Genomic DNA, 57,671 nt, shown 5'->3' with positions numbered 1-57,671 from the left:
GCCTCGCTCCCTTCGGCGAGCGCGCGATCCTGGCCCACGCCGTCTACGACGAGCTGCCCGACGTCCTCGACAGGATCGGCATCCCGCGCGTCCAGGGCGTCCTCTTCGACCTCGGCGTCTCCTCGATGCAACTCGACGAGGCCGAGCGCGGCTTCGCGTACGCGCAGGACGCCCCGCTCGACATGCGCATGGACCAGACCGCGGGCGTGAGCGCCGCCGAGGTGCTCAACACCTACCCGCCCGGCGAACTCGTCCGCATCCTCCGTACGTACGGCGAGGAGAAGCAGGCCCGCCGGATCGTCTCCGCCGTCGTGCGCGAGCGCGAGAAGGAGCCCTTCGCCCGCAGCGCGCGCCTCGTCGAGCTGATCCGCGAGGCGCTGCCGCAGGCCGCCAAGCGCACCGGGGGGAACCCGGCCAAGCGCACCTTCCAGGCCCTGCGCATCGAGGTCAACGGCGAACTGTCCGTCCTGGAACGGGCGATCCCCGCCGCGGTGAACTCGCTCGCGGTCGGCGGCCGCATCGCCGTACTCGCCTACCACTCGCTGGAGGACAGGCTCGTCAAGCAGGTCCTCTCCGCCGGGGCGACGAGCACGGCGCCACCCGGACTCCCGGTCGTCCCCGAGCGCTACCAGCCCCGCCTCAAGCTCCTCACGCGCGGCGCCGAACTGCCCACCGAGGAAGAGGTCGCGGAGAACCGCAGGGCGGCCCCCGCCCGCCTGCGCGGAGCCGAACGCATCCGCGAGGGGGCCGTGTGAGCGGGCACGGGGCACCCCGTACCGGAACCGCCCCGGCCCGCGGCGGCGGAACCGGCGTCCGCTCCCACGCGTGTCGTCCCCCGGAGGAGTCGTGAACGGTGTCCTGCGCGGCCGCGCCGCCGCACTCGCCCGGCTGCTGCCCGAGCGCGGCACGAACCGGGCGGCGCGCACGCCCTTCGTGCTGCTCGTGGTCGCGCTCCTCGCCGGGGGGCTCATCACGCTCCTCGTGCTCAACTCCTCGCTCAACGAGGGCTCGTTCCAGGTGAGCCGGCTCAAGAAGCAGTCCACGGACCTCACCGACGAGCAGCAGGAACTCCAGCGGGACGTCGACGCCTACGCGGCGCCCGACGCGCTCGCCCGGCGCGCCGCCGAGCTGGGCATGGTGCCCGGCGGCGACCCGGCGTTCCTCGCGCCGGACGGGACGGTACGGGGCAGGGCGTCGGCGGCACCACGCGTCGCGCTCGTCCGCCCGAGCCCCAGCCCGAGCCCGAGCCCCAGCCCCAGCCCGAGCCCGAGCCCCAGCCGGGCCCAGCCACCGGCACCCGGGACCAGCCCCACGCCGACGCCGGCCCCGACCCCGAGCCCCGGCGCCACCAGCGCCTCGCCCGGCCCGGACACCGGTCCCGCCCCCAGCACCTCGCCCGGCCTCGGCACCGATCCCACCCCGTACGCGAGCCCGGACCCCACCCCCGGAAGGTGACGCCGTGACCGACAGGGAACCGCCCCGCCGTCGCGTGCCGGGCCCCGCCAGGCCCGTCGAGCGCCCCCGTGCGGGGGCCAGGCCGGGGGCCCGCCCGGGCCCGGGGGCCAGACCGCGCCGCAGCCCGTCGGGGCCGGGGCCCAGGCTCCAGGGGCCGCGCACGATCCGGCTCGGCTCGCCGCGCCCCAGGCTCCGGCTCGTCGGGGTCACGCTCACGCTGGTCATGGCGGTCTTCGTCGTACGGCTGCTCCAGATCCAGGCCGTCGACGCCGACTCCTTCACGACCGCCGCGCAGAAGAACCGCGTCGTCGTCCACGAGATCGCCCCCGAGCGCGGCGCCGTGACCGACAGGAACGGCGTCGAGCTGGCCACGAGCGTCGACGCCTACGACATCACCGCCGACCCCTCGATGTTTAGCCGCGAGCAGACCCACGTGAAGGACGCGCCCGAACAGGCCGCGGCCCTCCTCGCCCCGATCCTCGGCAAGGACGAGGACAAGGTGGCGGCCCAGCTGCGCGGCACCGGCCGCTTCGCGCTCCTCGCGACCCGGCAGACCCCGCAGGTCTGGACGCAGATCAAGGACCTCAAGAGCGCCTTCCAGGCCAAGGCCACGAAGGACAGGCCCAGCATCCTCGCCGGGGTCTTCCAGGAGCCGACGAGCAAACGCGTCTACCCCAACGGGGACCTCGCCGCCGGGATACTGGGCTGGGTCAACTCCGAGGGCAAGGGCGCGGGCGGCCTGGAGGCGCAGTACGAGGAATCGCTCGCCGGCACCCCGGGCGAGGTGCGCTACGCACAGGCAGGGGGCCGCCAGGTCCCCACGGCGGGCGGCAGCGAGCACCCCGCCGTACCCGGTACGAACGTGCAGCTCACCCTGGACCGCGACATCCAGTGGGCCGCGCAGCAGGCCATCACCGAGCAGGTCGGGAAGTCCAAGGCCGACCGCGGGTACGTCATCGTGCAGGACACCCGCACCGGCGAGATCCTCGCGCTCGCCAACGCGCCCGGCTTCGACCCGAACGACCTGAGCCACGCCAAGGCGGACGCGCTCGGCAACCCGGCACTCCAGGACGCCTACGAACCCGGCTCCACCAGCAAGATCATGTCGATGGCCGCCGTCCTGGAGGAGAACAAGGCGACCCCGGGCACCCACGTCACCGTGCCGGGCGAACTGCGCCGCGGCGACCGCATCTTCCACGACGACGTGGCCCACGGCACCTGGCACCTCACCCTCAACGGGGTGCTCGCCAAGTCCTCCAACATCGGCACGATCCTCGCCACCGGCCAGCTCGGCAAGACGCAGCGGCAGGCGAACGAGGTCCTCCACTCGTACCTGCGCAAATTCGGCATCGGCAGCCCCACCGGGCTCGGCTTCCCCGGTGAGACCTCCGGCATCCTCGCGCCGCCCGACAAGTGGAACACCTCGCAGCAGTACACGATCCCCTTCGGCCAGGGCCTGTCGATCAACGCGATGCAGGCCGCCTCCGTCTACTCCACGATCGCCAACGGCGGCGTCCGCGTCGCACCGACCCTCGTCAAGGCCACCAAGGGCCCCGACGGCCGCTGGACCCCCGGCGACCCGGCGAAGAGGACCCGCGTCGTGAGCGACAGGACCGCCAAGACGCTCGCCGCCATGCTGGAGTCCGTCGTCGACGACAAGGAGGGCACCGGCACCTCGGCGCGCATCCCCGGCTACCGCGTCGCGGGCAAGACGGGGACGGCCAACCGGGTGGACCCGAAGACCGGGCTCTACCGCGGCTACACCGCCTCCTTCGCCGGGTTCGCGCCCGCCGACAAGCCCCGCGTGACCGTCTACTGCGCCATCCAGAACCCGACGAAGGGCGACTACTTCGGCGGCCAGATCTGCGGGCCCATCTACAAGAGCGTCATGGAGTTCGCCCTGAAGACCCTCCAGGTCCCGCCCACGGGTGCCCAGCCCGCACGGCTCCCGACCACCTTCCAGCCCTGACCGGCCGGGCCCGTACCCCGCGCACCCCCCGGAGACCCACCAGGAACCGCCCGTGACAACGATCACCCCCGATCCGTGGAACCGCCGCCGCCCTTCGGGGACCGACGGCGCGCCAGCCCCCGCACAGAGCCCCTCATTTCGCGGCGAGCCCATCCCGCCCGGTACGCTCACCGCCGTGCCACGCCCCGATCAGCCCCACACCCCCCGGGAGAACGGTCCCGTGACGTACCCCGGCCCTCCGCGCCCCGCCAAGACCGCGGCCACCCCGCTCGACCGCCTCGCGGAAGAACTGGGGGTCGAGCCGCGCGGCGGCGGCGACGGCCCCGCCCCCGCCGATGTCACCGGCATCACCCACGACTCCCGCGCCGTGCGTCCCGGTGACATCTACGCGGCCCTGCCGGGCGCCCGCTTCCACGGCGCCGACTTCGCCGCGCAGGCCGCCTCGCTCGGCGCCGTCGCCGCGCTCACCGATCCCGCGGGTGCCGAGCGCGTCCTCGCCGCCGGGCTCCCCGTCCTCGTCGTCGGAGACCCGCGCGGCCGGATGGGCGCCCTCGCGGCGCGCATCTACGGCAACCCGGGCGACGACCTCCTCCAGATCGGCATCACGGGGACCTCGGGCAAGACCACCACCGCGTACCTCATGGAGGGCGGCCTGCGCGCCGCCGGGCACTCGACCGGCCTCATCGGCACCGTCGAGACCCGCATCGGCGACGAGCGCCTCAAGTCCGAGCGCACCACCCCCGAGGCCACCGACCTCCAGGCGCTCTTCGCCGTCATGCGCGAACGCGGCGTCGACGCCGTCGCGATGGAGGTCTCCAGCCACGCCCTCGTGCTCGGCCGTGTCGACGGCGTCGTCCACGACGTCGCCGTCTTCAACAACCTGAGCCCGGAGCACATGGAGTTCCACTCCGGCATGGAGGACTACTTCCAGGCCAAGGCCCAGCTCTTCACCCGGGCGCGCAGCCGCCGCGGCGTCGTCAACTACGACGACGAGTACGGGCGCAGGCTCGTCACCGAGGCCGAGGTACCGATCGTCACGTTCTCCGCCGAGGGCCACCCCGACGCCGACTGGCGCGCCGAGGACGTCGAGATCGGCCCCACCGCTTCGACCTTCACCGTCGTGGGGCCCGACGGCTCCCGCTACCCGGCCCGCGCCCCGCTCCCCGGCGCCTTCAACGTCGCCAACACCCTCGCCGCCGTCACGGCACTCGCCGAGGCGGGGACCGACCCCCGGACCGCCGCCGAGGGCATCGGCGCCGTCCCCGGCGTCCCCGGGCGCCTGGAGCGCGTCGACGAGGGACAGCCGTACCTCGCCGTCGTCGACTACGCGCACAAGACCGACGCCGTCGAATCGGTGCTCCGCTCGCTGCGCCGTGTCACCGAGGGCCGCGTGCACGTCGTGCTCGGCTGCGGCGGCGACCGCGACACCACCAAACGCGGACCGATGGGCGCCGCCGCCGCGCGCCTCGCCGACACCGCCGTACTCACCTCCGACAACCCGCGCTCCGAGGACCCGCTCGCGATCCTCGCCGCGATGCTCGCGGGCGCCGCCGAGGTGCCCGTGCACGAGCGCGGGGACGTCCTCGTGGACGCCGACCGCGCGGCGGCCATCGCCGCCGCCGTCGCCCGCGCCGAGCCCGGGGACACCGTGCTCATCGCGGGCAAGGGTCACGAACAGGGCCAGGACGTCAACGGCGTCGTCCGCCCCTTCGACGACCGCGAGGTCCTCAAGGAAGCCATCCGCAAAGCCGCGGCCGCCCCGGCCGCGCAGCAGAAAAGCGTGGGATGAACCTGTGATCGCCCTCTCTCTCGCCGAGATCGCTGACATCGTCGGCGGGCGGACCCACGACATACCGGACCCGGAGCTTCGCGTCACCGGTCCCGTCGTCACCGACTCCCGGGCCGTCGAGGACGGCGGACTCTTCGTCGCCTTCGCCGGTGAACGCGTCGACGGGCACGACTACGCGGCAGGAGCCGTCGACGCGGGCGCGGTCGCCGTCCTCGCGACCCGGCCGCTCGGCGTGCCCGCGATCGTCGTGGACGACGTCACCGCGGCACTCGGCGCCCTCGCCCGTACCGTCGTGGAACGCCTCGGCACCGCCGTGATCGCCATGACGGGCTCGGCGGGCAAGACGTCCACCAAGGACCTCGTCGCGCAGCTCCTGAGCCGCCGCGGGCCCACCGTGTGGCCACCGGGCAACCTCAACAACGAGATCGGGCTCCCGCTGACCGCGCTGCGCGTCACCGAGGACACCCGCCACCTCGTCCTGGAGATGGGTGCCCGCGGCATCGGCCACATCCGCTACCTCACGAGCCTCACCCCGCCGTCGATCGGCATCGTCCTCAACGTCGGCTCCGCCCACATCGGCGAGTTCGGCGGCAAGGAGAAGATCGCCGAGGCCAAGGGCGAGATGGTCGAGGCCCTGCCCGAGTCCGGACTCGCCGTCCTCAACGCGGACGATCCGCTCGTACGCGGCATGGCACCCCGTACCCGGGCACGGGTCCTCCTCTTCGGCGAAGCGGACGATGCGGAAGTGCGGGCAGAGAACGTCACGCTTACGGACACCGGGCGCCCCAGGTTCCTCCTGCGCACACCCACCGGGTGCGGCGAAGTGACCTTGCGCCTGTACGGTGAGCACCACGTGTCGAACGCGCTCGCCGCCGCAGCCGTCGCCCATGAGCTGGGCATGCCCGCCGAAGAGATCGCCCTTGGTCTCAGCGAGGCACGCTCCCTCTCCCGCTGGCGGATGGAGGTCACCGAGCGCCCGGACGGCGTGACGATCGTCAACGACGCCTACAACGCGAGCCCCGATTCCGTACGAGCCGCACTGCGCGCGCTCGTCGCGATGGGCTCGGCGGCCCGAGACAAGGGCGGCCGGACCTGGGCGGTGCTCGGGACGATGGCGGAACTCGGGGACGAATCGCTCGCCGCCCACGACGCCGTCGGACGGCTGGCCGTCCGGCTCAACGTGAGCAAGCTCGTCGCGGTCGGGGGCCAGGAGGCGGCCTGGCTGCGGATGGGCGCATACAACGAGGGTTCGTGGGGTGAGGAGTCGGTGCACGTGTCCGACACACAGGCGGCGATCGACCTGCTACGCGGGGAACTGCGACCGGGGGATGTCGTCCTGGTGAAGGCGTCCCGGGCGGCGGGCCTGGAGAAAGTCGCCCAGGCCCTCCTGGAAGGCGCCGGTGAGGGCGAGGCCGCCGCGCGATGAAGCAAATCCTCTTCGCGGGAGCGATCGGTCTCTTCCTGACCCTCATCGGCACCCCGTTGCTCATCAAGCTGCTCGCCCGCAAGGGCTACGGCCAGTTCATCCGTGACGACGGGCCGCGCGAGCACCACAGCAAGCGCGGTACGCCGACGATGGGTGGCATCGCCTTCATCCTCGCCACGCTCATCGCCTACTTCCTCACCAAGCTCATCACCGGCAGCCCGACCAGCTTCTCCGGGCTCCTGGTGCTGTTCCTGATGACGGGCATGGGCCTGGTCGGCTTCCTCGACGACTACATCAAGATCGTCAAACAGCGTTCGCTCGGCCTGCGCGCCAAGGCGAAGATGGCCGGACAGCTCATCGTCGGCATCGCCTTCGCCGTGCTCGCCCTGCAATTCGCCGACCAGCGCGGCAACACCCCGGCGTCCACGAAGCTCTCCTTCGTCACCGACTTCGGCTGGACCATCGGCCCGGTGCTCTTCGTGGTCTGGGCGCTCTTCATGATCCTGGCCATGTCCAACGGCGTGAACCTGACGGACGGTCTGGACGGCCTCGCCACCGGCGCGTCCGTCATGGTCTTCGGCGCCTACACCTTCATCGGCATCTGGCAGTTCCAGGAGTCCTGCGCCAACGCGGCCACGCTCACCAACCCGGCAGCCTGCTTCGAGGTACGCGACCCGCTCGACCTCGCCGTCGTCGCCTCCGCCCTCATGGGCGCCTGCTTCGGCTTCCTGTGGTGGAACACCTCGCCCGCCAAGATCTTCATGGGCGACACCGGCTCGCTCGCCCTCGGCGGCGCCCTCGCGGGCCTCGCCATCTGCTCGCGCACCGAACTGCTCATCGCCCTCCTGGGCGGCCTGTTCGTGCTCATCACGCTCTCGGTCGTCATCCAGGTCGGCTCCTTCAAGCTGACCCGCAGGCGCGTCTTCCGCATGGCACCCCTCCAGCACCACTTCGAGCTGAAGGGCTGGTCCGAAGTCCTTGTCGTGGTCCGCTTCTGGATCATCCAGGGCATGTGCGTCATCGTCGGCCTCGGCCTCTTCTACGCCGGATGGGCGGCCGACAAGTGACCGCACAGGACTTCGCGGGCAAGCGCGTCACCGTCGCCGGGCTCGGCGTCTCGGGGATGCCGGCCGCCCGCGTCCTCCACGAGCGCGGGGCCCTCGTCACCGCCGTCACCGACGCCGACGACGAGCGCTCCCGCGCCCAGGCGGAGGAACTGCGCGCGCTCGGCGTCACCGTCCGCCTCGGCGACGGGGCGACCCTCCCCGAGGGCACCTCACTCGTCGTCACCGCGCCCGGCTGGCAGCCGGACAAGCCGCTCTTCGCGGCGGCGGCGGCGGCCGGGGTGCCCGTGTGGGGCGACGTCGAACTCGCCTGGCGCCTGCGCGGCCCCCACGCCGCGCCCTGGCTCGCCGTCACGGGCACCAACGGCAAGACGACGACGGTACGGATGCTCGCCGCGATCCTCGAAGCGGCGGGCCACCGCACCGCGGCCGTCGGCAACATCGGCGTCTCCCTCCTCGACGCGGTCCTCGCGAAGGAGCCGTACGACGTCCTCGCCGTCGAGCTGTCGAGCTACCAGCTGCACTGGGCGCCCTCGGTACGGCCGCACTCCGCCGTCGTGCTCAACCTCGCGCCCGACCACCTCGACTGGCACGGCTCGATGGCCGCGTACGCCACCGACAAGGGCCGCGTCTACGAGGGCAACACCGTCGCCTGCGTCTACAACACCGCCGACGCGGCCACCGAGGAACTCGTGCGCGCCGCCGACGTGGAGGAGGGCTGCCGGGCCATCGGCTTCACGCTCGGCACCCCCCGCCCCTCCGAAGTCGGCGTCGTCGAAGGGCTCCTCGTCGACCGGGCCTTCGTGCCCGACCGCGGGAAGCAGGCGCAGGAGCTGGCCGAGGTCGCCGACGTGCACCCGCCGGCCCCGCACAACATCGCCAACGCCCTCGCCGCCGCGGCCCTCGCCCGCGCCTTCGGCGTCCCCGCCACGGCGGTGCGCGAGGGCCTGCGCGCCTTCCGGCCCGACCCGCACCGCATCGAGCACGTCGCCACGATCGAGGGCGTCACCTACGTCGACGACTCCAAGGCGACCAACACGCACGCCGCCGAGGCCTCCCTCGCCGCCTACGAACCGATCGTCTGGATCGCCGGGGGACTCGCGAAGGGCGCGTCCTTCGACGAACTGGTGCAAGGCGCCGCGAAACGCCTGCGGGCCGTCGTCCTCCTGGGCCGCGACCGCGCGCTGATCCGCGAAGCCCTCGCGCGACACGCGCCGAACGTACCCGTGGTCGACCTCGACCGGGCCGACACTGGGGCGATGTCCGAAGCGGTGCGCGAGGCGGCCGGGCTCGCCGAGAGCGGCGACACGGTCCTGCTCGCCCCGGCGTGCGCCTCGATGGACATGTTCACCAACTACAACGTGCGCGGCGACCTCTTCGCCGAGGCGGTCCGCGCACGCGCCACCGCTGCCGAAGGCGACTGAACCGGACCGGCCCGCCGCCGGGCCGGTCCGCGCCAGGACGACTGGAGGGGACAGCGACGATGGCCGCTGAGCGTACGGCCGATGGCGGGCGGTACAGCTCCGCCCGCGTGCACCGCAGCCGCAGCCCCAGGGCCCCCCGCACGGGCCTCCCGCTGCGCGGCAGGACCTTCGCGGGGCGGACCCGCGGCCCGGGGGGCGGAGCGGGGGGCGGCGGCGCGTCCCGTACCCCCCGCTCCCCCGGGGGCCCGCGCGGCAATCCGCTGCGCGGGCTCCCCGACCGCCTCATGCGGGCCTGGGACCGGCCGCTCACCGCGTACTACGTGATCCTCGGCGCGAGCCTGCTGATCATCGTGCTCGGCCTCGTGATGGTCTACTCGGCCTCCGTCATCACGGCCCTCAACTACGGGCTCGCCGGTTCCTTCTTCTTCCGCAAGCAACTCGGCGCCGCCCTCCTCGGCGGCCTGCTCCTCGTCGCCGCCGCGCGGATGCCCGTCAAGCTGCACAGGGCACTCTCGTACCCGCTGCTCGTCGCCGCGGTCGTCACGATGGCAGCGGTGCCGCTCATCGGCGTCTCCGTCAACGGCAACAGGAACTGGATCAACCTCGGCTTCTTCCAGATCCAGCCCTCCGAGTTCGGCAAGCTCGCGCTCGTCCTGTGGGGCGCCGACCTGCTCGCCCGCAAGAGCGAGAAGCGGCTGCTCAACCAGTGGAAGCACATGCTGGTGCCGCTCGTGCCCGTCACCTTCCTGCTGCTCGGGCTCATCATGCTCGGCTCCGACATGGGCACGGCGATGATCCTCACCGCGATCCTCTTCGGGCTCCTGTGGCTCGCGGGCGCGCCCACCCGGATGTTCGCCGGCGTGCTCGGCTTCGTCGGGCTGCTCGGGGTGATCCTCGTCAAGACGAGCGACAACCGCCTCGCCCGCTTCGCCTGCCTCGGCTCCACCGACGCCCACGCCTTCAACGACAAGTGCCAGCAAGGCGTGCACGGCCTCTACGCGCTCGCGTCGGGCGGCTTCTTCGGCTCCGGGCTCGGCGCGAGTGTGGAGAAATGGGGAGAACTCCCCGAAGCCCACACGGACTTCATCTTCGCCGTGCTCGGCGAGGAACTGGGCCTCGCGGGGACGCTGTCGGTGATCGCCCTCTTCACGGCTCTAGGCTATGCGGGTATCCGCGTGGCCGGACGCACGGAGGACCCCTTCGTGAGGTACGCCGCGGGAGCGGTCATCACCTGGATCACGGCGCAGGCCGTGATCAACCTCGGTGCGGTGCTCGGTCTGCTGCCGATCGCCGGGGTGCCGCTGCCGCTGTTCTCCTACGGGGGTTCCTCGCTGCTGCCGACCATGTTCGCCATCGGGCTCCTCATCGCCTTCGCACGCGACGAGCCCGCTGCGCGAGCGGCCCTCGCCCTGCGGGGGCCCGGCTTCGGCCGCAAGCGGTTCGCGGTGAGATGGAACACGATGAGACGGCGCGCCCCCGGGGCGCGTCCGTCCGGAGAGCGGTGAATTTCGGTGCATGTCGTACTCGCCGGCGGGGGGACCGCCGGCCACATCGAGCCGGCGCTCGCCCTCGCGGACGCCCTGCGCAGGCAGGACCCCACCGTGGGGATCACGGCCCTCGGCACGGAGCGCGGCCTGGAGACCAGGCTCGTGCCCGAGCGCGGCTATGAACTCGCCCTCATTCCCGCGGTCCCGCTGCCGCGCAAGCCCACCCCCGAGCTGATCACCGTGCCGGGCAGGCTGCGCGGCACCATCAAGGCCGCCGAGCAGATCATCGAACGCACCAAGGCGGACTGCGTCATCGGCTTCGGCGGGTACGTGGCGCTGCCCGGCTACCTCGCCGCGAAGCGCACCGGCACCCCGATCGTCGTGCACGAGGCCAACGCCCGCCCCGGGCTCGCCAACAAGATCGGCTCGCGCTACGCCTCCGCCGTCGCCGTATCGACGCCCGACAGCAAGCTGCGCGGCGCCCGTTACATCGGCATCCCGCTGCGCCGCACCATCGCGACCCTGGACCGCGCCAGGGTGCGCCCCGAGGCCCGCGCCGCCTTCGGCCTGGACCAGAACCTGCCGACACTCCTCGTCTCCGGCGGCTCCCAGGGCGCCCGCCACCTCAACGAGGTCGTCCAGCGCGTCGTCCCGCTGCTCCAGCGCTCCGGCATCCAGGTCCTGCACGCGGTCGGTCCCAAGAACGAGCTGCCACGCGCCGACAACATGCCCGGAATGCCGCCGTACATCCCGGTACCGTACGTGGACCGGATGGACCTCGCCTACGCCGCGGCCGACATGATGCTGTGCCGCGCCGGTGCGATGACCGTCGCCGAACTCTCCGCCGTGGGCCTGCCCGCCGCCTATGTCCCGCTGCCCATCGGCAACGGCGAGCAGCGGCTCAACGCCCAGCCGGTGGTGAAGGCGGGTGGCGGACTCCTCGTGGACGACGCGGAACTGACACCGGAGTGGGTGCAGTCCCAGGTGCTGCCCGTGCTCGCCGACCCGCACCGGCTCTACGAGATGTCGCGCGCCGCCGCCGAGTTCGGCCGCAGGGACGCCGACGACCTGCTCGTCGGCATGGTGTACGAGGCGATCGCCGCACGCAGGAACCGCTGAGGGGCCCTTCGAGCCCCCGCATCACGAGGAGGCTGAGGGAGCGTGGCCGGAGCGAGGACCGCCCAGGGCGGCGAAGGACGTACCGGGGCCGAGGCGCCCCACGACGCCGAGCGGTCCCCGGCCCCGCCCCCGCCCCCGCGCGGCCTGCCAGGACTCCGGTTCTGGCTCGTCGCCGGGGGCCTCGTGCTGCTCCTGGGCGGTGCGCTCTACCTGCTCTACGGCTCGCCGTGGCTCAGGCTCACGCGGGTCGGTGTCACGGGGACCGAGGTGCTCACCGTGCGCGAGGTGGAACGGGCCGTCGCCGCCCCCGAGGGAAGTCCGCTCATTTCCGTGAACACCGACGCGCTCGAAGCGAATGCGCGTGCACGGCTGCCCCGTATCGAATCCGTGGAAATCACCCGTTCCTGGCCGCACGGGCTGCGCATCGCGGTCACGGAGCGTAAACCCGTTCTCGTACGGGAAAAGGGCGGAAAATTCGACGAAGTGGACGCGCACGGCGTGCTTTTCGCCACGGTGGGCACTCCTCCGCGCGGTATTCCGCGACTCGATCTCGACGCGTCGGACGCCCCCTCGCTGCACCGCTTCGGCACCGCCCGTCTGCTGCGCGAGGCGGCGACCGTCGCCGCCCACGTGCCGTCGCCCGTGGTCAAGGACCTGCGGACGATCCGTATTCGCTCCTACGACGACGTGACACTGCTGTTGCGTGACGGGCGCACGGTGGCGTGGGGGAGTGGCGAGAAAGGCGCGGCGAAGGCCCGTACCCTGACCGCCTTGATGAAAGCGGCGCCCAAGGCGCGGTACTTCGACGTCTCGGTTCCTGTCGCCCCCGCAGTTCGCTGAACTTGACGGGGAGTTGGCGAGGGATTGACCCCGAATTGGCCGGAAAAATCGCGGTACTGACCCCTGGTTGGGCAGCGCCACGGCTGATCACATAGGGTGAAAAGAAAAACGGGAGGTTCGGCGTGTTCGTTGAACGCGCGCCACTTGTCGACTTAGTGTCCTGTTCGGAACAGTCAGCGAAGTCCCAGCAACAGACACACTGGTAACCCTCTCTCACTGGGGTAGAACACAGGGGAACTCTTACGGGAGTAACCCTGAACTTCAGGGTGAGGGTTCGGGTCGGCGCTTCGGACCGTCCCTTATTCGGCATCAGTCGACGCACGCCGGGCGGCGAAGCATCGACACGTAAATCGAGGCGAGAGGCAGCCTTCGACGTGGCAGCACCGCAGAACTACCTCGCAGTCATCAAAGTCATCGGTGTCGGCGGCGGTGGTGTCAATGCCATCAACCGGATGATCGAGGTCGGGCTCAAGGGCGTCGAGTTCATCGCGATCAACACCGACGCGCAGGCCCTGCTCATGAGCGACGCCGACGTCAAGCTCGACGTCGGCCGCGAACTGACCCGGGGTCTGGGAGCCGGCGCCAATCCGGCGGTCGGCCGCAAGGCGGCCGAGGACCACCGCGAGGAGATCGAGGAGGTCCTCAAGGGGGCCGACATGGTCTTCGTCACGGCGGGCGAAGGTGGCGGCACAGGCACCGGCGGCGCACCCGTCGTCGCCAACATCGCACGCTCCCTGGGCGCCCTCACGATCGGCGTGGTCACCCGGCCCTTCACCTTCGAGGGGCGACGCCGGGCCAACCAGGCGGAGGACGGCATCGCCGAACTCCGCGAAGAGGTCGACACCCTCATCGTCATCCCCAACGACCGGCTCCTGTCCATCTCGGACCGGCAGGTCAGTGTCCTGGACGCGTTCAAGTCCGCGGACCAGGTCCTGCTCTCCGGTGTCCAGGGCATCACCGACCTGATCACCACCCCCGGGCTCATCAACCTCGACTTCGCGGACGTCAAGTCCGTGATGAGCGAGGCGGGTTCCGCCCTCATGGGCATCGGCTCCGCACGCGGCGACGACCGTGCCGTCGCGGCCGCCGAACTGGCCATCTCCTCCCCGCTGCTCGAAGCCTCCATCGACGGGGCGCGCGGGGTCCTGCTGTCCATCTCGGGCGGCTCGGACCTCGGTCTCTTCGAGATCAACGAGGCGGCCCAGCTGGTGAGCGAGGCCGCGCACCCGGAAGCCAACATCATCTTCGGCGCCGTCATCGACGACGCCCTCGGCGACGAGGTCAAGGTCACCGTCATCGCGGCCGGTTTCGACGGGGGCCAGCCCCCCGCCAAGCGGGACAACGTGATCGGTGCCTCCACCGGCAAGCGCGAGGAGCAGCCGCAGGCCCGTACGAGCGAGCCGGTCCGTCCGGCCTTCGGCGGCCTCGGCTCCGTCACCCCGCGCGAGGAGCCCGCTCCGCGCCCGGAGCCGGAGCCGGCCCCGGTCAACGAGGCCCCGGCCCCGCAGCTCCCGCAGCCCTCGGTCCCCCCGGCCCGTCCCTACCCGGACAGCCAGGCCGAGGAGCTGGATGTGCCGGACTTCCTGAAGTGATAGGCACGCGCGAGGAAGCGGGCGGCGCGCACTTCGCCTTCACCGACAGGTGGGGCGGGGTGAGCGCCGCTCCGTACGAGGAGCTGAACCTCGGCGGCGCGGTCGGCGACGCACCCGAAGCGGTCCTCGCCAACCGGGCGCTCGCCGCGAAGGACCTCGGCCTCGATCCCGCGCACGTGGTCTGGATGAACCAGGTCCACGGGCGCGAGGTCGCGGTCGTCGACGAGCCCTGGGGGGACAAGCCCGTACCGGCCGTCGACGCGGTCGTCACGGCGCGGCGCGGGCTCGCGCTCGCCGTGCTCACCGCGGACTGCGTGCCCGTCCTGCTCGCCGACCCCGTCGCCGGGGTGGTGGCCGCCGCGCACGCGGGGCGCCCGGGACTCGTCGCCGGGGTCGTCCCCGCGGCCGTCGAGGCGATGCGCGGGCTCGGCGCCGAGCCCGCACGGATCGTGGCCCGCACCGGGCCCGCGATCTGCGGGGCGTGTTACGAGGTGCCCGAGGCCCTGCGCGCCGAGGTCGCCGCGCTCGCGCCCCGGGCGTACGCCGAGACGAGCTGGGGCACGCCGGCGCTCGACGTGGCGGCGGGCGTGCTCGCGCAACTCGACGCGCTCGGCGTGCGCGACGTGTGCCGCTCCCCGTCCTGCACGCGGGAGTCGGCGGATCACTTCTCGTACCGCGGGGCCCGGGTCACCGGGCGTCTCGCGGGCTACGCGTGGCTGGACTGATGGGGCATGACGGACCTTAGGGAACGCAGGGAACAACTCGCCGCGAACCTCGCGAAAGTGGAGGAAAGGATCGCCAAGGCCTGTGCCGCGGCGGGTCGTTCGCGCGCCGACGTGACATTGATCGCGGTCACCAAGACCTATCCGGCGAGCGATGTGCGTCTTCTCTCCTCGCTCGGTATCGCGCAGGTCGGCGAGAACCGCGACCAGGAGGCGGCCCCGAAGGCCGCCGCGTGCGCGGACCTTCCGCTCACGTGGCACTTCATCGGGCAGTTGCAGACCAACAAGGCGAAGTCCGTGGCCCGGTACGCCTCGTACGTGCACTCCGTGGACCGCGCGCGGCTCGCCGCCTCGCTCGGCGCCGCGGCGGTGCGCGAGGGGCGCGAGATCGGTGCGCTCGTGCAGGTCGCGCTCGACGCCGAGGGTGATCCCGCGGCGCACGCGGGGCGCGGCGGGGCCCACCCGGACGAGGTCCGGGAACTCATGGACCGTATCGCCGCCACCGAGGGACTGCGCCCCGCCGGGCTCATGACGGTGGCGCCGCTGGCGGGGCGTTACGCGGGCGACGCGCGCGCCGCCTTCGCGCGGCTCGCGGAATTGGCGAGCCTCGTGCGCGCCGCGCATCCGGCTGCCACGATGGTCTCCGCCGGGATGAGCGGCGACGTCGAGGAGGCGATCGCGGCCGGGGCGACACATGTACGGATCGGCAGCGCGATACTCGGCACGCGTTCCCCCCTCGGGTAACGTCGCCAAGCAAGTCGGACCACAGCACAAAATATGGTCATTACCCGTCAAAGGGGCGGAAAGACCTCGTGGATCGCGGGCAGGTGGTCCTTGTCGATCCACCACAGAGCGGAGGACTCAGAGCATGGCCGGCGCGATGCGCAAGATGGCGGTCTACCTCGGCCTCGTGGAGGACGATGGGTACGACGGCCCGGGGTTCGACCCCGATGACGAGTTCGAGCCCGAGCCGGAGCCCGAGCGCGACCGCAGGCGGCACAACCCGCCGCACCAGGAGCCCGAACCGGACGAACCGGTGCGTTCCGCCCAGCCTCCGGCTCCGCGCGAACCCGTGTCGCTCCCCGTGGAACCGGGCCGTCCGGCACGTATCGCGCCCGTGTCATCCATCACACCAGAACGTCCGAGCATGGAGAAGAACGCGCCGGTGATCATGCCCAAGGTTGTCTCGGAGCGGGAGCCGTACCGCATCACGACGTTGCACCCCCGGACCTACAACGAAGCCCGTACCATCGGGGAACACTTCCGCGAGGGCACGCCGGTGATCATGAACCTGACCGAGATGGACGACACGGACGCGAAGCGACTTGTCGACTTCGCGGCCGGTCTGGTGTTCGGTCTGCACGGGAGCATCGAGCGGGTGACTCAGAAGGTTTTCCTGTTGTCGCCTGCTAACGTCGATGTAACGGCGGAGGACAAGGCTCGCATCGCAGAGGGCGGGTTCTTCAACCAGAGCTGAGACCGAATGACGCACAACGGAACGGCTCGTGACGGCGGGCTCGCAGGACAGGGGAGTGGGAAACGCTCATGAGCGTTGTGCTGGATGTGCTCTACATCGCGCTGATGTGTTTCCTGTTGGTCCTGATCTTCCGGCTCGTCATGGACTACGTGTTCCAGTTCGCCCGCTCCTGGCAGCCGGGCAAGCCGATGGTGGTCGTTCTGGAGGCCGCCTACACTGTCACCGATCCACCACTCAAGCTTCTGCGGCGGTTCATCCCGCCGCTGCGCCTCGGGGGCGTGGCGCTCGACCTGTCCTTCTTCGTACTGATGATCATCGTCTACATCCTGATCTCCGTCGTGAGCCGGCTGTGAGCGCGATGTCAACTACGTTCTTGCCGAATGCCGACGACTACGTTGAGGTGAAGAGATGCCATTGACCCCCGAGGACGTGCGGAACAAGCAGTTCACGACCGTCCGCCTCCGAGAAGGCTATGACGAGGACGAGGTCGATGCCTTCCTCGACGAGGTAGAGGCCGAACTCACCAGGCTCGCGCGGGAGAACGAGGACCTGCGGGCCAAACTCGCCGCGGCCACGCGGGCCGCCGCGCAGAACCAGCAGCAGAACATGCGCAAGGGCCCCGAGCAGCCGGAACGGCCGCAGGGTCCCGGGCCCGCCGCCATATCCGGTCCGCCGCAGGGGCAGCAGCAGCACCCTGGACAGCCGCAGCACCCCGGGCAGCCCCAGCACCCGGGTCAGCCGCAGCACCCCGGCCAGCCTCAGCACCCGGGCCAGCAGCAGCACCCGCAGCAGCAGCACATGGGCGGTCCGCCCCAGCTGCCCTCCGGTGCCCCGCAGCTGCCCTCCGGTCCCGGCGGTCACGGTCCGCAGGGTCCCGGCCCGATGGGCCAGGGTCCGATGGGCGGCCCGCAGGGTCCCGGTCCTATGGGACAGATGGCCCCGCAGGGCCCCGGCCCGATGGGGCAGCAGGGTCCCGGTCCGATGGGCCAGCAGGGTCCCGGCCCGATGGGCCAGGGTCCGATGGGCGGCCCGCAGGGTCCGATGGGCCAGCCGCAGCAGCAGATGGTCGGCCCGCTCGGTCACGGCGGCCCGCAGCTGCCGCAGCCCGGCCAGGGGCCCGGTGGCGACAGCGCCGCGCGTGTCCTCTCGCTCGCCCAGCAGACCGCCGACCAGGCGATCGCCGAGGCGCGCTCCGAGGCCAACAAGATCGTCGGTGAGGCCCGCAGCCGCGCCGAGGGTCTGGAGCGCGACGCCCGTGCCAAGGCGGACGCCCTGGAGCGGGACGCGCAGGAGAAGCACCGCGTCGCGATGGGCTCCCTGGAGTCCGCGCGGGCCACGCTGGAGCGCAAGGTCGAGGACCTGCGCGGCTTCGAACGCGAGTACCGCACGCGCCTGAAGTCGTACCTGGAGTCCCAGCTGCGCCAGCTGGAGACGCAGTCGGACGACTCGCTCGCGCCGCCCCGCGTCTCCTCGACGCCCTCGCTGCCGCCGTCCCCCTCGCCCTCGATGGCCCCGGCCGGCGCGCCGTCCTTCGGCGGCGGGCACAACGGTCCCGGCCCGATGAGCGGTCCCACGCCGCCCTCGGCGGGTCCCTCGTACGGGGGCGGGCAGCAGCAGATGTCCCCGGCGATGACGCAGCCGATGGCGCCGGTGCGGCCGCAGGCGCCGCAGCCGATGCAGCAGGCGCCGTCCCCGATGCGGGGTTTCCTGATCGACGAGGACGACAACTGAGCCGCCCGCGGCGGTAGACGCCGGCATTCACCGGCCCCCCAGGTCTTCGACCTGGGGGGCCGGTTGCGTGTGGGGCCCGGGAGCGCGTATGGGGCCCCGGGAGCGGGGGCCGTTGCGGGGGCTCCGCCCCGGACCCCGCTCCTCAACCGCCGGAGCGGCTGGAGAACAACCTCAGCCCAGCTTGTGCAGCGCGAACGTCAGGCCGAGACCCGCGTCCTCGAACGGCTTGCCGTACCGCTCCGTCGGCTCGCCCTCCGCGTAGTCCGTGGCCAGGACCTCGTCGGCGATCAGGGCCGCGTGCTCGCGCAGGGCCTCGGCGAGGGCCGGGTCCCGCGTCGTCCAGCGCAGGGCGATGCGGTCGGCGACGTCGAGGCCGCTGTTCTTGCGGGCCTCCTGGACGAGGCGGATCGCGTCGCGGGCCAGGCCGGCGCGGCGCAGTTCCTCGGTGATCTCCAGGTCGAGCGCGACCGTCGCACCGGCCTCGGAGGCGACCGCCCAGCCCTCGCGCGGGGTCTCCGTCAGGAAGACCTCGTCGGGGGAGAGGGTGACCTCGGCGCCGTCCACGAGGACCGTCGCCGTGCCCGTCTCGCGCAGGGACGCCGAGAGCGCCGCGGCGTCCGCGTCCGCGACCGCCTTCGCGACCGCCTGCACGCCCTTGCCGAACCGCTTGCCGAGCGCACGGAAGTTCGCCTTCGCGCGCGTGTCCACGAGCGAGGCACCGACCTCGCCGAGCGAGGCGAGCCCCGCGACGTTCAGCTCCTCGGCGATCTGCGCGCGCAGCTCCTCGCCCAGCGCCTCGAACCCGGTGGCCGCGATGAGCGCGCGGCTCAGCGGCTGCCGGGTCTTGACGCCCGACTCGGCGCGCGTCGCACGGCCCAGCTCCACGAGCCGCCGCACGAGCGCCATCTGCCGCGACAACTCCTCGTCCACGGCCGAGCGGTCCGCCTCCGGCCACGAGGCCATGTGCACCGACTCGGGCGCCGAGGCGTCCACGGGGACCACGAGGTCCTGCCAGACCCGCTCGGTGACGAACGGGACGAGCGGGGCCATGAGTCGCGTGACCGTCTCGACGACCTCGTGCAGGGTGCGCAGCGCCGCCTTGTCGCCCTGCCAGAAGCGGCGGCGCGAGCGGCGTACGTACCAGTTGGAGAGGTCGTCGACGAAGGCCGAGAGGAGCTGGCCGGTGCGGTGGGTGTCGTACGACTCCAGCGCCTCGGTGACCCCCGCGGTGAGCTGGTGCAGCTCGGAGAGCAGCCAGCGGTCGATGAGGGGGCGCTCGGCGGGCGCCGGGTCGGCGGCCGAGGGCGCCCAGTCCGACGTACGGGCGTACAGGGCCTGGAAGGCCACGGTGTTCCAGTACGTGAGGAGCGTCTTGCGGACGACCTCCTGGATCGTGCCGTGCCCGACGCGGCGCGCCGCCCACGGGGAGCCGCCGGCCGCCATGAACCAGCGGACCGCGTCGGCGCCGTGCTGGTCCATGAGCGGGATCGGCTGGAGGATGTTGCCCAGGTGCTTGGACATCTTCCGGCCGTCCTCGGCGAGGATGTGGCCGAGGCACACGACGTTCTCGTAACTCGACTTGTCGAAGACGAGCGTGCCGATCGCCATCAGCGTGTAGAACCAGCCGCGGGTCTGGTCGATCGCCTCGGAGATGAACTGCGCCGGGTAGCGCGCCTCGAACAGCTCCTTGTTGCGGTACGGGTAGCCCCACTGCGCGAAGGGCATCGAACCCGAGTCGTACCAGGCGTCGATGACCTCGTCGACGCGCCTGGCCTCGGTGCCGCACTCGGGGCAGGCGAAGGTGACCGCGTCGATGTACGGGCGGTGCGGGTCCAGGCCCGACTGGTCGGTGCCGGTCAGCTCGCTGAGCTGGGTGAGCGAGCCGACGCACGTGAGGTGGCCGTCGGGGCAGCGCCAGATCGGCAGCGGGGTGCCCCAGTAGCGCTTGCGCGAGAGCGCCCAGTCGACGTTGTTCTTGAGCCAGTCGCCGAAGCGGCCGTGCTTGACGTTCTCCGGGTGCCAGTTGGTCTTCTCGTTCTCCTCCAGGAGGCGGTCGCGCACGGCGGTCGTGCGGATGTACCAGGAGGGCTGCGCGTAGTAGAGCAGCGCGGTGTGGCAGCGCCAGCAGTGCGGGTAGCTGTGCTCGTAGGGGACGTGCTTGAAGAGCAGGCCGCGCGCCCTGAGGTCGGCGACGAGGTCCTCGTCGGCCTTCTTGAAGAACTGGCCGCCGACGAGCGGGACGTCCTCGGCGAAGGTGCCGTTGGAGCGGACCGGGTTGACGACGGGCAGACCGTAGGCGCGGCACACGCGGAGGTCGTCGGCGCCGAAGGCGGGGGACTGGTGGACGAGCCCGGTGCCGTCCTCGGTCGTCACGTACGTGTCGTTGACGACGTAGTGCGCGGCCTCGGGGAAGTCGATCAGCTCGAAGGGGCGCCGGTACGTCCAGCGCTCCATCTCGGCGCCGGTGAAGCGCTCGCCGGTCGCCTCCCAGCCCTCGCCGAGGGCCTTGCCGAGGAGCGGTTCGGCGACGAGGAGGCGTTCGGTGCCGTCGGTGGCGACGACGTACGAGACCTCGGGGTGCGCGGCGACGGCGGTGTTCGAGACGAGCGTCCACGGCGTCGTCGTCCACACGAGGAGCGCGGTGTTCCCCGCGAGCGGGCCCGAGGTGAGCGGGAGGCGCACGTAGACCGAGGGGTCGACGACGGTCTCGTACCCCTGCGCCAGCTCGTGGTCCGAGAGGCCCGTCTCGTCCTTCGGGCACCACGGGGCGACGCGGTAGTCCTCGACCAGGAGGCCCTTGTCGAAGATCTGCTGGAGCGACCACCACACGGACTCGACGTACTCGGGGTCCATCGTGCGGTAGGCGTTGTCCAGGTCGACCCAGTACCCCATGCGGGTCGTCAGCTCGCTGAAGGCGTCGGTGTGGCGGGTCACCGACGCGCGGCACTTCGCGTTGAACTCCGCGATGCCGTACGCCTCGATGTCCTTCTTGCCGGTGAAGCCCAGCTCCTTCTCGACCGCCAGCTCGACCGGCAGGCCGTGGCAGTCCCAGCCGGCCTTGCGGCCCACGTGGTAGCCGCGCATCGTGCGGTAGCGCGGGAAGACGTCCTTGAAGACGCGCGCCTCGATGTGGTGCGCGCCCGGCATGCCGTTGGCGGTCGGCGGGCCCTCGTAGAAGACCCACTCGGGGCGGCCCTCGGACTGGGCGAGCGTCTTGGCGAAGGTGTCGCGCTCGCGCCACAGGGCGAGCACCTCGTGCTCCAGGGCGGGGAGGTCCACCTGCGCGGGGACGGGTCGGTACTGCGGCGGGGTGGTCATGGGGCTCGCTGCTCCTCCGGCGGATGTGCTTTCCGTCGGAGGGACGAGAGCTGACGCTCCCGCGGTACCACCCTCCTTGACCGCCGGGCGACTGCCCTGCGGCCCCCTCATTGGGTCCGCGAAGCCGGTTCTACGGCCGCGGGGCACTCACCCCTGGCTTTCCTCCGGCGGCTCCGGGGGTGATCTTCGCGTCGCGCGTGCCCCCGGGCTTCCACCGCCCCCGGGTCGCTCCTGGCCGCTTCTCGGCGCTACTCGTCCCCATCCACACCTGTGTTTCGCTGCCGCAAGTGTACGGGTACGGGGTGGGCGGGCCGCCACGGCTTCGTGCGGGGCGGCGTGGCCCGTTGCCGTGCGGGGCATGTCGATTTATCGTCCCACCACCGTGTGCGCGGGCCTGTTCCGCGTCCGCGGGGGCAGGAACGAGGAATATCGCAGGCCGGTCCGGTGCTGCGTCTGCGGCAAGCGGTACGACGAAGGTGATGGAGGAGATCGTGCCCACTACGCGCGGCGGAGCGACGGACCCCGCTGAACTGGCGGTACGGCCCGGCGAGGACCCCTGGACGGCTGAGGAGGCCGCCGAGGCGAGGCAGGGCCTGGAACAGGAGATCGCCGGGCTGCGGGCCGAGCTGGAGACGGCCGAGGCGGACCTCGCGAGCCTGATGCGGGACTCCGCGGACGGGGCGGGGGACGACGAGGCGGACACCGGGACGAAGAACGTGACCAGGGAGCATGAGCTGGCTCTCGCGGCGGGCTCGCGGGAACGGCTCGAACAGACCGAGCAGGCCCTGCTGCGGCTGGACGCGGGCACGTACGGCGTGTGCGAGAACTGCGGGAAGGCGATCGGGAAGGCCAGGATGCAGGCGTTTCCGCACGCGATCCTCTGCGTGGACTGCAAGCAGAAGTCCGAGCGGCGCTGAATCGCGGCCGGGCCGGGGCGGGCCTCCAGGACCCCGCCCCGGCCCCGCCGCGCAGACGCCGGAGGGGCTGCGTTCGGCCTTCGTGACGTACCCTCGGAGCCATTCGGTTCATCGGGTTTGAGGACGTCACGTGGCTGAGGCGGAGCGCACCATCGAGAGAGTCTCGTCCGAGCGTGCGGGCAAGGGGCCGCGGCGCGTGCTCGCGTTGTTCGTGGCGGCCCTGCTCGTGTACGCCGTCGACCAGGTGAGCAAGCTGCTCGTCGTCGCGAAGCTGGAGGGGCACGGGGACGGGTCCGTGCAGATCGTCGGCGACTGGCTGCGGCTCACCACGATCCGGAACTCCGGGGCCGCCTTCTCGATGGGCGAGGCGTACACGATCGTCTTCACGATCATCGCCGCCGGTGTCATCGTCGTGATCGCCCGGCTCGCCCGCAAGCTGCGCAGCCTGCCCTGGGCCCTCGCGCTCGGCCTGCTCCTCGGCGGCGCGCTCGGCAACCTCACCGACCGGGTCTTCCGTTCGCCGGGGGTCTTCCGCGGCGCCGTCGTCGACTTCATCGCGCCCAAGGGCTACGCCGTCTTCAACCTCGCGGACTCCGCCATCGTGTGCGGCGGCATCCTCATCGTCCTGCTCTCCTTCCGCGGCCTCGACCCGGACGGCACCAGGCACCGTGACCAGAAGGCCGCCGACGGCGAGCAGAGCGCCGTGGAAGCCGCCGAGGACAAGGACGAGGAGAAGGACGGGGCGCGGGGCGCGTAACCGGCCGCCCTCACCCGTCCGGCATACTCGACGGGTGAGCGCTATTCCCGAGGTCCGTACCCTTCCCGTCCCCGACGGCCTGGAGGGCGAGCGTGTCGACGCCGCCCTCTCGCGCATGTTCGGCTTCTCCCGCACCAAGGCCGCCGAGCTGGCGGCGGGCGGAAAGGTGCAGGTCGACGGCTCGGTGGTGGGCAAGTCCGAGCGGGTGCGCGGCGGCGCCTGGCTGGAGGTCGAGATGCCGCAGGCCGCCGCGCCCGTACGCGTCGTCGCCGAGCCCGTCGAGGGCATGGAGATCGTCCACGACGACGAGGACGTCGTGGTGATCATGAAGCCGGTCGGTGTCGCCGCGCACCCCAGCCCCGGCTGGACGGGCCCGACCGTGATCGGCGGCCTCGCCGCCGCCGGGTACCGCATCTCCACCTCGGGTGCCGCCGAGCGCCAGGGCATCGTGCACCGCCTCGACGTCGGCACCTCGGGCCTCATGGTCGTGGCCAAGTCCGAGCGCGCGTACACCTCGCTCAAGAACCAGTTCCGGGTCCGTACGGTCGACAAGCGCTACCACACGCTCGTCCAGGGCCACCCCGACCCGACGTCGGGCACCATCGACGCCCCCATCGGCAGGCACCCGCAGCACGACTACAAGTGGGCCGTGACCGCCGAGGGCAAGGCATCGGTCACCCACTACGACCTCATCGAGGCATTCCGGGCCGCGTCCCTCCTCGATGTGAAGCTGGAGACGGGCCGCACGCACCAGATCCGCGTGCACATGTCCGCGCACCGCCACCCCTGCGTCGGCGACCTCACCTACGGGGCCGACCCCACGCTCGCCAAGCGGCTCGGCCTCACCCGGCAGTGGCTGCACGCGGTACGGCTCGGCTTCACGCACCCCGGCACGGGCGACTGGGCCGAGTACGCGAGCGACTACCCCGAGGACCTCCAGCGCGCCCTGGACCGGGTGCGCGCCGAGAGCCGCTGAACCGAGGAGGAGACCCTGTGAGCACCGGCACCGACCCTGTGAGCCCCAAGCCTGCCGGCACCGAGCCCGTGCGCACCGAGCCCGTGAGTTCCGGGATACTCGCGGGCGGCACGCTGCCCGACGGCACCGCGTACGTCGTGCGCCGCGCGGAGAGCGACGAGGACCGCGAGGCGTGCTTCCTCGTGCGCAAGGAGGTCTTCGTCCAGGAGCAGGGCGTGCCCGAGGACCTGGAGTACGACGCGCTCGACGCCGGGGCCGCGCACGTGCTCGCGCTCACCGCGGACGGCACGCCGCTCGGTGCCGGGCGGCTGCTGCACGGCGAGGCCGCGTGGGAGCCCACCGGGCACACGCCGGGCGCGGGCTCGCTCGGGCGGCTCGCCGTGCGCGCCGCCGCGCGCGGCGGCGGGGCCGGGGTCGCGCTCGTCACCGGGATCGAGCGGCTCGCCGCCGGGCTCGGGCTCACGAGCGTGGACCTGCACGCGCAGACCCACGCGCTCGGCTTCTACGAGCGCCTCGGATACGTGGCGTACGGGGGTACTTACCGCGAAGCCGGGATCGAGCACCGGGCGATGCGGAAGACTGTCTGACGGTCACCGTGCGGGCCCGCACGCTCCGGAGCCCGGGACATGACCCACTTGTTCGGTAAAGAAACCTTCATGGGAGGCTAGGGCGACCCCTCTAGGGGTGATTCCGGTGGGGATCGGTCCTGGTGGAGGGGTGGCCCGTACGTCTGAGCCCCCTGGGAGGCCCCCGCCGTGGACCAATTGGCGCTGCTGATCCTGCTGCTGCTCGGAGCCGTGCTCACGGTGCCGCTCGGTGACAAACTCGGGCTCCCCGCACCGGTCCTCATGACGCTGCTGGGGGTCGTCCTCGCGCTGCTCCCCTTCGTGCCGAACGTCAGTATCCCGCCCGAGTTCATCCTGCCGCTCGTCCTGCCACCACTGCTCTACGCGGCGGTGCAACGCACGTCCTGGCGCCAGTTCGCGGCGAACAAACGGCCCATCTTCCTGCTCGCCGTCGCGCTCGTCTTCGTCACGACGGCCGCCGTCGCCGCCGTGGCCAGCGCGATCGTGCCCGGACTGCCGCTCGCCGCCGCCGTCGCGCTCGGCGCGCTCGTCGCGCCGCCCGACCCGGTCGCGGCGACCGCCGTCGCCGGTTCGCTCGGGCTGCCCCGGCGCCTCGTCTCCATCCTGGAGGGCGAGGGCCTCTTCAACGACGTCACCGCGATCGTGCTCTACCACGTCGCGATCGCCGCGGCGGTCGGCGGCAGCTTCTCGCTCCCCTCGGCCGTCGGCCTCTTCTTCCTCTCGGCCGCCGTCGCCGTCGCCGTCGGCCTCGCGCTCGGCTGGCTCACGAGCAAGCTCCTCGACTTCCTCGGCGACGCGACCCTCCAGACCGGGCTCACGCTGCTCGTCCCGTTCGTCAGCTACGTACTCGCCGAGGAGCTGCACGGCTCCGGCGTGCTCGCCGTCCTCACCACCGCGCTCTTCCTCTCCGAGTACGCGCTCGACGCCGACGACGTCCTCGGGCGGATCACCGGGCAGACCTTCTGGCAGGTCGTCGACACTCTCGTCACCGGGATCGCCTTCGGGCTCATCGGCCTCGAACTGCACACCGTCTTCGGCACGGCCGGCGACCGGGTCTGGGAGATGATCGGCTGGGGTCTGCTCGTGGCGGCCGTCGTCATCGGCGTACGGTTCCTGTGGCTGCTGCCCGCGAGCTGGCTGGCGCAGCGGCTGCACAACAAACGCGACGTCGCCGAGGACATCCCGACGAGCTGGCGCGAGACCGTCGTCATGTGGTGGGCGGGGATGCGGGGCGTCGCCTCGGTCGCCCTGGCCCTCGCCATCCCGCTCACGACGGACGCGGGCGGCGCCTTTCCCGGGCGCGACGAACTCGTCTTCATCGCCTTCTGCGTCATCATGGTCACCCTCGTCTTCCAGGGGCTCACGCTGCCGTGGCTCGTGCGGAAACTCGGGGTACGGGCGGACACGGACGCCGAGCGGCAGATCGAGCACGACCTCGCGATCCGGGCCGCGAAGGCCGCGCGGCGCAGGCTCCACGAGATCGAGGGCGTCCAGGACCTCCCCGACGACGTCATCGAACGCCTCCAGCGCGGTGCCTTCGACATCGGGGCGCGGATCAGCCCGGAGATCATGGACGACGAGCGGCGCGAGCACCTGGCGCAGCGCGTGGAGCGCGTGAAGGCCTTCAGGAAGGTGCAGAAGGAGATGATGTCGGCGGCGCGGCACGCGGTGCTGTCCGCGCGGAGCGAGGCGGGCTCTGACCCGGAGATCGTGGACCGGGTGCTGCGGCAGCTCGACGTGCGCTCTCTGCACTGACGGGGGCCGGTCGGCCGGGGCCGCGGGGCAGGGCCGGCGCGCGGGGGCGGGGCCGGGGCCGCTGTTGCCGGGCCCGCGGGGGCCGGGCCGGGCCGCTGTGCCGGGCCCGCGGGGGCCTGGCCGGGCTCGTCGTGCCGGGCTCGCTGGGCCGGGCCGGAGGGCTATTTGTGGCGGTGCTCCGGCGGTAAAATCTCAACTCCGTGTTTTTCCAGGGGGGTTGGGCATGGCGAGACGGGGGGCGGACGGGCTGGTCCTGTGCCGGAGGCCGCAGCGGGCGCGGGTGCGGGCCAGCCTCGCGACGCAGGCGAGGATCGAGGGGCTCGTGCGCGACTTCCGGCGCGGGGAGCCGCTCGTGCCGATGTTCGTCCTGCACGCCGAGGAGAGCGCGGGGGACGAGCGCGTCAACCGGATTCTCGACGACGTCCACGCGGTACAGGCCGATCACGGGACCCGCTGCGCCGTGCTCGACCCACGGGCCCCCGGACCCGAGCAGCCCATCGGGCCCGGTGGGGACCGGGTCCGCGCCGCGCTGCTGCTCCAGGCGCTCGACACCCCGCGCGCCTGGGGCGACTCGGCGTGGCCCCGGGTGCCCGGGGTCGCCTACCGCCGTTACCGCTTTCCCCGGCTGCGGCTCGTGCACGCCATCGCCGACGCGGTGCGCGAGGTCGACCAGCAGGGCGAGGCGCGCGTCGACCCGGCGGCCGAGCGCCGCGCGCTCGCCGAACAACTCGCGCGCCAGCGCTGGCGGCCGCGCGCCGCGCACCGCAGGAACTCGCTCGGCGAACGCCTCAGCGAGGCCGGGACGGCGGGGCTGCTCGCCGCCGTGCTCGCCGTGCTCACCGCCCTGCTCCCGCTCTTCGAGGCGCCCCTCGCCTTCTCCGTCGCCTGCGGCTTCCTCATGCTCCTCGCGGTGCTCTACTTCGTCCCCGTGGGCCGCGCCCCGCTCCTGCTGTGGATGCGCAGGGAGAGCCGCTGGTTCCTCACCACGACCTTCCTGCTCCCTGTGCAGGGCCGTCAGTCGTACGAGGCGGGGCTGCTGCACCCCTTCCGGTCCTGGCGCTCCGTCACCGACCGGGCCGCCGACGTCGCGGGTTCCCTGCGCGAGGGCGGCAACGCGCAGCTGCAACTGCACGTGCTCGCGCTCCTGGAGGACCTGCGCGACGCGCACCGGCGCTGGAGCGGGGACCTGCGCGGCTTCAAACGGCTGCGGCCCCCCGTGCTCTTCCTGCGCCGCGCCGACCCGCACGACGGCGGGATCGCGCTGCTCCAGGCGATCAGCGACGTACGGACCGTACGGAGCGAACTCGACCCGCTGCTCGTCGTGGCCTCGGTGGACGCGGCCGACGTCGCCGCGCTCGACGAGCGGCGCGCGCCGGAGCGCGCGGCGCGCCGGGCCCCGTACGACTTCGCCGACCGCCTGGCCCGGCTGCACGAGGACTGGGAGGGGGCCCTGCGCGCCCGGCAGTCGCCGAGTTCCTCGGGCACCGTCCCCTGGGCGCTGCGCATCGCCGTCCCGGCGGCGGAGCTGGAACCGCCGGTCCAGCAGGTGCGCTGGTGCGAACGGGCCGCAGCGCGCCCGAGGGCGGCACGGGTGCTGTGGTCGGCGTGGGCGGGGACCGTGGTCCTCGGAGCGCTGGCGGGGCTGCTGATCTCGTACCAGGTGGGCCTGGCGGACACGTACTGCCGTACCGGCCTCCTCAGCGCCGACAGGGACACCGGGCTCCTCGGCCGGGGGAAGGCCCGGGAGTGCGTCGGCCTGTCCACGGGCGCGGTGCGGTTCGGGGCCGGGCTGCCTCCGCGGAAGAAGGGCGAGACACCGCCCTGGGACCTGGAGGACATCGAGAAGCTCATCGCGGAGTCGAACGAGAAGGCGGGCGAGAACGCCTTCACCGTGGTCTACGCGGGGCCGCTGAGCACGGCGGACGACAGCTCGTCGCCGGTCAAGGGGGCCGAGGAACTGGCGGGGGTCGCGCTCGCCCAGGACCGCTTCAACGCCGACGAGGGCAAGACCAGGATGCGCGTGCTCGTCGCCAACGGCGGCGTGGACATGGGGCACCAGACGGAGATGGCGCGCAGGATCGTCGCCTACGCGCGCAGGGACCCGAGCGTGGTCGGCGTCGTCGGGCTCGGCAGGAACATGACCGACACGGGGAAGGCGGTGGGCATCCTGCGCGAGGCGCAGCTGCCCGTGGTCTCGGGCACCAACTCGTCGAAGGACCTCCCCACCAGGTACCGCAACTGGTTCTCGCTCGCCGCCAACGACGACTGGCAGGCCCGCAAGCTCGCCGTCATCGCCGAGCAGCTCGCCGACCGCGTCGACACCCGCGAGGGCAGAGTGGGGGAGCGGACCACCCACACCACCGTCCTTTTGACCCGCGCCGAAAAGGGCACGCGGGACCAGTACGCGAAGGACCAGGCGGAGGCCTTCGCGCGGCACCTCACGACCAAGGACACCGGACTCGACAGACCGGGGCCCGGCCTCACCTACCAGGTCAGCAACGGCAAGCCCGCGGCCTCCGTCGTGGACTCCGCCTGCCGGGCGGGGGACAGGAGGGACCCGCTCGTCGTGCTCGTCGCGGGGCGTGCCGAGGACCTGCCTCCGCTCACCCGCAGGTTCGGCACCGTGTGCGCGGAGCGCGCCATCTCGGTCATCACGGGCGACGACGTCTCCAAGGCGCACTTCCCCAGCGAGTCGCTGCCCGCCAACGTCACGATCTACCACAGCACGCTCGTCGACCCCTGGGCGTGGCGCGACCCCACCTTCTACGAGGAGGCGCAGCGCTTCCTGCCCGGCGTGCCCGAAGACATCGGCCCCGGCGACGCGGCGCTCGCCAGCGGGCAGACGGCGCTCGCCCACGACGCGACCTGGGCGCTCGCCGAGGCGGCGGACAGGGCGGAGGGCCGCGGCCCCGCCGAGACCTGGGTCCGGCTCGCCAAGGGCGAGGGCACGATCACGAAGGCCACCGGGGACATCGGCTTCGCCGGATACCCGCAGGCCGAGGGGCACGGGGCCCAGTCGATGGCCCTGTGGCGCGTGTCCCGGCGGGCGGGGGACGGGAGGCTCGAATCCGTGCTTCTGTGCGGGATCAAGGCCGGTCCCAGGGACTGGACGCCCCATGCCGGGGACTGCCCCATCGACAAGACGGCGAAGCAGGCGGAGCGGGAGCGCGGGGAGGGGTGAGGAGAGGCGACGGCGGGTGAGGGGCCGCGTGGAGCGCGCCGGGGAGCCGGACGCGCGGGCTGCCGCCCCGCCCGCTACCGCTTCAGGCGCACGTCGTGGTGGCGGGGGTCCGGGGCGCGGACGCGGTCGTGCGGGTCCCGCCCGCGCCGGCCGTCGGGGCGCGTGCCCGCGGCCCCCGGGTCCGCGCCACGGCCGGAGGCGCCGGTGCCCCCGGTCCTCGCGGCGTCCCCGGCGTCCTCGTCCTCCTCGCGCGGGTCCTCGTCCGCCGGAAGCGCGTGCCCGTCCTCGCGCAGCGGGTAGTCCGCCGCGTTGTTGCTGTGGACCTCGCTGGGGCGCGGCTGGGCGTCCTTGCGCAGGTCCGGCGAGGGGGCGGCGTCCGGGGGTTCGGCCGCAGGGACCGTGGCGACGCTCGGCAGCGCGTACGGGTGGTGGGCGCTGAGCCAGGCGATGAGCCGCTCGCGGACCACGACCCGTACCGTCCAGATGTCGTCCGCGTCCTTCGCCGTGACCACGGCCCGCACCTCGATCGTCGTGGGCGTCGTGTCCGTCACGGCGAGGCTCCAGTCGCGGCCGTCCCAGGCCGGGCACTCCGCGAGGACGCGCCGCAGTTGCTCGCGCATGAGCGGGACGGGCGCCGAGTGGTCGAGCTGGAAGAAGACCGTGCCCGACATCTGCGCGCCGCCGCGCGACCAGTTCTCGAAGGGCCGCGAGGTGAAGTACGACACCGGCATCGTGATGCGCCGCTCGTCCCACGTACGCACCGCGAGGAAGGTCAGCGTGACCTCTTCGACGACGCCCCACTCCCCGTCCACGACCACGGTGTCCCCGATCCTGACCATGTCGCCGAAGGCGATCTGGAAGCCCGAGAAGAGGTTGCCCAGGGTCGACTGCGCGGCGACACCCGCGACGATCCCGATGATCCCCGCCGAGGCGAGCACGGACTTCCCCGCCGTGCGCAGTGCGGGGAAGGCCATGAGCATCGACGCGACGGCGATGACGATGACGAGGGCTGTGACGATCCGCATGATGAGCGTCATCTGCGTACGCACCCTGCGCACCCGGGCCGGGTCGTGGGTCACCGACGCGTAGCGCGCGTAGGAGGACTCCAGGACCGTCGAGACGACCCGGACGAGCAGCCACGCCGTCGCCCCGATGAGGATCAGGGTCAGGATCAGCCCGATCGCCCCGTCGAAGTGCCGCACGGCGCTCCAGGTGATCTCCCGGTAGCTGCCGCGCAGGAGCGCGGCGAGCAGCAGCACCTGCCAGGGCACCCGGCACTCGCGCAGCTTCTCCCACAGCGGGGTCTCGTTGTGCCGTACCGCGGCGCGCGCGAGCAGCCGGTCCGAACCCCAGCCGAGGAGCAGCGTGAGCAGGACGGAACCGCCGATCACGAGGACGGGGCGCAGGATCTCTTCCATGAGCGTCAAAAGGTCTCCGGGTCTCGGGCCGCCCCCGGTCATGGCGCGTCCGGGCCGGGGGCGCTGGCAGGATGACCGTCATGGACATCCTGCTTTTTCACTCCGCCTACGGACTGCGACCGGCCGTGCACGAGGCGGCCGACCGGCTGCGGGCGGCCGGACACCAGGTGCGCGTGCCCGACCTGTACGAGGGGCAAACGGCGCGGACGAAGGAGGAAGCCGCGGAGCTGCGCGAGGCGATCGGCAACGACAGGCTCCTGACCAGGGCCGTCAAGGCCGCGGCGCCCTTCAGTGACAAAGGACTCGTCTACGCGGGCTTCTCGCTCGGCGGCGCCCTCGCGCAGAACCTCGCGCTCGGCGACGAGAACGCACGCGGCCTGCTCCTGCTGCACGGCACATCGGACCTGCGCGAGGACGCGGCCGTCGACGACCTGCCCGTCCAGCTCCACGTCGCCGACCCCGACCCCTCCGAGACGCACGAGTGGCTGAGCCTGTGGTACCCGCAGATGCGGCGCGCGGGCGCCGATGTGGAGATCTACCGCTACCCGGGCGCGGGACACCTCTACACCGACCCGCAGCTGCCCGACTACGACGCGGAGGCGGCCGAGGCGACGTGGCGTACGGCCCTCGGGTTCCTGGACAGCCTGTAGGGGTTCCCCGGCCGGTCTCTCGACCGGCCGGTCTCTCTCCTTGCCGGTCTGTCTCCTGACCGGCCTCAGGTTCCCGGACGGCCGAGGGGTCCGGAGCGCCGCGTACGGGGCCCGTACGCACGAAAGCGGCGGCCGCCCCGTACGCGCTCCGTACGGGGCGGCCGCCGCTCCCGGCGCGGCAGGCCGCCCGGGTCAGCCCTTCAGCGCCGCCGCGATCGCCGTCTTGTAGTCCTCGGCGGTCATCGGGGCGTTCTGCCCGTCACTGCCGACGACCTTCTTGCCGTCCATGACGAGGGAGGGCGTCCCCGTGACGCCGTACTTGTCGGACTGCTTGTTGAAGTTCTTGCTCATCTCGATCGCCCAGCGGTCGTACGTGCCGTCCTTGACCTGCTTCTCGAAGGTCGCGTTGTCCTTCAGCGCGGGGACGGTCGCGGCGATCTTGAGGAGGTAGGCGTCCGAGTTGAGCTTGTCGTCGCTCTCGTCCGGGTGCCACTTCTGCGAGTACATCGCGGTCTTGTAGTCGAGGAAGGCGTCCGGGCTGACGTTGAGCGCGGCACCGAGGGCGCTCATCGCGTTCTTGGAGCCGGAGCCCCGGCTGCCGAGGTCGATCTTGCTCGCGGAGCCCGAGTCGCCGTCGAGGAAGGTCGCGCCGACGTACTCGACCTTGAACTTGCCCGCGTCGAGGTCCGCGTGCAGGTCGGGGCCCACGGTCTGCTCGAACTGCGAGCAGATCGGGCAGCGCGGGTCCTCGAAGAGGGTCAGCGTCTTCTTCGCCGATTCCTTGCCGATGACGACCGTCGTGCCGTTCTCGCCGCTCGTGTTCTTCGGCTTGACGAGGGTGTCCGACTTGGCGGACTCCCACTGCGAGGGCTTGTTGCCCTGCGCCACGGCGACGGCTATCCCCGCGCCGATGGCGAGGACGGCGACGACGCCGCCCGCGACGAGGAACTGGCGCTTGCGGGCGTCCTTCTTCGCCTGGCGCTCGCGTTCGGCGCGCAGCCGCTCGCGGGCGTTCGCCTTGGCCTGCTGGCTGTTGCGCTGGCTCATGGGGGTGACTCCGTAATCCGTGAGACGTACGTGCATCGTGAGACGTACGGGGGACGTGCGTGGGGGGCCGTGCCACGGGGGCACGGCGGGGGACTTCAGGCGGCGAGCGTGACCGCGGGAGGTCCCCTGCGCCCTACGGAGTGGGCCAGGAGCAGCAGGTGGGGGCGGGCCACGGGGGCGAGCCCCGGGCCGAGGTGCCCGCGGGCCGCGCGGCCACCTGCGGCGGCGCAGGCCACGGCGAGCAGCAGCGGCCGGAAGGCGAACCAGGTGAGCGAGCCGAGCGCCCTGGCGAGGGCCTTCTCGCCGCCGCGCAACCACGCAGCCGCGAGCATCCCGACCGCCAGGTGCGCGCCGAGCAGCAGCCAGGCGGCACCGGGGCGCGGGTCGGTGAGGAGGGTCGCGGCGCCGGTGGGCTCGCCACCGGCGAAGTGGCTCAGCGGGACGCCGACGGGGCCGCCGCCGCACAGGACGTCGATGCCGACACTGCGCAGCGGTCCCGCGACGGGGCCGCCGCCCTCGCCGTAGCAGAGGTGCTGGCCCGTCGTGAAGACGGTGTCCGCTGTCAGCTCCAGCGGGACCAGGAGCGCGGCGATGGCCCCGTACCGCCGCTCACGGCCCGCGAGCGCGTACGCGAGCGCGAAGACGGCCCCGGCGACCACGAGGAGCGGCGTGAGGGGCAGCGGCGCACGCGAGAGGATCACGTGGGAGGCAGCGGAGAGCGTCACCACGAGCGCCGTGAAGAACGTCGCGCGCAGTGCTCTGAGCTGGGTCCCTGATATGTCCATCGCTGTCGAGTCTGCCACGGGCCCGGTTAAGCGAGCCCTAAAGGGATGCTGTGGAAAGCCGCGGGGTGACAGGCACCACCACGCGGCCGTGTGGCGCAAGGGAATCATCCGTCCGCTCCCGGGACAACACCCCGGGGGCGGACGGCCGCTCACAGGCCGGGGATACGGCCGTTGCGGAAGAGGTCCACGAAGATCTGGTGGTCACGGCGGGCGACCGCTCCGTAGCGGTGCGCGAAATCGACGAGGAGCGGTGCGAAGCCCTCCTCGTCGGCGGCGATCGCGGCGTCGATGGCGCGCTCGGTCGAGAAGGGCACCAGCTCGGAGTGCTCGCTCTCGTCGTCGGCCGCCGCGTGCATCGCTGCCGTGGCGCGCCCGAGGTCGGCGACGACGGCGGCGATCTCCTCGTACTCGTCGATGTCGCTCCAGTCGAGATCGACCGCGTACGGGGAGACCTCGGCGACGAGCTGACCGGCCCCGTCCAGCTCGGTCCAGCCCAGCCACGGGTCCGCGTGCGCCTGGAGGGCGCGCTGCGAGAGGACGGTGCGGTGCCCCTCGTGCAGGAAGTACGCGCGCGCCGCCGCGTCGTCCACGTGCCGCGAGACGGCGGGGGTCTGGGCCTGTTTGAGGTAGATCACGACGTCGTTCTCCAGCGCGTCGCTGTTCCCCTCCAGGAGGATGTTGTACGAGGGCAGCCCGGCCGAGCCGATGCCGATGCCGCGCCTGCCGACGACGTCCTTGACGCGGTACGAGTCGGGCCGGGCGAGGCTCGCCTCCGGCAGCGTCTCCAGGTAGCCGTCGAAGGCGGCGAGGACCTTGTAGCGCGTCGCCGCGTCCAGCTCGACGGTGCCGGGGCCCGCCGTGAAGCGGCGCTCGGCCTCGCGGATCTCGGTCATCGACTCCAGGAGCCCGAAACGGGTCAGCGAGCGGGCCTCGCGCAGCGCCCCGAGCAGCGGCCCCTCGGCGGTGTCGAGCGTGAAGGGCGGCACCTCGTCGCTCTTGGCGCCGGTCGCGAGCTGGTGGACGCGCTCGCGGTAGGACTGCGCGTAGAGCGTGACCAGCTCGGTGATCTGCGCGTCGCCGAGCGCCTTCGCGTAGCCGATGAGGGCGACGGAGGCGGCGAAGCGCTTGAGGTCCCACGTGAAGGGGCCGACGTAGGCCTCGTCGAAGTCGTTGACGTTGAAGACGAGGCGGCCGCGGGCGTTCATGTACGTGCCGAAGTTCTCGGCGTGGAGGTCACCGTGCACCCACACGCGGCTCGTGCGCTCGTCGAGGTACGGGCCGCTGTGCCGCTCGCGCGCGAGGTCGGCGTAGAAGAGGCAGGCGGTGCCGCGGTAGAACGCGAAGGCGGAGGCCGCCATCTTGCGGAACTTCACCCGGAAGGCGGCGGGGTCCGCCGTCAGCAGCTCTCCGAAGGCCGTGTCGAACACGCCGAGGATGTGCTCTCCCCGCTCCTCGGCGGGAGTGGCAGTGGGCTGCGGGACCGACATCGCGTGGTGCCTCCTTGGGCGGTGAACCAGGGGACGGATCGATCCCCGCGATGACAACGACCGGAGGGCTGGTCCCGGTTCCTTCCGGCATAGACTTCCCGGGTCCCTTTCGTCCGCCGCCCCCGGAGGTACCGTGCCTGCCACACCGCCGTTCACTCACCTGCACGTGCACACGCAGTACTCGCTCCTGGACGGCGCGGCGCGGCTCAAGGACATGTTCCAGGCGTGCAACGAGATGGGCATGACGCACATCGCGATGTCCGACCACGGCAACCTGCACGGCGCCTACGACTTCTTCCACCAGGCGAAGAAGGCGGGCATCACGCCGATCATCGGCATCGAGGCGTACGTCGCCCCCGAGTCCCGCCGCAACAAGCGCAAGATCCAGTGGGGCCAGCCGCACCAGAAGCGCGACGACGTCTCCGGTTCCGGTGGTTACACGCACAAGACGATCTGGGCGGCGAACAGCACCGGGCTGCACAACCTCTTCAAGCTCTCCTCCGACGCCTACGCCGAGGGCTGGCTCCAGAAGTGGCCCCGCATGGACAAGGAGACCATCTCGCAGTGGTCCGAGGGCCTCATCGCCTCGACCGGCTGCCCCTCCGGCGAGGTGCAGACCCGGCTGCGCCTCGGCCAGCCCGAGGAAGCGCTCAAGGCGGCGGCCGACTACCAGGACATCTTCGGCAAGGACCGGTACTTCCTGGAGCTGATGGACCACGGCATCGACATCGAGCACCGGGTCCGCGACGGCCTCCTGGAGATCGGCAGGAAGCTCGGCATCCCGCCGCTCGTCACCAACGACTCGCACTACACGTACGCGCACGAGGCCACCGCCCACGACGCGCTCCTGTGCATCCAGACCGGCAAGAACCTCTCGGACCCCGACCGCTTCCGCTTCGACGGCACGGGCTACTACCTCAAGACGACCGAGGAGATGTACGCCATCGACTCCTCGGACGCCTGGCAGGAGGGCTGCCGCAACACGCTCCTGGTCGCCGAGCAGATCGACACCACGGGCATGTTCGAGAAGCGCGACCTCATGCCGAAGTTCGACATCCCCGAGGGCTTCACGGAGATCACCTGGTTCCAGGAGGAGGTCCGCCGCGGCATGGAGCGCCGCTACCCGGCGGGCGTCCCCGACGACCGGCAGAAGCAGGCCGAGTACGAGATGGACGTCATCATCCAGATGGGGTTCCCCGGCTACTTCCTCGTCGTCGCCGACTTCATCATGTGGGCGAAGAACAACGGCATCGCCGTCGGCCCCGGCCGGGGCTCGGCGGCCGGCTCGATCGTCGCGTACGCGATGGGCATCACCGACCTCGACCCGATCGAGCACGGACTGATCTTCGAGCGCTTCCTCAACCCCGAGCGCATCTCGATGCCCGACGTCGACATCGACTTCGACGAACGCAGGCGCGTCGAGGTCATCCGCTACGTGACCGAGAAGTACGGCGCCGACAAGGTCGCCATGATCGGCACGTACGGCAAGATCAAGGCGAAGAACGCCATCAAGGACTCCGCGCGCGTCCTCGGCTACCCGTACGCGATGGGCGACCGCATCACCAAGGCGATGCCCGCCGACGTCCTCGGCAAGGGCATCGACCTCGACGGCATCACCAACCCGACGCACCCGCGCTACTCCGAGGCGGGCGAAGTGCGCGGGATGTACGAGAACGAGCCCGACGTCAAGAAGGTCATCGACACCGCCAAGGGCGTCGAGGGCCTCGTGCGCCAGATGGGCGTGCACGCCGCCGGTGTCATCATGTCCAGCGAGCCGATCATCGACCACGCCCCGGTCTGGGTCAGGCACACGGACAACGTGACCATCACGCAGTGGGACTACCCGCAGTGCGAGTCGCTCGGCCTGCTGAAGATGGACTTCCTGGGCCTGCGCAACCTGACGATCATGGACGACGCCGTCAAGATGGTGAAGTCCAACAAGGGCAAGGAACTCGACCTCCTCGCCATCCCGCTCGACGACCCGAAGACGTACGAGCTGCTGTGCCGGGGCGACACGCTCGGCGTCTTCCAGTTCGACGGCGGCCCGATGCGCTCCCTGCTGCGCCTCATGAAGCCGGACAACTTCGAGGACATTTCCGCCGTTTCGGCCCTGTACCGGCCGGGCCCGATGGGCATGAACTCGCACACGAACTACGCGCTGCGCAAGAACGGCCAGCAGGAGATCACCCCGATCCACCCCGAGCTGGAGGAGCCGCTCAAGGAGGTCCTGGGGCTCACCTACGGCCTCATCGTGTACCAGGAGCAGGTGCAGAAGGCCGCCCAGATCGTCGCGGGGTACTCGCTCGGCGAGGCCGACATCCTGCGCCGCGTCATGGGCAAGAAGAAGGCCGACGAGCTGGAGAAGAACTTCGTCCTCTTCCAGGCGGGTGCCCGCAAGAACGGCTACAGCGACGAGGCGATCCAGGCCCTGTGGGACGTCCTCGTCCCCTTCGCCGGGTACGCCTTCAACAAGGCGCACTCCTCCGCGTACGGGCTCGTCACCTACTGGACCGCGTACCTCAAGGCGAACTACCCGGCCGAGTACATGGCCGCCGTGCTCACCTCGGTGCGCGACGACAAGGACAAGTCGGCCGTCTACCTCAACGAGTGCCGCCGGATGGGCATCCGCGTGCTGCCGCCGGACGTCAACGAGTCGCTCGCGAACTTCGCGGCCCAGGGCGACGACGTGATCCTCTTCGGCCTCACCGCGGTCAGGAACGTCGGCCAGAACGTGGTCGACTCGATCATCCGCAGTCGCAAGGCGAAGGGGAAGTACACCTCCTTCCCCGACTACCTCGACAAGGTCGAAGCGGTCGTCTGCAATAAGCGCACGACGGAATCGCTCATCAAGGCGGGCGCCTTCGACCAGCTCGGGCACACCCGCAAGGGCCTCACGGCGCAGTACGAACCGATGATCGACAACGTCGTCGCGGTCAAGCGCAAGGAGGCCGAGGGGCAGTTCGACCTGTTCGGCGGCATGGGCGACGACGACGCCAAGGACGAGCCGGGCTTCGGGCTCGACGTGACTTTCGGCGAAGACGAGTGGGAGAAGGGCTACCTCCTCGCGCAGGAGCGCGAGATGCTCGGCCTCTACGTCTCCGACCACCCGCTCTTCGGCCTGGAGCACGTGCTCTCGGACAAGGCGGACGCGGGCATCGGGCAGCTCACGGGCGGCGACTTCGGCGACGGTGCCGTCGTCACCGTCGGCGGCATCATCTCGGGCCTCCAGCGCAAGATGACCAAGCAGGGCAACGCGTGGGCGATCGCCACGGTGGAGGACCTCGCGGGCTCCATCGAGTGCATGTTCTTCCCCGCCACGTACCAGCTCGTCTCGACCCAACTCGTCGAGGACACCGTCGTCTTCGTCAAGGGAAGGCTCGACAAGCGCGAGGACATCCCGCGCCTCGTCGCGATGGAGATGCAGGTCCCCGACCTCTCGAACGCGGGCACCAACGCCCCGGTGGTCATCACGATCCCCGCGACCCGCGTCACGCCGCCGATGATCAGCCGCCTCAGCGAGGTGCTCGGCAGCCACCGGGGCAACTCGGAGGTGCGGATCAAGCTCCAGGGCCCGCGCAAGACGACCGTCCTGCGCCTGGACAGGCACCGGGTGCAGCCCGATCCCTCGCTGTTCGGTGACTTGAAGGTGCTGCTCGGGCCGTCCTGCCTGGCGGGCTAACGGGCTCGCGGGCTCGCGGGCTGGGGGGCTCGCGGGCTGCCGCGGGGGCCGTGGGGCTTTCGTGGGACGGGTCGGGTCGCGGGGCTCCGGTGCATACGGGGTACGCGGTAGGTGCCGTGCGGCCCCTCTGGCGTACGGGGCGTGCGGGGCGTGCGGTCCGCGTGCGTGCCGAAGGGGCGCCGCCGTCGTTCGCGCGACGGGGGCGCCCCTTCTCGTACGTCCCGGGGGGTGCGGGACACCGGGGGACGTACGGGCCTTGGCCGTGACCCGACCCCGGGGGTCAGTTGTGGCCGAAGCGCCGCTCGCGGCCCTTGCGGGCCATGTCCCCGGGCGTCGCCTGGGACGCCTGGTGCGCCTCCGTGGACGTCTCCTTGGCCTGCGCGCTCGCCGCCTCGGCGGAGGAACGGTTCTGGGCGCTCTGCTTGCGGTTCTTGTTCTTGGCCATGTGAATCTTCCTCCTGGGAAGGTCTGGGGGCCAGGTACGCGCTCACTCTCACACGAGCCGACAAAGAACGCATTTCGGGCAATTACCGTGCGTGATGGCCGTAGCGAAGGGGCGTGCGCGCGCCTTGACATGGCCGGTAACGGACGGTGGCGACAGGGCCTGCGGCGAAACGGCACGCCGATGATCGAGTTCGGACCGTTAACCCTCGTACGGTCGGGCAGACTCGAAGCGAAGCCGAGGCGAAACCGCCTTCCGTCACCGGAGACGGGAGCGGGCCCCGGGTCGTGAGGGAAGAGGGTGGAACGCGTGGACCGCTGCGTCGTCCTGGTCGATGCCGGGTATCTCCTCGGTGCCGCCGCCAGTTTGCTGGCCGGTGATCCCTCGCGTTCCCGGATCACCGTCGATCACGCCGCGCTCATCCAGCGACTGCGCGAGCGGGCCGAGGAGGAGACCGGCCAACCCCTGCTCCGTATCTACTGGTTCGACGGCGCCCCCGACCGCGTACCGCAGCCCGAGCACCGCAGGCTCCGGGTGCGGCCGCGCGTCACCGTGCGGCTCGGCGCGCTGACCCGCAGTGACGGGCGCTGGGCGCAGAAGGGCGTCGACGCGGCGATGCACGCCGAACTCACCGAACTGGCCCGCAATCGGGCCTGCTCCGACGTCGTTCTCGTGACGGGTGACGGCGACCTCCTGCCGGGCCTCGTCTCCGCCAAGGAGCACGGGGTCGCCGTGCACCTGTGGGCCGTTCAGGCGGCGGACGGCGACTACAACCAGTCCGAGGACCTCGTGGCCGAGGCCGACGAACGCCGGGTCCTCGACCGGCAGTGGATCACGGGCGCGATCCGCGCCAAGGAGGCCCCCGGGCCCTGCGCGCTGCCGACCGGGCCGCGCAGCCCCGAGATCGCCGCGATCTTCTCGGCGCCGCTCCCCGACGGCGACGGGGCACCGCCCGCACCGCGCGCCGCCGAGGCGGGGACGGGGCCGGGAGACGGGGTGGGCGCGGGCGTGGACGCGGGTGTGGGGGCCGGCGTGGGGGTGGGGGTCGGCGTGGGCGCCGGGCCCGGGATGGGGGCGGGGGGACGGGCTGGTGCCGGCTCCGTGCCCGGTTCCGGGGTGGGTGAGGACGCGCAGGCGGGGGAGCGGGCCGGGGGCAGGGCCGTCCCCACGCCGAAGGACCTCGCCGCGCTCAAGACCCCCGCGCCCGCCGCGCAGCCCGCGCCGAACGCGACCCTGCGGTGGTCCTCCGACAAGGGCTGGGTCGAACGCCCCGGCGGCGAGCCCCCCGAGGCCGCCGCGCTCCCCACCCTCGCGCAGCTCACCACCGCCGAGCAGCGGTGGGCGGACCGTGAGGAGGACATCACGACGGTCGGCGGCGACCCCTTCGAGGTCGGCCAGGTCTTCGCCCGCCGCTGGCTCGCCCGTGTCCCGCCGAACCCCCCGGCCCGCGAGCGCCTGGCCCCCCTCTATCCCCGCATCCCGCACCGCATCGACGGCGAACTCCTGCGCTACGCGGCGCGCTTCGGTCTCCTCGCGCACAAGGACGACCAGATCGACGAGAACGACCGCTACGCGATCAGGGCGGGCTTCTGGCGCGAGACGGGTGTGGAGGCGGGGGCACCGACGGGGCGGTGACCCTCGCGCCCCGTGTGCGGGAGCGGCGGAGCGCTTCCGGCGTGCGTGGGGTGGGGTGCTGTCCCGGGGTGGGGTCCGGGGCGCGAGCAGGTAGCGCCCGTACGGGTGGGAAATTCCCCTCGTAGCGGACGTGCGGGGACATGCCTCATCCCTGCGGGTGAGCCGCGTCGTGACTTCGGGAGAGTTATCCACAGATTTCGGCGGGGGGCGGGGTGGGGGGGGTGGGGGTGCGAGAGGATTGATGTGGGGTCGCCCCCCAGGGAGGGTGGGGGCTGTCCGCTCCAGGTCGTGCGCAGGGGCGTCTGCCCCCCAGTGGCTGTCCGCCCGTCCGCACGCTGGTGGGGTAGGAGGCCGGGGGCGCGGTCTTGGTCGCAAGCGGGTTCGGGGTCGGAGGCGCGGGCCTGTGGCAAGCGGGTCCGGGGCTTGAGGCGCGGGCCTGTGGCAATCGGGTCCGGGGTCGGAGGCGCGGGCCTGTGGCAAGCGGGTCCGGGGTCTGAGGCACAGGCCTGGTCGCAAGCGGGTCCGAGGCCGGAAGCGCGGGCCCGAAGCTCGTCGCAGGCGGGGCCGGGGCCGCGTGGTCGCGAGGAGGTACGGGCCGCTCGTGCGCCCCGAGGCTGTGGTGAGTGCGACACGCCGGGGGCGGGACCGGAGCGGGCCCCGGGCGCCGCCGTCCTGGTCCGACCCAGTAGCCTCGGGTGTCGTGGACACGGGTACGGCACAGGCGCGCGACGGTGAGGTCGTGTGCGTGGTGCGTGAGCTGGTCAAGTCGTATCCGGCGCTGCGCGGGCGGCGCGGGCAGCCCCCCGCCCCCGCCGTGCGTGCCACCGACGGTGTCGATCTCGATGTCCACCGCGGTGAGATCTTCGGCCTCCTCGGTCCCAACGGCGCGGGCAAGTCCACACTCGTGCGGCAGCTCACCGGGCTCATGCGCCCCGACTCGGGCTCCATCCACCTGCTCGGCCACGACCTCGTACGCCACCCCGAGCGCGCCGCGCGCCTGCTCGCCTACCTCGGGCAGGAGTCGACCGCGCTCGACGAGCTGACCGTCGCCCTCGCCGTCGAGACGACGGGCCGCCTGCGCGGCATGGACGCGGCGGCGGTACGTACGGCCCGCGCGGCGATCCTCGACGAACTCGGCCTCACCGCACTCGCCGCGCGCCCCCTCAAGAAGCTCTCCGGGGGCCAGCGCCGCCTCGCCTGCTTCGCGGCCGCCCTCGTCGGCGACCGCTCCGTCCTCGTCCTCGACGAACCCACGACGGGCATGGACCCCGTCGCGCGCCGCGCCGTGTGGGCCGCCGTCGACCGGCGCCGCGCGGAGCAGGGCGTCACCGTCCTGCTCGTCACCCACAACGTCATCGAGGCCGAGACGGTGCTCGACCGGGTCGCCGTGCTCGAAGCGGGCCGCATCATCGCCTGCGACACGCCCTCCGGGCTCAAGTCCCGCGTCGCCCACGAGGTCAGGCTCGACCTCGTCTGGCGCGAACGCGCGCCGCTCGACGTGCCCGAGGTCGCCGCGCTGCGGGCCTCGGCGACCGAGGCGGGGCGGCGCTGGACGCTGCGGCTCGCCCCGGACGAGGCCCGCGCCGCCGTCTCCGCCGTGACCGGAGGCGCCGCCTTCCTCGCCCTCGACGACTTCACCCTCACGACCCCCAGCCTCGAAGACGTCTACCTCTCCCTCGGCGGAAGCACGAAGGGGCTGGTCAAGGCGTGAGCCGACGCAGCAGCAGCCCGGCCGGCGACAACCCGGCGAAAGCGAACAGGAGCACCCTGACCGTGACAGCCGTACCGGTGGATCTCGTGGACCCTGTCGAGGACGCGGACGGCCGCCGATGAGCGCCGCACCGATCGAGGCCGAGGTGACCGGCACCGTGCGCACTCCAGGACCCCGCCGCGAGAGCCTGCCGACGGCAGGGCCCGCGCCGCTCGCGCCGCGCGCGCGGCTGCTGCCCGCCCTCGGCGCCGTCTACCGCGCCCAGCTCTCGCGGGCCCGCGTGGCCCGTATCCCGCTGCTCTTCGTCGCGACGTTCCAGTCCGTCGGCATCATGATCCTCATGCGGGGCGTCGTCGACGGCGGTGACGAGGCCCGCGCGGTCGTCGCCGGGTCCGCCGTCCTCGTCGTCGCCTTCGTCGCGCTCAACCTCCTCGCCCAGTACTTCGGCCAGCTCCGCGCCACCGGGGGACTCGACCACTACGCGACCCTCCCGGTGCCGCCCGCCGCCGTCGTCCTCGGCGCCGCGGGGGCGTACGCCTCCTTCACCGCGCCGGGGACCCTCGTCACCGCGCTCATCGGCTGCGGGCTCTTCGGGCTGCCCGTCGCGCACGTGTGGATTCTGCTCGCCGTCGTCCCGCTCGCGGGGGCCGCGCTCGCCGGGCTCGGCGCGGCCTTCGGGCTGCTCGCACCGCGCCCCGAACTCGCCACGCTGCTCGGCCAGCTCGGCATGTCCGCGGCGCTGCTCCTCGGCGTCCTGCCCGCCGACCACCTGCCCGAGCCGATCCAGTGGTGCCGCGACCTGCTTCCCTCGACGTACGGCGTCGAGGCCTTCGCCAGGACCTTCACGGCCCGTCCCGACTGGCTCGTGGTCCTCGGCGACCTCGGGGTCTGCGCGGGCGTCGGGGTCGTCTCGCTCGCCGTGGCCACGTGGGCGTACCGGCGTGCGGCGGTCGCGGGCCCCCGCTGAACCGGGCGGGCGGCTCACAGGCCGTCCACAGCATGCCCCGCACGGCACCCCTCGAACGGCCGTCCCGGCGCGCGTTTGGCACGATGGGCCGGTGAGCGCTCCCGAGACACCGCCCCCGGCCCCGTACGCCCCCGCGCAGCCGCCTCCCGAGGGGCAGGTACGGCGCGGCCTTCTGCTCGCTCTCCTGCTCGTCGTGCTCGGCCTCGCCTTCGGTGGCCTGTGGCTGTGGCTCGCGCCGCGCGTGCCGCTCATCGCGGACGGCAACGCCGTGTACCTCAAGGACAGCGAGGGCGAGCAGCCCATCGGCGCGGACGGCACGTTCGCCCTGATCGGCCTCGGGCTCGGCATCCTCACCGGCGCGGCCGTCTTCCTGTGGCGCCGCGCGGGCGGCGCCGCGCTCGTCCTCGGCATGGCGGCGGGCGCGCTGCTCGGCTCGGTCGTCGCGTGGCGCCTCGGCGTGTGGCTCGGACCGACGCAGGACGTCGTGGCGCACGCGAAGGAGGTCGGCAAGAACGTCACCTTCGACGCCCCCCTCAAGCTCGCGGCCAAGGGCACGCTCCTGGCCTGGCCCCTCGCCGCCTGCGTCGTCCACCTCCTCCTCACCGCCGCCTTCGGCCCCCGCGACCCCTCGCCGTACGGCATGGACGCGGTCCCCGCCCGGGCCACCCCGGGCGGCGCACCGCGCCCCTGGCCGACGGGCGACGCCACGGGACACGACGGCAGCGGCGGCGGTACGAGGCACGACGGCAGCGGCGGCGGTACGGGACACGACGGCAGCGGCGGCACGGGTTCCGAGGGCCGTGGCGGTACGGGGGGCCCGGGCGCCGCGGCACCGTACGCGCCCCCTCCTGCGGGCTGAGGCGCGCGCCGCCTCCGGAGCGCCGGGAACCTGCCCGCCGCGCGCCCGCTGCGCCCGCCGCCGCTGCGTCCGCCGTCGGTGCGTCCGCCGCCGGTGCGCCCGCCCTGGTGCGTCCCCCCGGTCCACCCGCCCCCGGTACGTCCCCGCCGGGGGCGCTTCACGCCCTCCCGATCGGGGCCAGCACCGCCTTCGTCAGGCTCGCCAGGTCGGCCGGGGCCAGCTCGACCTCCAGGCCCCTGCGGCCCGCCGAGACACAGATCGTGGGGTGGGCTCCCGCGGAGGCGTCGATGACCGTGGGGAGCGGCTTGCGCTGACCCAGCGGGGAGATGCCGCCGCGCACGTAGCCCGTCGTGCGTTCCGCCGCCGCCGGGTCCGCCATCACCGCGCGCTTGCCACCGACCGCCGCCGCGAGCGCCTTCAGGTCGAGGCTGCCCGCGACAGGGACCACCGCGACCGTCAGGGTGCCGTCCACCTCGGCCACGAGGGTCTTGAAGACCCTCTCGGGGGTCACCCCGAGCGCCTCGGCCGCCTCCTCGCCGTACGAGGGGTGCGCCGGGTCGTGCGCGTAGGAGTGCAGCGTGTACGCCGTGCCCGCCCGCATGAGCGCGACCGTCGCCGGGGTCCCGCCCGCCTGGTCGTTCTTCTTCGCCTTCTTCGCCATCGGTCTCTCTCGGTTCAGGGGGGCGGCCTCAGTTCAAGCTGGTCGGCGTACGCGTCAGCTCCATCGCGGGCAGCGAGGGCAGATGCCGGATGACGGCCGTCTCCGAGCGGAGCAGCCGCACCTCCTCGCGCAGCCGCGAGGCCGTGTCCGGGGCCTGGAGCAGCCGCTGCCTGGTCGGCACGTCGAGCATCGTCGCCGCCGCCACGAGGTACGAGACGACGGAAGGGTCGTCCGGCAGCTCGGTCCCCGCAGCGAGCGTCCGCTCCCGCGCCCCCGCGAGCCGCTTCTGGTACGCGCGAAACGCCCGCAGCACCGCCTCGGCGAGCGCCTCGGGGTCGTCCCCCGGCTCCTCGGGCAGCTCCTCCGCCTCCACCGTCAGGTACGGGCCCGAGTCGTCGACCGCGCCGAGCCTGACCCGCGTCGTCCCTGTCGTCAGGACCTCGAAGCCGCCGTCGGGCCGCTCCCGCACGCTCGCCGCGTCGGCGATGCACCCGACCTCGTGGAAGGCGCGCCGGGGGTCGGGACCGAAGCCCGCGCCTGCCCGCGTATCGGGCTTCGCGTCCTCGCCCGGCAGCCCCGGCAGGCTCGGCGCGACCTCCAGGCCGTCCTTGATCGCCACGACGACGAAGCGGCGCGGCTCCTCCTCGGGCAGCTCTTCGAGGGCGCGGACGAGGGCGCGATAACGCTCCTCGAAGATGTTGAGGGGAAGCACGAGCCCGGGAAAGAGCACCGAGTTCAGCGGGAAGAGAGGCAATCGGACGGTCGTCACGGCTGGCAAGCCTAATGGGCCGGGACGCCCCCGCGCCGCGCCCTCGCGCACTCCGCGCCGCGCCGCCCCCGCCCCGCGTTCCCCGGACACCCGTCCCGCGCGCCGAGAACACCCGTCCCGCGCCTCCCGGACGCCCGCCGCGCGGTCCCCGCGCCCCCGTGGCGCCGCGCCCGAGCCCCCGTCAGGAGGGCGCGCCGCGCAGCGGTGTCGCCGCGGCGACCTCGATGCGCACCCCGTCCCGTACGTCCATGAACTGCGCGAGCGGGTCGTCCGAGAGCCGCGCCCACGGGAACGAGGTCACGAGCGGCCCCACCCGGCGCACCTCCTGGAGCGCCGCGTCCCAGGCCCGCAGGCGCACCAGCACGTACACGAGCAGATTGCGCACCTCGGCGGGCCACGGATCGCCCTCGGCGAAGCGCGCCGAGAGCGCCTGGGCCCGCTCGGCCGCCGCGACGGCGCGGCTCTCGGGGACACCGCCCGCCGCGTCCCCGCGCAGCCACAGGTACGCGGCACGCAGCGGCAGCGCCTGACTCAGCGAGCCGGGCAGCGCGTCGTCGGCGGCGCGCTCGGCGAAGTCGAAGCACTCGCCGTGCGAGCCGTGCCAGGACGCCGAGAGGTAGAGCAGCGCGGAGACGTGGCAGCCGTCGTGGTGCGGGCTGCGCCGCAGCGCCCGCTCCCACAGGTCGGTGAAGACGGCGTGCCCCGCGCCCGTGGCGCGTGCCGCGTCGAGCGCGAGCCGCCACGGCACCGGGTCGTCGGGCTGCGCCTCGGCGGCCGCGGCGACGAGCGGCGCGGCCTCGCGGAGCAGTTCGGCACGCGCGGGGGACTCCCAGGCGGCCCGCACGGCGAGCTGGGCGCCGACGAGGAGCAGGTCGGGGTCGTGCGGGGCCGAAGCCGTCCAGTGCGCGTACCACTCGGGGCGGCGGGCCGCGAAGGAGGCGAGCCGCCGCACCGCGCGGTCCCGCGTCTCCCACTGCCCCCGCTCCCGCGTCGTCGCGAGCAGCTTCGCGGCCGCCTCGTGGTCCCCGCTGCCCGCGGCGACGAGCGCGGGCGCGAGCCAGGGCTCGGGCGCGTCGAGCAGCAACTCCTCGTCGGCGGGCAGCCCGTCGGCGAGCGGGGCTGTGTGCCTGGCCATCCGGGCGGCGCGGCGCAGGGCGAGCAGGGGACGCATGGTGCGGACCATTGAAAACCGCAGGTGGGGACCCGTCCAGAGGGGCACGGGTGTCGCTTTGGCATCGGGACTTACGTTGTACGGGAGTGAGTAAAGCCCTGGCAAAACATGGTGCCCGTCAGGACCCGTACGGCGGTTCCCCCACCCCCGGCACCGCCCTCCCGCCCACCTCCTGCCGCCTCCCCCTCACCCCTTCCGCAGCGCGCGCGTCGCGCCCGCCGCCACCGTCGTCGCGAGCATCCAGCCGAGCGCCACGAGCCCCGCCGCCGCCCACTGCGCGGCCCCTTGCATCCGCCAGAAACCGTCCTGCCCCAGGTCCACGACAGGGACGAGCAGGTCGAGCGCGTAGAGCACCGGATTCCACTGCGGGTGCTCGTCCGCGCGCAGCGGGGACGGCGGGTCCCAGGAGAAGAACAGACTGCTCGCCGCCCACAGCACCCCCATCCACAGCGCCGCGCGCCCCGGCCGGTACCCGTACGCCACCGTGAGGTCCTGCACGTACCCCCACAGGCGTACGGCGGGCGGCAGCGTCGCGCGCCGCGCCCGCTCCTTGGCGAGCAGCACCTCGCGCGCCTCCGGGTCCTCGCCGCCCGCGCGCAGCACGGCGGCGAGGCGCTCGTACCCCTCGGGCCGGTACTCCGGCTCGGCCGCCGCGACCCACGCGAGCCGCGCCGAGAGCGGGAAGGCCCCGACGGGCACGAGGTTCTCGTAGCTGAAACCGCCCATCGAGAGCAGCCCCGCGCGCGGCCAGCTCGCCGCCCTGTCCACGAGCGTCCCGACCCGCGCCCCCGAGAGCACGACCCGTCCGCGCTCGATCCGCCGCGCCAGGAACCGCAGCTCGGGCACCTGGATGCGGCGCAGCGACACCTCCTGGTCGTTGTCGAGCACGAACTCCGCCTGCTCCAGGTCGACCGCGTCCCCGAATCTCCCGTCGTCGAGCCGCACCCCGCCCCTGCACTCGAAGCCCCGCACCCGCGCCCCGCGGGCCGGGGTGCTCCCGCCCGTCACCGGCGGGTCGACCACGGCTGCCGGGGTCAGGTAGAGGGTGCGCTCGACGGTCAGCTGCGGCGCGTTGAGCGCGCGGCGCCCGTAGGGGTGGCTCAGGCGCGCCCCGCGCAGGCTCAGCGAGACCCCGATCTGCGCGCCGCGCAGGCTCACCTCGCCCTCCGCCTCCAGCAGCTCCGCCTGGAGGTCCTGGCCCACGCTCAGCCCGTCCCCGAGCAGGCAGCTCCCGCGCCGGTCCGCGCGCAGCACCGCCTGGTTGAGGAGCAGGTCGGTGCCGATGTGCGCGTCGGTGAGCCGGACGCCGTGCGCGACCTGGCAGCGCGGCAGATGGAAATCGCCCTCGGTGTGCAGCCGCGCCGCCTCCAGGCGTGGCAGCGCGCAGTCCACGAGCCGCAGCGTCGTGAACCGCGCCTCCGGCAGCAGCACCTCCTGCTCGAACCGGCAGCCCACCAGCTCCACGTACGGGGCGACCGTGCCGCCCGCGAGATCGAGCAGGCCCGTCACACGCGCCCCGGCGAGCTTGAGCGAGGAGACCCGGCCGCGCAACGCGGGCGGACAGCTCAGCAGCAGGACGCACACGACACGCGCCCGCACCTCCCTGTCGTGCCCCCACGGCTCCGTGCCGTGCGGATCGTCCCTGACCGGGTCCCCGGTGCGCAGGTCGAACATGCTGCCGTTGCGGAACGCCTGCCACAGCCCCGCCTCCGCCGGGCTCAGCCACTCCGGCGGCTCGCCGCCCAGTTCCTCGTCCACGGCGGGCCTCCCCTCAAGGAGTCGTCGGCGCACACAGCCGTGCGCACACACCGTCAGGGATCACATGCCCGCTGCGTGACGCCGTGAACGCGGAGCGTGGGAGGAATCGTGTGGTGGGGAGGGGTTCTTTTGTTCGGGAGCCCCGCGAGGGGTGACGCACGGTGGTGTGCCGGGGTGCCCGCGGGTGCGCGCTCCGTATCACCGAGTGATACGCGCCCGCGTGCCCCGCGCGACGTCTGCGAGACTTGACCCGTGATCTCTCGAATCGACCTGCGCGGTGCCGCCCTCCCCGAGGGCGCGGCGCTGCGGGACCTGCTGCCCCGAGCCGAGTTCGACGTCGAGGCCGCCCTGGAGAAGGTGCGGCCCGTGTGCGAGGACGTGCGCCATCGCGGGTCGGCGGCGGTCATCGCGTGGGGGGAGCGCTTCGGCGACGGGAAACCCGCCCACCTGCGGGTACCGGCCGCCGAGATCGAGAAGGCCCGTGCCGCGCTCGATCCCGAGGTCGAGGCCGCGCTCGTCGAGTCGATCCGCCGCGCCCGCCTCGTCCACCGCGAGCAGCGCCGCACCGACGTCACCACCCAGGTCGTCCCCGGCGGCACCGTCACCGAGAAGTGGGTGCCCGTCGGGCGCGTCGGGCTCTACGTGCCGGGCGGCCGCTCGGTCTACCCCTCCTCCGTCGTCATGAACGTCGTGCCCGCGCAGGAGGCGGGCGTCGAAGGCATCGCCGTCGCCTCGCCCGCGCAGCCCGAGTTCGGCGGACTGCCGCACCCGACGATCCTCGCCGCCTGCGCCCTCCTAGGCGTCGACGAGGTGTACGCGGCGGGCGGCGCCCAGGCGATCGCGATGTTCGCCTACGGCACGTACGGCCCCGGCGACCCCGAGGGCTGCCGCCCTGTCGACCTCGTCACAGGCCCCGGCAACATCTACGTCGCCGCGGCCAAGCGCCTGCTCAAGGGCCGTGTCGGCATCGACGCCGAGGCGGGCCCCACCGAGATCGCGATCCTCGCCGACGCGAGCGCGGACCCCGTGCACGTCGCCGCCGACCTCATCAGCCAGGCGGAGCACGACCCGATGGCGGCCTCCGTCCTCGTCACCGACTCGCCCGTGCTCGCCGAGGCCACCGCACTCGAGCTGTCCCGCCAGGTCGCCGCGACCAAGCACCGCACCGAGCGCGTCGAACCTGCCCTCGCGGGGCGCCAGTCCGCGATCGTCCTCGTCAACGACATCGCCGACGGCCTCACCGTCGTCGACGCCTACGCCGCCGAACACCTGGAGATCCAGACCGCCGACGCCTCCGCCGTCGCCGCCAGGGTCCGCAACGCGGGCGCGATCTTCGTCGGCCCCTGGGCACCCGTCTCGCTCGGCGACTACTGCGCCGGGTCGAACCACGTCCTGCCCACGGGCGGTTGCGCCTGCCACTCCTCGGGCCTGAGCGTCCAGTCCTTCCTGCGCGGCATCCACATCGTCGACTACGGCCGCGAGGCGCTCGCCGAGGTCGCCCACCACGTCGTGACCCTCGCCGAGGCCGAGGACCTGCCCGCGCACGGCGCGGCGGTGACCGCGCGCTTCGAGGGGCAGGTGCCCCGCGCATGAGCCCCGAGAACCGCGGCGGCACCCCGCTCGACGCCCTCCCGCTCCGCCCCGAACTGCGCGGCAAGAGCCCCTACGGCGCCCCCCAGCTCGACGTACCCGTCCGCCTCAACACCAACGAGAACCCGTACCCGCTCCCCGCACAGCTCGTCGAGCGCATCGCCGAGCGCGTCCGCGAGGCCGCCCGCGACCTCAACCGCTACCCGGACCGCGACGCCGTCGAGCTGCGCACCGCGCTCGCCGCGTACCTCTCCCGCGACGGCTACGAGATCACCCCCGCGCAGGTGTGGGCGGCGAACGGCTCCAACGAGGTCATCCAGCAGCTCCTCCAGGTCTTCGGCGGCCCCGGCAGGCTCGCGCTCGGCTTCGAGCCCTCGTACTCGATGCACGGCCTCATCGCGCGCGGCACCAGCACCGAGTGGGTCTCCGGGCCCCGCGGCGCCGATTTCACGATCGACACCGAGGCCGCCGTCGCCGCGCTCGCCACCCACCGCCCCGACGTCGTCTTCGTCACCTCGCCCAACAACCCGACGGGCACCGCCGTGGACCGCGAGACGGTCCTCGCGCTCTACGAGGCCGCACAGGCCGTCAAGCCCACGGTCGTCGTCGTCGACGAGGCGTACGTCGAGTTCAGCCACGCCGACTCGCTCCTCCCGCTCATCGAGGGCCGCCCGCTCCTCGTGATCTCGCGCACGATGTCGAAGGCCTTCGGCGCAGCGGGGCTGCGCCTCGGCTACCTCGCGGCCGACCCCGCCGTCGTCGACGCGGTCCAGCTCGTACGCCTCCCGTACCACCTCTCCGCCGTCACCCAGGCCACCGCGCTCGCGGCCCTGGAGCACACCGATACGCTGCTCGGGTACGTCGAGCAGCTCAAGGCGGAGCGCGACAGGCTCGTCACCGAACTGACCGCGCTCGGCTTCGACGTGACCCCCTCCGACGCGAACTTCGTGCAGTTCGGGGTCTTCGACGGGCCCGGCGGGGCGCACGCCGCCTGGCAGTACATCCTCGACCGGGGCGTCCTGGTCAGGGACAACGGCGTACCGGGGCGGCTGCGGGTCTCCACGGGGACCCCCGCCGAGAACGACGCGTTCATCGACGCGGTACGCGGACTGAAGAAGGAGCACAGCGCATGAGCCGCACGGGCCGGGTGGAGCGCACCACCAAGGAGACCTCCGTGCTGGTCGAGATCGACCTCGACGGAACCGGGAGGACCGACATCGCGACCGGAGTCGGCTTCTACGACCACATGCTCGACCAGCTCGGCAGGCACGGCCTGTTCGACCTCGTCGTGAAGACCGAGGGCGACCTGCACATCGACACGCACCACACCATCGAGGACACCGCGCTCGCCCTCGGCGCCGCCTTCAAGCAGGCGCTCGGCGACAAGGTCGGCATCTACCGCTTCGGCAACTGCACGGTGCCCCTCGACGAATCCCTCGCGCAGGTCACCGTCGACCTCTCCGGCCGCCCCTACCTCGTGCACACCGAGCCCGAGAACATGGCCCCGATGATCGGCGCCTACGACACGACGATGACCCGGCACATCCTGGAGTCGTTCGTCGCACAGGCCCAGGTCGCCCTGCACGTCCACGTGCCCTACGGGCGCAACGCGCACCACATCGTCGAGTGCCAGTTCAAGGCACTCGCCCGCGCCCTGCGCTACGCCAGCGAACCCGACCCGCGCGCCGCGGGCATCCTCCCCTCCACGAAGGGCGCCCTGTGAACGGCACCTCCACGCTTCTGATCATCATCGGCCTGTTCCTCGCCGGGGGCGTCTGGTCCTTCGTCAAGCAGGGCATGCCGAAGAGCCTGCTCGCGATGCTGTCCGTCGGCGCCGGGGTCTTCCTGATCGCGGGCGTCCTCAACCTCACGGTGTGAGCGCCACGATGAGCACGAACCCCGCGTCCACGAACCCCGCGTCCACGAACCCCGCGGCCCCGAAGAAGAAGGTCGTCGTACTCGACTACGGCTTCGGCAACGTCCGCTCCGCCGAGCGCGCCGTCGCCCGCGCAGGCGCCGAGGTCGAGATCAGCAGCGACTACGACGCCGCGATGAACGCCGACGGCCTCCTCGTCCCCGGCGTCGGCGCCTTCGCCGCCTGCATGGCCGGGCTCAAGGCGGCGCGCGGCGACTGGATCATCGACCGCCGCCTCACCGGGGGCCGCCCCGTCCTCGGCATCTGCGTCGGCATGCAGGTCCTCTTCGGGCGCGGCATCGAGCACGGCGTCGAGACCGAGGGACTGGAGGAATGGCCCGGCACCGTCGGGCCGCTCAAGGCCGACGTCGTCCCGCACATGGGCTGGAACACCGTCGAAGCGCCCGCGCGGAGCGCGATGTTCGCCGGGCTCGGCCCCGAGGAGCGCTACTACTTCGTGCACTCCTACGCGGTCCACGACTGGACACTCGAAGTGACCAGCGCCCGCCTGCGCCCCCCGCTCGTGACCTGGACCACGCACGGCGAGCGTTTCGTCTCCGCCGTCGAGAACGGCCCCCTGTGGGCCACCCAGTTCCACCCCGAGAAGTCCGGCGACGCCGGAGCCCAGCTCCTCACCAATTGGATCGAGACCCTCTGACCATGTCCCAGCAGCTCGCACTCCTCCCCGCCGTCGACGTCCGCGAAGGACAGGCCGTCCGCCTCGTGCACGGCGAGTCCGGTACGGAGACCTCCTACGGCTCCCCGCTGGAGGCCGCACTCGCCTGGCAGTCCGCGGGCGCCGAGTGGCTGCATCTCGTCGACCTCGACGCCGCCTTCGGCACGGGCGACAACCGCGCGCTCGTCGCCGAGGTGACCGCGGCGATGGACATCAAGGTCGAACTCTCCGGCGGCATCCGCGACGACGACACGCTCGCCGCCGCGCTCGCCACCGGCTGCACGCGCGTCAACCTCGGCACCGCCGCCCTGGAGACCCCCGAGTGGGTCGCCAAGGTCATCGCCGAGCACGGCGACCGCGTCGCGGTCGGTCTCGACGTACGGGGCACGACACTGCGCGGGCGCGGCTGGACCCGCGACGGGGGCGACCTCTACGAGACCCTCGCCCGCCTCGACAGCGAGGGCTGCGCCCGGTACGTCGTCACCGACATCGCCAAGGACGGCACCCTCAAGGGCCCCAATCTCGACCTCCTGCGCGGCGTGTGCGCGGCCACCGACCGCCCCGTCGTCGCCTCGGGCGGCGTCGCGACCCTCGACGACCTGCGCGCGCTCAGCACGCTCGTCCCCGAGGGCGTCGAGGGCGCGATCGTCGGCAAGGCGCTCTACGCGAAGGCGTTCACGCTGGAGGAGGCGCTCGACGTGGTGAGGCAGGCGTGAGCGACGCGGTACGCAGGATCTCCTCGGGCGGCCCGTACGAGGAGGCGATCGGCTACTCGCGCGCCGTCGCCCTCCCCAACGGCCTCGTCCTGGTCTCCGGCTGTACGGGGATACAGGCCGGCCGCCTCGTCGCCGGAGGCCCCTACGAGCAGGCCCGCGCCGCCCTCGCGACCGCGCTCGACGCGCTCGCCCGGTTCGGCCTCACCGCCGCCGACGTCGTGCGCACCCGCATGTACGTCGTGCACGGCGGTGACACCGCCGAGGTGGGCCGCGCGCACGCCGACGTCTTCGGCGCCGTCCGCCCCGCGGCGACCCTCGTCCTTGTCGCCGGGCTCATCGACCCGGAGATGTCCGTCGAGATCGAGGTCGAGGCCTACCGCGCCGGAGGCGTTCCCGAGACCCTGCCCGACACCCCCGAGGTGACCGCATGAGCCTCGCCGTACGGGTCATCCCCTGCCTCGACGTCGACGCGGGCCGCGTCGTCAAGGGCGTCAACTTCGAGAACCTGCGCGACGCGGGCGACCCCGTCGAACTCGCCAAGCTCTACGACGCCCAGGGCGCCGACGAGCTGACCTTCCTCGACATCACCGCCTCGTCCGGCTCCCGCGAGACGACGTACGACGTCGTGCGCCGCACCGCCGAGCAGGTCTTCATCCCGCTCACCGTCGGCGGCGGCGTCCGCACGGCCGATGACGTGAACCGGCTGCTGCGCGCGGGCGCCGACAAGGTCGGCGTCAACACGGCGGCGATCAGCCGCCCCGAGCTGATCCGCGAGATCGCCGAGCGCTTCGGCCGCCAGGTCCTCGTCCTCTCCGTCGACGCCCGCCGCCGCACCGACGGGAACCCCGGGTACGAGGTGACGACCCACGGCGGCCGCACCGGCACCGGGCTCGACGCCCTCGCATGGGCCGAGCGGGCCGCCGAGCTGGGCGCGGGCGAGATCCTGCTCAACTCCATGAACGCGGACGGCACCAAGGACGGCTACGACCTGGAGATGATCCGCGACGTCCGCCGCCGCGTCGACATCCCCGTCATCGCGAGCGGCGGCGCGGGCAAGCTCGCCGACTTCGTCCCCGCCGTCGAAGCGGGCGCCGACGCGGTCCTGGCCGCCTCGGTCTTCCACTTCGGTGAACTGCGCGTCGACGAGGTCAAGGACGCGATGCGGGACGCGGGACTGCCGGTGCGCTGAGCGGCCGCGCGCGCTGGGCCGCCGGGCGCGGGTGCGCCTCCCGGCAGCCGGGGGCCCGTTTCGCTGCCGTGCCCACGCATAGCGCTCCGCGCCGCCCGGGAGCTATGTTTCGGTGCGGCGCGGAACCTCTCGCGCGCCACGTGGGGGAGGGGGCCGGGATGGCGACGACGGAAACGCGGAAGCACGTCGGCGGGCGCTGGAGGGTCGCTTGGCCGCTCCTCGCCGGCGTGCTCCTGCTCGTGGTGGGCGGGGGCATGACGGCGGTCCTGCCCGCCCGGATCGCCGACGCGTCCGCCCTCGACGGAGCCCGGCCGTGCGCGGCCTCCGTCGCCGAGGACGACACGGGGGCCGACTGCCTGCACCCCGTACGCCTCACCGTGGCCTCCGTGAAGGACGTCTGGGTCAACAGGAGCGAGACCTCGCGCCGCGTCGACTTCGTCGGCCGATCCTGGAGCGGCGCGGTGGACTTCAGGGACGACAGCAGGTTCGGCAAGGAAGTCGCCGAGGACGACCACGTGTCCGGCTTCCTGTGGCACGACGCACTCGTCGGCGTCACCTGGGCGGGGAAGTACCAGGAGAGCCGCGACACCCCGCGCTCCGCGAGCACGCTCGCGACCGGCGTGGCACTCGGCGGGCTCACGGGCGGCCTGTACAGTCTCGTCCTGGGCGTCCGCCGGCTGCGGCGCGGGCGCGCGCGGTCCGCCGGGCAGCCCGCGGACACCCCCGCCCTCGTCGCCGGCACGGTCACGACCGTCGCCGTCGCCGCCCTCCTGGGCGTGGGCCTGGGCGGCACCGGCCTCGCCTGGTGGTGGGTGCCCCTGCTGTGGGCCGTCGTGATGACCCCGCTGTGTCTCCTGTGGCGGCGGTACCGCGCGGTGGACCGCGCCACGACACTCGAACTCCCCGGCCGCTGACCCGTACCGCCGCGCCGACCGCGCCTCAGAAACCCAGTTCGTCCGTCTCCATCAGCGCGGTCACCGCCGCCTTCTCGCCCTCCAGCTGCACATCCGCGTGCGCCTGGCGGCCGAAGCCGAAGAGGGTCAGCTCGCCCGGCTCACCGGTCACCGTGACCACCGGGGTCGCACGGTTGGCGACCGCCGTGCGCCCGTCCGGCAGGCGCAGCACGAGACCGACGGGGGACCTGCGGGCCAGCGGGCGCGCCATCTTCTCCAGGCGCGTCCACAGCGTTCCGGCGAAGACCGGGTCGAGCGCACGCGGCGTCCAGTCGGGCTGCGCCCTGCGGACGTCCTCGGCGTGGACGAAGAACTCGACGGCGTTCGCCAGCTCGTCGACCTGCTTGAGCTTGAACGGCGAGTACTTCTGCGGGCCCGTACGGATGAGCTGGAGCAGCTCCTCGTACGGCTTCGCGGCGAATTCCGCCTGCACCCGCTCCAGGCGCGGGGCGAGCGCCTTGACGAACATGCCCCCCGCCGCGTCCGGGCGCCGTTCGCGCACCACCACATGGGCGGCCAGGTCCCGCGTCAGCCACCCCTCGCACAGGGTCGGCGCGGTGGGACCCGACGCCTCCAACAGATCGGCCAGTAGCAGCCGTTCACGCTTCGCATGACTGGACATGGAAGCCAGCCTAGCCCTGCGGGCACCCCGGCGGACGCCCCGCGCCCACACCCCGCGCACTGCGCGACAATGGCCGTATGAACAGTACGGCCGACAGCCCCCTCGACCCGGACCTCGCGAGGCGCCTCAAGCGGACGGCGGACGGGCTCGTGCCCGCCGTCGCCCAGCAGTACGACACCGGCGAGGTCCTCATGCTCGGGTGGATGGACGACGAGGCGCTGCACCGCACCCTCACCACCGGGCGCTGCACCTACTGGTCGCGCTCGCGGCGGGAGTACTGGGTCAAGGGCGACACATCGGGGCACGTCCAGCACGTCAAGTCCGTGGCACTCGACTGCGACGGCGACACGCTCCTCGTCAAGGTCGACCAGGTCGGCGCGGCCTGCCACACGGGCGACCGCACGTGCTTCGACGCCGACGTGCTGCTCGCCGAAGGCACCGAGGACTGAACGAAGCGGCGCCCGCGGGCCAGTAGGGTCCTGCCACATGGACCTCGCAGCCTTCCGCGCTCTCGCCGCCGACCGGCGTGTCATCCCCGTCAGCCGCACCCTCCTCGCCGACGGCGACACGCCGGTCGGCCTCTACCGCAAGCTCGCAGCCGAGCGCCCCGGCACCTTCCTGCTCGAATCGGCCGAGAGCGCGGGCCAGTCCTGGTCCCGGTACTCCTTCATCGGCGTCCGCAGCGCCGCCGTGCTCAGCGAGAAGGACGGCCAGGCGCACTGGACGGGCACCCCGCCCGTCGGCGTCCCCACCGAGGGCGACCCGCTCGCCGCGCTCCGCGCCACCGTCGAGGCCCTGCACACCCCGCGCGACCTCGCCCCCGGACTGCCGCCCTTCACCGGGGGCATGGTCGGCTACCTCGGCTACGACGTCGTACGCCGCCTGGAGAAGCTCCCCGAGGACACGCCCGACGAACTGGGCCTGCCCGAGCTGACGATGCTCCTCACCTCCGACCTCGCCGTCCTCGACCACTGGAACGGCACGGTCAGGCTCATCGCCAACGCCATCAACCACAACGACCTCGCGACCGGCGTCGACGAGGCGTACGCGGACGCCGTGGCCCGCCTGGACGCGATGGAGGCCGACCTGCGCCGCCCCCTCGCCTCCGAGCCCGCCCAGCTCCCCGAGTCCGCGCTGCCCGCGTACACCGCGCGCTGGGGCGGCCCCGAGTTCCGCGCCGCCGTCGACACCGTCAAGGAGCGCATCCGCGCGGGGGAGGCCTTCCAGGTCGTGCCCTCGCAGCGCTTCGAGACCCCGTGCGCGGCGAGCGCCCTCGACGTCTACCGCGTCCTGCGCGCCACCAACCCCTCGCCGTACATGTACCTCCTGCGCCTCGAAGGCTTCGACATCGTCGGCTCCAGCCCCGAAGCGCTCGTCAAGGTCGA

Annotated in this window: 51 protein-coding genes (2 of these 51 running past the window's edge); 40 read left to right on the top strand and 11 right to left on the bottom strand. The window is 72.7% G+C overall.

Annotated elements, in window-relative coordinates:
- The 16 genes from rsmH to ACQYWQ_RS06355 all read left to right on the top strand — a co-directional run.
- On the top strand, positions 1–755 hold the 3' portion of the coding sequence (gene rsmH, locus ACQYWQ_RS06430; RefSeq protein WP_431032926.1) for a 16S rRNA (cytosine(1402)-N(4))-methyltransferase RsmH. The gene continues 277 nt to the left of window position 1, outside the view; 755 of the gene's 1,032 nt are visible here — the last part of the coding sequence; the start codon falls outside the window, past its left edge; the stop codon is at positions 753–755.
- Positions 756–846: 91 nt separating this feature from the next.
- Complete coding sequence (locus ACQYWQ_RS06425) at positions 847–1,455, top strand: septum formation initiator family protein (protein WP_431032925.1); 609 nt, start codon at positions 847–849, stop codon at positions 1,453–1,455.
- Between the two features lie 4 nt (positions 1,456–1,459).
- Complete coding sequence (locus ACQYWQ_RS06420; protein ID WP_431032924.1) at positions 1,460–3,424, top strand: penicillin-binding transpeptidase domain-containing protein; 1,965 nt, start codon at positions 1,460–1,462, stop codon at positions 3,422–3,424.
- A 52-nt stretch (positions 3,425–3,476) separates the two neighbouring features.
- A complete protein-coding gene (locus ACQYWQ_RS06415) occupies positions 3,477–5,213 on the top strand; it encodes a UDP-N-acetylmuramoyl-L-alanyl-D-glutamate--2,6-diaminopimelate ligase (RefSeq protein WP_431032923.1) in 1,737 nt (578 codons plus the stop codon).
- 4 nt (positions 5,214–5,217) lie between these two features.
- The gene (locus ACQYWQ_RS06410) at positions 5,218–6,639 is read left to right on the top strand and encodes a UDP-N-acetylmuramoyl-tripeptide--D-alanyl-D-alanine ligase (protein WP_431032922.1); all 1,422 of its coding nucleotides are present in this window, start codon (positions 5,218–5,220) and stop codon (positions 6,637–6,639) included.
- A complete protein-coding gene (gene mraY, locus ACQYWQ_RS06405) occupies positions 6,636–7,706 on the top strand; it encodes a phospho-N-acetylmuramoyl-pentapeptide-transferase (RefSeq protein WP_431032921.1) in 1,071 nt (356 codons plus the stop codon). Before ACQYWQ_RS06410 ends, mraY begins: the two co-directional genes overlap by 4 nt.
- On the top strand, positions 7,703–9,127 hold the full coding sequence (gene murD / locus ACQYWQ_RS06400; protein WP_431032920.1) for a UDP-N-acetylmuramoyl-L-alanine--D-glutamate ligase: 1,425 nt from the start codon (positions 7,703–7,705) through the stop codon (positions 9,125–9,127). Before mraY ends, murD begins: the two co-directional genes overlap by 4 nt.
- 59 nt (positions 9,128–9,186) lie before the next feature.
- Positions 9,187–10,632, top strand: a complete 1,446-nt coding sequence (ftsW, locus tag ACQYWQ_RS06395; RefSeq protein ID WP_431032919.1) for a putative lipid II flippase FtsW — start codon at positions 9,187–9,189, stop codon at positions 10,630–10,632.
- Between the two features lie 6 nt (positions 10,633–10,638).
- Complete coding sequence (murG, locus tag ACQYWQ_RS06390; protein ID WP_431032918.1) at positions 10,639–11,733, top strand: undecaprenyldiphospho-muramoylpentapeptide beta-N-acetylglucosaminyltransferase; 1,095 nt, start codon at positions 10,639–10,641, stop codon at positions 11,731–11,733.
- Between the two features lie 42 nt (positions 11,734–11,775).
- Entirely contained in the window at positions 11,776–12,573 is a 798-nt protein-coding gene (locus ACQYWQ_RS06385; protein WP_431032916.1) for a cell division protein FtsQ/DivIB, read from the top strand.
- Positions 12,574–12,947: 374 nt separating this feature from the next.
- Positions 12,948–14,165, top strand: coding sequence for a cell division protein FtsZ (gene ftsZ / locus ACQYWQ_RS06380; protein WP_007828251.1), 1,218 nt, complete (start codon positions 12,948–12,950; stop codon positions 14,163–14,165).
- Positions 14,162–14,890, top strand: a complete 729-nt coding sequence (gene pgeF, locus ACQYWQ_RS06375; protein WP_431032915.1) for a peptidoglycan editing factor PgeF — start codon at positions 14,162–14,164, stop codon at positions 14,888–14,890. Before ftsZ ends, pgeF begins: the two co-directional genes overlap by 4 nt.
- A gap of 6 nt (positions 14,891–14,896) precedes the next feature.
- The gene (locus ACQYWQ_RS06370; RefSeq protein WP_431032914.1) at positions 14,897–15,631 is read left to right on the top strand and encodes a YggS family pyridoxal phosphate-dependent enzyme; all 735 of its coding nucleotides are present in this window, start codon (positions 14,897–14,899) and stop codon (positions 15,629–15,631) included.
- 124 nt (positions 15,632–15,755) lie between these two features.
- Entirely contained in the window at positions 15,756–16,364 is a 609-nt protein-coding gene (locus tag ACQYWQ_RS06365) for a cell division protein SepF (RefSeq protein WP_431032912.1), read from the top strand.
- A gap of 68 nt (positions 16,365–16,432) precedes the next feature.
- Positions 16,433–16,717 carry a YggT family protein gene (locus tag ACQYWQ_RS06360; protein ID WP_007828256.1) on the top strand — a complete coding sequence of 95 codons (285 nt, stop codon included), beginning with the start codon at positions 16,433–16,435 and terminating at the stop codon, positions 16,715–16,717.
- Between the two features lie 55 nt (positions 16,718–16,772).
- Positions 16,773–18,095 (top strand): DivIVA domain-containing protein, encoded by a 1,323-nt coding sequence (locus ACQYWQ_RS06355; protein WP_431032911.1) that lies wholly within the window; start codon positions 16,773–16,775, stop codon positions 18,093–18,095.
- Positions 18,096–18,266: 171 nt separating this feature from the next.
- On the opposite strand, the gene ileS is transcribed toward ACQYWQ_RS06355, so the two are convergent.
- Positions 18,267–21,413, bottom strand: coding sequence for an isoleucine--tRNA ligase (gene ileS, locus ACQYWQ_RS06350; protein WP_431032910.1), 3,147 nt, complete (start codon positions 21,411–21,413; stop codon positions 18,267–18,269).
- 491 nt (positions 21,414–21,904) lie between these two features.
- Between ileS and ACQYWQ_RS06345 the strand changes: the two genes are divergently transcribed.
- From ACQYWQ_RS06345 to ACQYWQ_RS06320, 6 genes are all read left to right on the top strand, one after another.
- A complete protein-coding gene (locus tag ACQYWQ_RS06345) occupies positions 21,905–22,330 on the top strand; it encodes a TraR/DksA family transcriptional regulator (protein WP_431032909.1) in 426 nt (141 codons plus the stop codon).
- A 130-nt stretch (positions 22,331–22,460) separates the two neighbouring features.
- Complete coding sequence (lspA, locus tag ACQYWQ_RS06340) at positions 22,461–23,087, top strand: signal peptidase II (RefSeq protein ID WP_431032908.1); 627 nt, start codon at positions 22,461–22,463, stop codon at positions 23,085–23,087.
- 34 nt (positions 23,088–23,121) lie between these two features.
- Complete coding sequence (locus ACQYWQ_RS06335) at positions 23,122–24,063, top strand: RluA family pseudouridine synthase (RefSeq protein ID WP_431032907.1); 942 nt, start codon at positions 23,122–23,124, stop codon at positions 24,061–24,063.
- 83 nt (positions 24,064–24,146) lie between these two features.
- Positions 24,147–24,650 carry a GNAT family N-acetyltransferase gene (locus tag ACQYWQ_RS06330; RefSeq protein ID WP_431039080.1) on the top strand — a complete coding sequence of 168 codons (504 nt, stop codon included), beginning with the start codon at positions 24,147–24,149 and terminating at the stop codon, positions 24,648–24,650.
- A gap of 168 nt (positions 24,651–24,818) precedes the next feature.
- Positions 24,819–26,405 carry a Na+/H+ antiporter gene (locus ACQYWQ_RS06325; RefSeq protein WP_431032906.1) on the top strand — a complete coding sequence of 529 codons (1,587 nt, stop codon included), beginning with the start codon at positions 24,819–24,821 and terminating at the stop codon, positions 26,403–26,405.
- Between the two features lie 223 nt (positions 26,406–26,628).
- Positions 26,629–29,586 (top strand): hypothetical protein, encoded by a 2,958-nt coding sequence (locus ACQYWQ_RS06320; protein ID WP_431032905.1) that lies wholly within the window; start codon positions 26,629–26,631, stop codon positions 29,584–29,586.
- 74 nt (positions 29,587–29,660) lie between these two features.
- On the opposite strand, the gene ACQYWQ_RS06315 is transcribed toward ACQYWQ_RS06320, so the two are convergent.
- Positions 29,661–31,004, bottom strand: coding sequence for a mechanosensitive ion channel family protein (locus ACQYWQ_RS06315; protein WP_431039079.1), 1,344 nt, complete (start codon positions 31,002–31,004; stop codon positions 29,661–29,663).
- A gap of 80 nt (positions 31,005–31,084) precedes the next feature.
- Between ACQYWQ_RS06315 and ACQYWQ_RS06310 the strand changes: the two genes are divergently transcribed.
- Entirely contained in the window at positions 31,085–31,654 is a 570-nt protein-coding gene (locus tag ACQYWQ_RS06310; protein ID WP_431032904.1) for a dienelactone hydrolase family protein, read from the top strand.
- A gap of 192 nt (positions 31,655–31,846) precedes the next feature.
- On the opposite strand, the gene ACQYWQ_RS06305 is transcribed toward ACQYWQ_RS06310, so the two are convergent.
- From ACQYWQ_RS06305 to ACQYWQ_RS06295, 3 genes are all read right to left on the bottom strand, one after another.
- Complete coding sequence (locus ACQYWQ_RS06305; protein ID WP_431032903.1) at positions 31,847–32,701, bottom strand: thioredoxin domain-containing protein; 855 nt, start codon at positions 32,699–32,701, stop codon at positions 31,847–31,849.
- 95 nt (positions 32,702–32,796) lie between these two features.
- A complete protein-coding gene (locus ACQYWQ_RS06300; protein WP_431032902.1) occupies positions 32,797–33,486 on the bottom strand; it encodes a hypothetical protein in 690 nt (229 codons plus the stop codon).
- A 149-nt stretch (positions 33,487–33,635) separates the two neighbouring features.
- Complete coding sequence (locus tag ACQYWQ_RS06295) at positions 33,636–34,973, bottom strand: DUF2252 domain-containing protein (RefSeq protein WP_431032901.1); 1,338 nt, start codon at positions 34,971–34,973, stop codon at positions 33,636–33,638.
- A 133-nt stretch (positions 34,974–35,106) separates the two neighbouring features.
- Between ACQYWQ_RS06295 and dnaE the strand changes: the two genes are divergently transcribed.
- Positions 35,107–38,652 (top strand): DNA polymerase III subunit alpha, encoded by a 3,546-nt coding sequence (gene dnaE / locus ACQYWQ_RS06290; RefSeq protein WP_431032900.1) that lies wholly within the window; start codon positions 35,107–35,109, stop codon positions 38,650–38,652.
- Positions 38,653–38,932: 280 nt separating this feature from the next.
- On the opposite strand, the gene ACQYWQ_RS06285 is transcribed toward dnaE, so the two are convergent.
- The gene (locus ACQYWQ_RS06285) at positions 38,933–39,097 is read right to left on the bottom strand and encodes a hypothetical protein (protein WP_431032899.1); all 165 of its coding nucleotides are present in this window, start codon (positions 39,095–39,097) and stop codon (positions 38,933–38,935) included.
- 297 nt (positions 39,098–39,394) lie between these two features.
- On the opposite strand from ACQYWQ_RS06285, the gene ACQYWQ_RS06280 reads away from it, so the two are divergent.
- The 5 genes from ACQYWQ_RS06280 to ACQYWQ_RS06260 all read left to right on the top strand — a co-directional run bounded on the left by ACQYWQ_RS06280 (position 39,395) and on the right by ACQYWQ_RS06260 (position 44,266).
- Positions 39,395–40,729 (top strand): NYN domain-containing protein, encoded by a 1,335-nt coding sequence (locus ACQYWQ_RS06280; RefSeq protein ID WP_431032898.1) that lies wholly within the window; start codon positions 39,395–39,397, stop codon positions 40,727–40,729.
- 700 nt (positions 40,730–41,429) lie between these two features.
- Complete coding sequence (locus ACQYWQ_RS06275; protein ID WP_431032897.1) at positions 41,430–42,440, top strand: ABC transporter ATP-binding protein; 1,011 nt, start codon at positions 41,430–41,432, stop codon at positions 42,438–42,440.
- Positions 42,437–42,562, top strand: a complete 126-nt coding sequence (locus ACQYWQ_RS06270) for a hypothetical protein (protein WP_431032896.1) — start codon at positions 42,437–42,439, stop codon at positions 42,560–42,562. The genes ACQYWQ_RS06275 and ACQYWQ_RS06270 overlap by 4 nt, the downstream gene beginning before the upstream one ends.
- Complete coding sequence (locus ACQYWQ_RS06265) at positions 42,559–43,407, top strand: ABC transporter permease (RefSeq protein WP_431032895.1); 849 nt, start codon at positions 42,559–42,561, stop codon at positions 43,405–43,407. Before ACQYWQ_RS06270 ends, ACQYWQ_RS06265 begins: the two co-directional genes overlap by 4 nt.
- Positions 43,408–43,498: 91 nt before the next feature.
- On the top strand, positions 43,499–44,266 hold the full coding sequence (locus tag ACQYWQ_RS06260; RefSeq protein ID WP_431032894.1) for an ABC transporter permease: 768 nt from the start codon (positions 43,499–43,501) through the stop codon (positions 44,264–44,266).
- A 157-nt stretch (positions 44,267–44,423) separates the two neighbouring features.
- Here ACQYWQ_RS06260 and ybaK read toward each other — a convergent pair whose 3' ends face one another.
- The 4 genes from ybaK to ACQYWQ_RS06240 form a co-directional block, all read right to left on the bottom strand.
- Entirely contained in the window at positions 44,424–44,927 is a 504-nt protein-coding gene (gene ybaK, locus ACQYWQ_RS06255; protein ID WP_431032893.1) for a Cys-tRNA(Pro) deacylase, read from the bottom strand.
- A 28-nt stretch (positions 44,928–44,955) separates the two neighbouring features.
- On the bottom strand, positions 44,956–45,696 hold the full coding sequence (locus ACQYWQ_RS06250) for an LON peptidase substrate-binding domain-containing protein (RefSeq protein ID WP_431032892.1): 741 nt from the start codon (positions 45,694–45,696) through the stop codon (positions 44,956–44,958).
- Between the two features lie 181 nt (positions 45,697–45,877).
- On the bottom strand, positions 45,878–46,867 hold the full coding sequence (locus ACQYWQ_RS06245) for a hypothetical protein (protein ID WP_431032891.1): 990 nt from the start codon (positions 46,865–46,867) through the stop codon (positions 45,878–45,880).
- Between the two features lie 186 nt (positions 46,868–47,053).
- Complete coding sequence (locus ACQYWQ_RS06240) at positions 47,054–48,625, bottom strand: oxidoreductase (RefSeq protein ID WP_431032890.1); 1,572 nt, start codon at positions 48,623–48,625, stop codon at positions 47,054–47,056.
- A 252-nt stretch (positions 48,626–48,877) separates the two neighbouring features.
- Between ACQYWQ_RS06240 and hisD the strand changes: the two genes are divergently transcribed.
- The 9 genes from hisD (at position 48,878) to ACQYWQ_RS06195 (ending at position 55,625) form a co-directional block, all read left to right on the top strand.
- Positions 48,878–50,218: a histidinol dehydrogenase gene (hisD, locus tag ACQYWQ_RS06235; RefSeq protein WP_431032889.1), complete on the top strand. Its 1,341-nt coding sequence runs from the start codon at positions 48,878–48,880 to the stop codon at positions 50,216–50,218.
- Entirely contained in the window at positions 50,215–51,348 is a 1,134-nt protein-coding gene (locus ACQYWQ_RS06230; protein WP_431032888.1) for a histidinol-phosphate transaminase, read from the top strand. The genes hisD and ACQYWQ_RS06230 overlap by 4 nt, the downstream gene beginning before the upstream one ends.
- Positions 51,345–51,938: an imidazoleglycerol-phosphate dehydratase HisB gene (gene hisB / locus ACQYWQ_RS06225; RefSeq protein ID WP_431032887.1), complete on the top strand. Its 594-nt coding sequence runs from the start codon at positions 51,345–51,347 to the stop codon at positions 51,936–51,938. Before ACQYWQ_RS06230 ends, hisB begins: the two co-directional genes overlap by 4 nt.
- Complete coding sequence (locus tag ACQYWQ_RS06220) at positions 51,935–52,093, top strand: hypothetical protein (protein ID WP_010277019.1); 159 nt, start codon at positions 51,935–51,937, stop codon at positions 52,091–52,093. Before hisB ends, ACQYWQ_RS06220 begins: the two co-directional genes overlap by 4 nt.
- A gap of 8 nt (positions 52,094–52,101) precedes the next feature.
- Positions 52,102–52,788: an imidazole glycerol phosphate synthase subunit HisH gene (hisH, locus tag ACQYWQ_RS06215; RefSeq protein ID WP_431039078.1), complete on the top strand. Its 687-nt coding sequence runs from the start codon at positions 52,102–52,104 to the stop codon at positions 52,786–52,788.
- Between the two features lie 2 nt (positions 52,789–52,790).
- Complete coding sequence (gene priA, locus ACQYWQ_RS06210; RefSeq protein WP_431032886.1) at positions 52,791–53,522, top strand: bifunctional 1-(5-phosphoribosyl)-5-((5-phosphoribosylamino)methylideneamino)imidazole-4-carboxamide isomerase/phosphoribosylanthranilate isomerase PriA; 732 nt, start codon at positions 52,791–52,793, stop codon at positions 53,520–53,522.
- Positions 53,519–53,953: a Rid family hydrolase gene (locus ACQYWQ_RS06205; RefSeq protein WP_431032885.1), complete on the top strand. Its 435-nt coding sequence runs from the start codon at positions 53,519–53,521 to the stop codon at positions 53,951–53,953. The genes priA and ACQYWQ_RS06205 overlap by 4 nt, the downstream gene beginning before the upstream one ends.
- Positions 53,950–54,711: an imidazole glycerol phosphate synthase subunit HisF gene (gene hisF, locus ACQYWQ_RS06200; RefSeq protein WP_431032884.1), complete on the top strand. Its 762-nt coding sequence runs from the start codon at positions 53,950–53,952 to the stop codon at positions 54,709–54,711. Before ACQYWQ_RS06205 ends, hisF begins: the two co-directional genes overlap by 4 nt.
- Positions 54,712–54,869: 158 nt before the next feature.
- Positions 54,870–55,625, top strand: coding sequence for a hypothetical protein (locus tag ACQYWQ_RS06195; protein ID WP_431032883.1), 756 nt, complete (start codon positions 54,870–54,872; stop codon positions 55,623–55,625).
- 25 nt (positions 55,626–55,650) lie between these two features.
- Here the strand turns inward: ACQYWQ_RS06195 and ACQYWQ_RS06190 are convergent, their stop codons facing one another.
- Entirely contained in the window at positions 55,651–56,286 is a 636-nt protein-coding gene (locus tag ACQYWQ_RS06190) for a TIGR03085 family metal-binding protein (protein ID WP_431032882.1), read from the bottom strand.
- A gap of 77 nt (positions 56,287–56,363) precedes the next feature.
- Between ACQYWQ_RS06190 and hisI the strand changes: the two genes are divergently transcribed.
- Positions 56,364–56,735 (top strand): phosphoribosyl-AMP cyclohydrolase, encoded by a 372-nt coding sequence (gene hisI, locus ACQYWQ_RS06185; protein WP_431032881.1) that lies wholly within the window; start codon positions 56,364–56,366, stop codon positions 56,733–56,735.
- A 37-nt stretch (positions 56,736–56,772) separates the two neighbouring features.
- A protein-coding gene (locus ACQYWQ_RS06180) for an anthranilate synthase component I (protein WP_431032880.1) crosses the window boundary here: on the top strand, positions 56,773–57,671 show its 5' portion. Its footprint extends 607 nt past the window's final position; 899 of the gene's 1,506 nt are visible here — the first part of the coding sequence; the start codon lies at positions 56,773–56,775; the stop codon falls past the right edge of the window.

This window comes from Streptomyces sp. P6-2-1 (assembly GCF_050613165.1).
Lineage (GTDB): Bacteria > Actinomycetota > Actinomycetes > Streptomycetales > Streptomycetaceae > Streptomyces.
The sequence above is the reverse complement of the archived record's forward strand: the minus strand, read 5'-3'. Positions and strand labels throughout refer to the sequence as shown.

Bases quoted from the DNA above. Each gene is read 5' to 3' on its own strand.
- mraY (WP_431032921.1), top strand. From the start codon at position 6,636: ATGAAGCAAATCCTCTTCGCGGGAGCGATCGGTCTCTTCCTGACCCTC.
- ftsW (WP_431032919.1), top strand. From the start codon at position 9,187: ATGGCCGCTGAGCGTACGGCCGATGGCGGGCGGTACAGCTCCGCCCGC.
- ACQYWQ_RS06370 (WP_431032914.1), top strand. From the start codon at position 14,897: ATGACGGACCTTAGGGAACGCAGGGAACAACTCGCCGCGAACCTCGCG.
- ACQYWQ_RS06365 (WP_431032912.1), top strand. From the start codon at position 15,756: ATGGCCGGCGCGATGCGCAAGATGGCGGTCTACCTCGGCCTCGTGGAG.
- ACQYWQ_RS06360 (WP_007828256.1), top strand. From the start codon at position 16,433: ATGAGCGTTGTGCTGGATGTGCTCTACATCGCGCTGATGTGTTTCCTG.
- ACQYWQ_RS06355 (WP_431032911.1), top strand. From the start codon at position 16,773: ATGCCATTGACCCCCGAGGACGTGCGGAACAAGCAGTTCACGACCGTC.
- ileS (WP_431032910.1), bottom strand. From the start codon at position 21,413: ATGACCACCCCGCCGCAGTACCGACCCGTCCCCGCGCAGGTGGACCTC.
- ACQYWQ_RS06320 (WP_431032905.1), top strand. From the start codon at position 26,629: ATGGCGAGACGGGGGGCGGACGGGCTGGTCCTGTGCCGGAGGCCGCAG.
- ACQYWQ_RS06315 (WP_431039079.1), bottom strand. From the start codon at position 31,004: ATGGAAGAGATCCTGCGCCCCGTCCTCGTGATCGGCGGTTCCGTCCTG.
- ACQYWQ_RS06310 (WP_431032904.1), top strand. From the start codon at position 31,085: ATGGACATCCTGCTTTTTCACTCCGCCTACGGACTGCGACCGGCCGTG.
- ACQYWQ_RS06305 (WP_431032903.1), bottom strand. From the start codon at position 32,701: ATGAGCCAGCGCAACAGCCAGCAGGCCAAGGCGAACGCCCGCGAGCGG.
- ACQYWQ_RS06300 (WP_431032902.1), bottom strand. From the start codon at position 33,486: ATGGACATATCAGGGACCCAGCTCAGAGCACTGCGCGCGACGTTCTTC.
- ACQYWQ_RS06295 (WP_431032901.1), bottom strand. From the start codon at position 34,973: ATGTCGGTCCCGCAGCCCACTGCCACTCCCGCCGAGGAGCGGGGAGAG.
- ACQYWQ_RS06285 (WP_431032899.1), bottom strand. From the start codon at position 39,097: ATGGCCAAGAACAAGAACCGCAAGCAGAGCGCCCAGAACCGTTCCTCC.
- ACQYWQ_RS06265 (WP_431032895.1), top strand. From the start codon at position 42,559: ATGAGCGCCGCACCGATCGAGGCCGAGGTGACCGGCACCGTGCGCACT.
- ybaK (WP_431032893.1), bottom strand. From the start codon at position 44,927: ATGGCGAAGAAGGCGAAGAAGAACGACCAGGCGGGCGGGACCCCGGCG.
- ACQYWQ_RS06245 (WP_431032891.1), bottom strand. From the start codon at position 46,867: ATGCGTCCCCTGCTCGCCCTGCGCCGCGCCGCCCGGATGGCCAGGCAC.
- ACQYWQ_RS06230 (WP_431032888.1), top strand. From the start codon at position 50,215: ATGAGCCCCGAGAACCGCGGCGGCACCCCGCTCGACGCCCTCCCGCTC.
- hisB (WP_431032887.1), top strand. From the start codon at position 51,345: ATGAGCCGCACGGGCCGGGTGGAGCGCACCACCAAGGAGACCTCCGTG.
- hisH (WP_431039078.1), top strand. From the start codon at position 52,102: ATGAGCACGAACCCCGCGTCCACGAACCCCGCGTCCACGAACCCCGCG.
- priA (WP_431032886.1), top strand. From the start codon at position 52,791: ATGTCCCAGCAGCTCGCACTCCTCCCCGCCGTCGACGTCCGCGAAGGA.
- hisF (WP_431032884.1), top strand. From the start codon at position 53,950: ATGAGCCTCGCCGTACGGGTCATCCCCTGCCTCGACGTCGACGCGGGC.
- ACQYWQ_RS06195 (WP_431032883.1), top strand. From the start codon at position 54,870: ATGGCGACGACGGAAACGCGGAAGCACGTCGGCGGGCGCTGGAGGGTC.
- ACQYWQ_RS06190 (WP_431032882.1), bottom strand. From the start codon at position 56,286: ATGTCCAGTCATGCGAAGCGTGAACGGCTGCTACTGGCCGATCTGTTG.
- hisI (WP_431032881.1), top strand. From the start codon at position 56,364: ATGAACAGTACGGCCGACAGCCCCCTCGACCCGGACCTCGCGAGGCGC.